52 protein-coding genes and 1 pseudogene (1 of these 53 running past the window's edge) are annotated in these 57,671 nt (G+C 36.7%); 17 read left to right on the top strand and 36 right to left on the bottom strand.

Going from position 1 to position 57,671, the window contains the following annotated elements; translation table 11 throughout:
* Positions 1-373: transposase (locus LB465_RS05780; RefSeq protein ID WP_224468064.1), on the bottom strand; the 373-nt coding region annotated here is incomplete at its 3' end.
* Between the two features lie 108 nt (positions 374-481).
* Between LB465_RS05780 and LB465_RS05785 the strand changes: the two genes are divergently transcribed.
* On the top strand, positions 482-1,222 hold the full coding sequence (locus LB465_RS05785; RefSeq protein WP_224468066.1) for an NYN domain-containing protein: 741 nt from the start codon (positions 482-484) through the stop codon (positions 1,220-1,222).
* 148 nt (positions 1,223-1,370) lie between these two features.
* Positions 1,371-1,529: pseudogene (locus LB465_RS05790) on the top strand (GlcG/HbpS family heme-binding protein); the annotation flags it as partial.
* A gap of 57 nt (positions 1,530-1,586) precedes the next feature.
* On the opposite strand, the gene hisIE reads toward LB465_RS05790, so the two are convergent.
* From hisIE to LB465_RS05895, 21 genes are all read right to left on the bottom strand, one after another.
* Entirely contained in the window at positions 1,587-2,204 is a 618-nt protein-coding gene (gene hisIE, locus LB465_RS05795; RefSeq protein WP_224468068.1) for a bifunctional phosphoribosyl-AMP cyclohydrolase/phosphoribosyl-ATP diphosphatase HisIE, read from the bottom strand.
* Between the two features lie 218 nt (positions 2,205-2,422).
* Entirely contained in the window at positions 2,423-3,178 is a 756-nt protein-coding gene (gene hisF, locus LB465_RS05800) for an imidazole glycerol phosphate synthase subunit HisF (RefSeq protein ID WP_224468071.1), read from the bottom strand.
* Between the two features lie 38 nt (positions 3,179-3,216).
* Positions 3,217-3,957: a 1-(5-phosphoribosyl)-5-[(5-phosphoribosylamino)methylideneamino]imidazole-4-carboxamide isomerase gene (gene hisA / locus LB465_RS05805; RefSeq protein ID WP_224468074.1), complete on the bottom strand. Its 741-nt coding sequence runs from the start codon at positions 3,955-3,957 to the stop codon at positions 3,217-3,219.
* A gap of 95 nt (positions 3,958-4,052) precedes the next feature.
* Positions 4,053-4,634, bottom strand: a complete 582-nt coding sequence (hisH, locus tag LB465_RS05810; RefSeq protein WP_224468076.1) for an imidazole glycerol phosphate synthase subunit HisH — start codon at positions 4,632-4,634, stop codon at positions 4,053-4,055.
* 47 nt (positions 4,635-4,681) lie between these two features.
* Positions 4,682-5,824: a bifunctional histidinol-phosphatase/imidazoleglycerol-phosphate dehydratase HisB gene (hisB, locus tag LB465_RS05815; RefSeq protein WP_224468079.1), complete on the bottom strand. Its 1,143-nt coding sequence runs from the start codon at positions 5,822-5,824 to the stop codon at positions 4,682-4,684.
* A 35-nt stretch (positions 5,825-5,859) separates the two neighbouring features.
* Entirely contained in the window at positions 5,860-6,906 is a 1,047-nt protein-coding gene (gene hisC, locus LB465_RS05820) for a histidinol-phosphate transaminase (RefSeq protein ID WP_224468081.1), read from the bottom strand.
* A 122-nt stretch (positions 6,907-7,028) separates the two neighbouring features.
* Positions 7,029-8,312, bottom strand: coding sequence for a histidinol dehydrogenase (hisD, locus tag LB465_RS05825; protein WP_224468083.1), 1,284 nt, complete (start codon positions 8,310-8,312; stop codon positions 7,029-7,031).
* 1 nt (position 8,313) lies between these two features.
* On the bottom strand, positions 8,314-9,177 hold the full coding sequence (gene hisG, locus LB465_RS05830) for an ATP phosphoribosyltransferase (RefSeq protein ID WP_224468085.1): 864 nt from the start codon (positions 9,175-9,177) through the stop codon (positions 8,314-8,316).
* Between the two features lie 337 nt (positions 9,178-9,514).
* Positions 9,515-10,813 carry a serine hydrolase domain-containing protein gene (locus tag LB465_RS05835; RefSeq protein ID WP_224468088.1) on the bottom strand — a complete coding sequence of 433 codons (1,299 nt, stop codon included), beginning with the start codon at positions 10,811-10,813 and terminating at the stop codon, positions 9,515-9,517.
* Positions 10,814-10,823: 10 nt separating this feature from the next.
* Positions 10,824-11,642: a prohibitin family protein gene (locus tag LB465_RS05840; protein WP_224468090.1), complete on the bottom strand. Its 819-nt coding sequence runs from the start codon at positions 11,640-11,642 to the stop codon at positions 10,824-10,826.
* A gap of 12 nt (positions 11,643-11,654) precedes the next feature.
* On the bottom strand, positions 11,655-13,685 hold the full coding sequence (locus tag LB465_RS05845; protein ID WP_224468094.1) for a VWA domain-containing protein: 2,031 nt from the start codon (positions 13,683-13,685) through the stop codon (positions 11,655-11,657).
* Between the two features lie 77 nt (positions 13,686-13,762).
* Complete coding sequence (gene fabG, locus LB465_RS05850) at positions 13,763-14,509, bottom strand: 3-oxoacyl-[acyl-carrier-protein] reductase (RefSeq protein ID WP_224468097.1); 747 nt, start codon at positions 14,507-14,509, stop codon at positions 13,763-13,765.
* A 102-nt stretch (positions 14,510-14,611) separates the two neighbouring features.
* Complete coding sequence (locus LB465_RS05855) at positions 14,612-17,581, bottom strand: M16 family metallopeptidase (protein ID WP_224468099.1); 2,970 nt, start codon at positions 17,579-17,581, stop codon at positions 14,612-14,614.
* Positions 17,582-17,672: 91 nt separating this feature from the next.
* The gene (gene sucD, locus LB465_RS05860) at positions 17,673-18,548 is read right to left on the bottom strand and encodes a succinate--CoA ligase subunit alpha (protein ID WP_224468102.1); all 876 of its coding nucleotides are present in this window, start codon (positions 18,546-18,548) and stop codon (positions 17,673-17,675) included.
* Between the two features lie 139 nt (positions 18,549-18,687).
* Positions 18,688-19,083, bottom strand: coding sequence for a nuclear transport factor 2 family protein (locus tag LB465_RS05865; RefSeq protein ID WP_224468104.1), 396 nt, complete (start codon positions 19,081-19,083; stop codon positions 18,688-18,690).
* A gap of 6 nt (positions 19,084-19,089) precedes the next feature.
* On the bottom strand, positions 19,090-20,019 hold the full coding sequence (locus tag LB465_RS05870; RefSeq protein ID WP_224468108.1) for a UDP-3-O-(3-hydroxymyristoyl)glucosamine N-acyltransferase: 930 nt from the start codon (positions 20,017-20,019) through the stop codon (positions 19,090-19,092).
* A gap of 160 nt (positions 20,020-20,179) precedes the next feature.
* Positions 20,180-20,746, bottom strand: coding sequence for an elongation factor P (efp, locus tag LB465_RS05875; RefSeq protein ID WP_224468111.1), 567 nt, complete (start codon positions 20,744-20,746; stop codon positions 20,180-20,182).
* A gap of 9 nt (positions 20,747-20,755) precedes the next feature.
* Complete coding sequence (lpxA, locus tag LB465_RS05880; protein ID WP_224468114.1) at positions 20,756-21,541, bottom strand: acyl-ACP--UDP-N-acetylglucosamine O-acyltransferase; 786 nt, start codon at positions 21,539-21,541, stop codon at positions 20,756-20,758.
* A 5-nt stretch (positions 21,542-21,546) separates the two neighbouring features.
* On the bottom strand, positions 21,547-22,947 hold the full coding sequence (locus LB465_RS05885; RefSeq protein WP_224468116.1) for a bifunctional UDP-3-O-[3-hydroxymyristoyl] N-acetylglucosamine deacetylase/3-hydroxyacyl-ACP dehydratase: 1,401 nt from the start codon (positions 22,945-22,947) through the stop codon (positions 21,547-21,549).
* Complete coding sequence (gene lpxD, locus LB465_RS05890; protein WP_224468118.1) at positions 22,937-23,965, bottom strand: UDP-3-O-(3-hydroxymyristoyl)glucosamine N-acyltransferase; 1,029 nt, start codon at positions 23,963-23,965, stop codon at positions 22,937-22,939. The genes LB465_RS05885 and lpxD overlap by 11 nt, the downstream gene beginning before the upstream one ends.
* Before the next feature lie 24 nt (positions 23,966-23,989).
* Positions 23,990-25,219, bottom strand: coding sequence for an HD domain-containing protein (locus tag LB465_RS05895; RefSeq protein ID WP_224468120.1), 1,230 nt, complete (start codon positions 25,217-25,219; stop codon positions 23,990-23,992).
* A 190-nt stretch (positions 25,220-25,409) separates the two neighbouring features.
* On the opposite strand from LB465_RS05895, the gene porX reads away from it, so the two are divergent.
* The 6 genes from porX (at position 25,410) to LB465_RS05925 (ending at position 30,077) form a co-directional block, all read left to right on the top strand.
* Positions 25,410-26,960: a T9SS response regulator signal transducer PorX gene (gene porX / locus LB465_RS05900; protein WP_224468123.1), complete on the top strand. Its 1,551-nt coding sequence runs from the start codon at positions 25,410-25,412 to the stop codon at positions 26,958-26,960.
* Positions 26,961-27,043: 83 nt separating this feature from the next.
* Complete coding sequence (gene tsaE, locus LB465_RS05905; protein ID WP_224468125.1) at positions 27,044-27,448, top strand: tRNA (adenosine(37)-N6)-threonylcarbamoyltransferase complex ATPase subunit type 1 TsaE; 405 nt, start codon at positions 27,044-27,046, stop codon at positions 27,446-27,448.
* Positions 27,449-27,727: 279 nt separating this feature from the next.
* A complete protein-coding gene (locus LB465_RS05910) occupies positions 27,728-27,874 on the top strand; it encodes a hypothetical protein (RefSeq protein ID WP_224468127.1) in 147 nt (48 codons plus the stop codon).
* A gap of 232 nt (positions 27,875-28,106) precedes the next feature.
* Positions 28,107-28,406: a hypothetical protein gene (locus LB465_RS05915; RefSeq protein WP_224468130.1), complete on the top strand. Its 300-nt coding sequence runs from the start codon at positions 28,107-28,109 to the stop codon at positions 28,404-28,406.
* A 59-nt stretch (positions 28,407-28,465) separates the two neighbouring features.
* The gene (locus LB465_RS05920) at positions 28,466-29,665 is read left to right on the top strand and encodes an alanine dehydrogenase (RefSeq protein WP_224468133.1); all 1,200 of its coding nucleotides are present in this window, start codon (positions 28,466-28,468) and stop codon (positions 29,663-29,665) included.
* Between the two features lie 37 nt (positions 29,666-29,702).
* Positions 29,703-30,077, top strand: a complete 375-nt coding sequence (locus tag LB465_RS05925) for a hypothetical protein (RefSeq protein WP_224468135.1) — start codon at positions 29,703-29,705, stop codon at positions 30,075-30,077.
* A gap of 71 nt (positions 30,078-30,148) precedes the next feature.
* Here the strand turns inward: LB465_RS05925 and bcp are convergent, their stop codons facing one another.
* Positions 30,149-30,604, bottom strand: coding sequence for a thioredoxin-dependent thiol peroxidase (gene bcp / locus LB465_RS05930; protein WP_224468137.1), 456 nt, complete (start codon positions 30,602-30,604; stop codon positions 30,149-30,151).
* Between the two features lie 122 nt (positions 30,605-30,726).
* Between bcp and LB465_RS05935 the strand changes: the two genes are divergently transcribed.
* The gene (locus LB465_RS05935) at positions 30,727-31,383 is read left to right on the top strand and encodes an endonuclease III domain-containing protein (RefSeq protein ID WP_224468139.1); all 657 of its coding nucleotides are present in this window, start codon (positions 30,727-30,729) and stop codon (positions 31,381-31,383) included.
* Positions 31,384-31,543: 160 nt separating this feature from the next.
* Here LB465_RS05935 and LB465_RS05940 read toward each other — a convergent pair whose 3' ends face one another.
* Together LB465_RS05940 and LB465_RS05945 are read right to left on the bottom strand one after the other, a co-directional pair.
* Positions 31,544-31,696 carry a hypothetical protein gene (locus LB465_RS05940; protein WP_224468142.1) on the bottom strand — a complete coding sequence of 51 codons (153 nt, stop codon included), beginning with the start codon at positions 31,694-31,696 and terminating at the stop codon, positions 31,544-31,546.
* A 59-nt stretch (positions 31,697-31,755) separates the two neighbouring features.
* Positions 31,756-32,340: an RNA polymerase sigma factor gene (locus LB465_RS05945; RefSeq protein WP_224468144.1), complete on the bottom strand. Its 585-nt coding sequence runs from the start codon at positions 32,338-32,340 to the stop codon at positions 31,756-31,758.
* Between the two features lie 238 nt (positions 32,341-32,578).
* On the opposite strand from LB465_RS05945, the gene uvrA reads away from it, so the two are divergent.
* Together uvrA and LB465_RS05955 are read left to right on the top strand one after the other, a co-directional pair.
* Complete coding sequence (gene uvrA, locus LB465_RS05950) at positions 32,579-35,365, top strand: excinuclease ABC subunit UvrA (protein ID WP_224468536.1); 2,787 nt, start codon at positions 32,579-32,581, stop codon at positions 35,363-35,365.
* A gap of 191 nt (positions 35,366-35,556) precedes the next feature.
* A complete protein-coding gene (locus LB465_RS05955; RefSeq protein WP_224468146.1) occupies positions 35,557-36,759 on the top strand; it encodes a hypothetical protein in 1,203 nt (400 codons plus the stop codon).
* A gap of 81 nt (positions 36,760-36,840) precedes the next feature.
* Here the strand turns inward: LB465_RS05955 and LB465_RS05960 are convergent, their stop codons facing one another.
* The 4 genes from LB465_RS05960 to LB465_RS18410 form a co-directional block, all read right to left on the bottom strand.
* Positions 36,841-38,304, bottom strand: a complete 1,464-nt coding sequence (locus LB465_RS05960) for a polysaccharide biosynthesis C-terminal domain-containing protein (protein WP_224468148.1) — start codon at positions 38,302-38,304, stop codon at positions 36,841-36,843.
* Positions 38,305-38,308: 4 nt separating this feature from the next.
* The gene (locus tag LB465_RS05965) at positions 38,309-39,598 is read right to left on the bottom strand and encodes a glycosyltransferase family protein (protein ID WP_224468151.1); all 1,290 of its coding nucleotides are present in this window, start codon (positions 39,596-39,598) and stop codon (positions 38,309-38,311) included.
* 8 nt (positions 39,599-39,606) lie between these two features.
* Entirely contained in the window at positions 39,607-42,024 is a 2,418-nt protein-coding gene (locus tag LB465_RS05970; RefSeq protein ID WP_224468153.1) for a YfhO family protein, read from the bottom strand.
* An 80-nt stretch (positions 42,025-42,104) separates the two neighbouring features.
* Positions 42,105-42,257: a DUF4834 family protein gene (locus LB465_RS18410; RefSeq protein WP_317198423.1), complete on the bottom strand. Its 153-nt coding sequence runs from the start codon at positions 42,255-42,257 to the stop codon at positions 42,105-42,107.
* Positions 42,258-42,486: 229 nt separating this feature from the next.
* On the opposite strand from LB465_RS18410, the gene LB465_RS05980 reads away from it, so the two are divergent.
* A complete protein-coding gene (locus LB465_RS05980) occupies positions 42,487-43,461 on the top strand; it encodes a transporter (protein ID WP_224468158.1) in 975 nt (324 codons plus the stop codon).
* Positions 43,462-43,654: 193 nt separating this feature from the next.
* Here the strand turns inward: LB465_RS05980 and LB465_RS05985 are convergent, their stop codons facing one another.
* The 3 genes from LB465_RS05985 to LB465_RS05995 form a co-directional block, all read right to left on the bottom strand.
* Positions 43,655-44,920 (bottom strand): aminotransferase class I/II-fold pyridoxal phosphate-dependent enzyme, encoded by a 1,266-nt coding sequence (locus LB465_RS05985; protein WP_224468160.1) that lies wholly within the window; start codon positions 44,918-44,920, stop codon positions 43,655-43,657.
* Positions 44,921-45,067: 147 nt separating this feature from the next.
* Positions 45,068-46,108 carry a PLP-dependent cysteine synthase family protein gene (locus LB465_RS05990; protein WP_224468162.1) on the bottom strand — a complete coding sequence of 347 codons (1,041 nt, stop codon included), beginning with the start codon at positions 46,106-46,108 and terminating at the stop codon, positions 45,068-45,070.
* An 88-nt stretch (positions 46,109-46,196) separates the two neighbouring features.
* A complete protein-coding gene (locus LB465_RS05995) occupies positions 46,197-48,257 on the bottom strand; it encodes a S9 family peptidase (protein ID WP_224468164.1) in 2,061 nt (686 codons plus the stop codon).
* Between the two features lie 130 nt (positions 48,258-48,387).
* On the opposite strand from LB465_RS05995, the gene LB465_RS06000 reads away from it, so the two are divergent.
* Positions 48,388-48,711, top strand: coding sequence for a YbaB/EbfC family nucleoid-associated protein (locus LB465_RS06000; RefSeq protein WP_224468166.1), 324 nt, complete (start codon positions 48,388-48,390; stop codon positions 48,709-48,711).
* Between the two features lie 59 nt (positions 48,712-48,770).
* Here LB465_RS06000 and LB465_RS06005 read toward each other — a convergent pair whose 3' ends face one another.
* The 3 genes from LB465_RS06005 to LB465_RS06015 all read right to left on the bottom strand — a co-directional run bounded on the left by LB465_RS06005 (position 48,771) and on the right by LB465_RS06015 (position 52,921).
* Positions 48,771-49,283, bottom strand: a complete 513-nt coding sequence (locus tag LB465_RS06005) for a redoxin domain-containing protein (protein WP_224468169.1) — start codon at positions 49,281-49,283, stop codon at positions 48,771-48,773.
* 93 nt (positions 49,284-49,376) lie between these two features.
* The gene (locus tag LB465_RS06010) at positions 49,377-50,405 is read right to left on the bottom strand and encodes a threonine aldolase family protein (RefSeq protein WP_224468173.1); all 1,029 of its coding nucleotides are present in this window, start codon (positions 50,403-50,405) and stop codon (positions 49,377-49,379) included.
* Positions 50,406-50,503: 98 nt separating this feature from the next.
* Positions 50,504-52,921 carry a zinc-dependent metalloprotease gene (locus tag LB465_RS06015; RefSeq protein ID WP_224468176.1) on the bottom strand — a complete coding sequence of 806 codons (2,418 nt, stop codon included), beginning with the start codon at positions 52,919-52,921 and terminating at the stop codon, positions 50,504-50,506.
* Between the two features lie 98 nt (positions 52,922-53,019).
* Here LB465_RS06015 and prfB point away from each other — a divergent pair.
* From prfB to LB465_RS06035, 4 genes are all read left to right on the top strand, one after another.
* A protein-coding gene (prfB, locus tag LB465_RS06020; protein ID WP_224468179.1) for a peptide chain release factor 2 occupies positions 53,020-54,118 on the top strand; the annotation gives its coding sequence in 2 pieces (ribosomal slippage) (positions 53,020-53,082 and positions 53,084-54,118; 1,098 coding nt in all).
* A gap of 69 nt (positions 54,119-54,187) precedes the next feature.
* A complete protein-coding gene (arsC, locus tag LB465_RS06025; RefSeq protein WP_224468181.1) occupies positions 54,188-54,532 on the top strand; it encodes an arsenate reductase (glutaredoxin) in 345 nt (114 codons plus the stop codon).
* A 29-nt stretch (positions 54,533-54,561) separates the two neighbouring features.
* The gene (locus tag LB465_RS06030; RefSeq protein WP_224468183.1) at positions 54,562-54,933 is read left to right on the top strand and encodes a hypothetical protein; all 372 of its coding nucleotides are present in this window, start codon (positions 54,562-54,564) and stop codon (positions 54,931-54,933) included.
* A gap of 119 nt (positions 54,934-55,052) precedes the next feature.
* The gene (locus tag LB465_RS06035) at positions 55,053-57,569 is read left to right on the top strand and encodes an outer membrane beta-barrel family protein (protein WP_224468185.1); all 2,517 of its coding nucleotides are present in this window, start codon (positions 55,053-55,055) and stop codon (positions 57,567-57,569) included.
* A 95-nt stretch (positions 57,570-57,664) separates the two neighbouring features.
* Here LB465_RS06035 and LB465_RS06040 read toward each other — a convergent pair whose 3' ends face one another.
* Positions 57,665-57,671, bottom strand: partial view of a hypothetical protein gene (locus LB465_RS06040; RefSeq protein ID WP_224468187.1) — the 3' portion only. It continues 170 nt past the right edge of the window; the window shows 7 of its 177 coding nt (coding positions 171-177); the start codon falls outside the window, past its right edge — the gene reads right to left on this strand; the stop codon is at positions 57,665-57,667.

The raw sequence follows: 57,671 nt of genomic DNA on the forward strand, positions 1-57,671 counted from the left end.
CCTGGTTGAAGATATTTTTAAACTTCCCTTTTAAGCGTTTGCCCCTAAAATCATTGATGGTATTATGATCGGGTTTACTTTGACCGCTGAGCCACATAAAATGAATGTTCTCCTGAAGGGCCTGCTCAATTTTTCGAGAGGAATACATATTGCGCAGGTATGCATAGATGGTCACCTTGAGCAACATCCGGGGATGGTAACTGGAAGTACCTCCTCCTTTATAACTTCGCTCCAGGTCAGCGATGTCGATTTGATCAATAATCGTATTGACGATCCTAATGGGATGATGGGCAGGGACCAGATCATCATAACTGGGAGGTAAAAGACTTAACTGCGACTGGTCATAGGTCTTAAATACTGCTTTGGCTTTCATTACATGAAAATACTAAAAACCAGAAAATAATACAACAAAAAAGGCTGCCTTTTCAGACAGCCTCTTTTATGCAAAAAAAGTATCTTTACCAGATAAATTTAAAAACTTATGGATACGAACCTTGCGGTGCTAATTGATGGCGATAATATCCCATCGGCCTATATAAAAGAAATGATGGAAGAAATTGCCAAATATGGCAATCCAACTGTTAAACGGATTTATGGCGACTGGACAAAACCCCATTTAGTAAAATGGAAAAATGTTTTACTCGAAAACGCTATTAATCCCATTCAGCAATATGGCTATACGCAAGGAAAAAACGCTACAGATTCTGCGATGATCATCGATGCCATGGATATTTTATATTCAGATAAGGTAGACGGTTTCTGCCTGGTTTCCAGCGATAGTGATTTCACAAGATTAGCCACCAGACTTCGCGAAGCAGGAAAAAATGTAATAGGTATTGGGGAAAAGAAAACCCCTGAACCTTTTATAGTTGCCTGCGATCGATTTATTTATATTGAAATTCTAAAGAATACAGATAAAGATAGCGACCAAAGCACTGAAAAAGGCGGAAAAAGTACTAAAAAGAAAAACGTAGATAAAATCACTCCAAAAGTTGTAAGACTTATCTCTCAAACAATTTCAGATGTTGCCGATGAAGATGGCTGGGCGTTCCTTGGTGATGTGGGAAGTTTACTTCAGAAAAAACAACCCAATTTTGATTCCCGTAATTACGGATTTCAAAAGCTAACCCCAATGATTCATTCCATAGATAAATTTGAAATTGAATCACGTACTAATCAAAACAGTAAATTCAAACTAATTTACGTTAGGAACAAGGATTAAGTTTTAGTTATAATCCTCTTAAAATCATTGTATTCCTTTTTACAAGCTATAATTTAGGACAAATAAAAACCTCAGATTATCAATCTTAGGTTAGGACAGACACAAAAAGTTATTGCTGCAGGCGAAAGTTATCTCAAGCTGACGACCACTTTTTAATATTGAGCATTCCAACAACGGACTTATAACCTTTCCCGGCGGAGTTCCCTTAAAAAATAAAAGCGGAGAAATTATTGGTGCCGTAGGAGTTTCCGGAAGCTCTGTGGAAAACGATCATGCTGTGGCCATTTTTGCCGCTGAAAGCATATAATTTGATAAAAAATCAAAAAGAGCCGACTGTCATATTAATGTTTTAAGTCGGCTTTTTTTAATGCCTTTTTTCCAGAACTTCGGTAATATCTTTTAAAGAATATCCTTTAGCTCTTAGTAAAATGAGGTAATGAAAAAGTAAATCGGCGCTTTCATTTAGAAACAATTCCGCGTTATCATCTTTAGCTTCGATAACCGTTTCCACCGCCTCCTCGCCTACTTTCTGGGCGATTTTATTCATTCCGGCATCAAAAAGTGAAACGACATAAGAGTTTTTATCTTCCCGAAGTTCAGGCTCCACCTCACTCATTCTTTTTCGTTTCGCAATAATACCTTCCAGCTTTGAAAAAAAACCAAAATTCGGTTCATTCTCTTCAGCCCAGCAGGTATCGGTACCTTTGTGACAAGTTGGTCCTTCAGGATCTACCGAAATTAACAGCGTATCATTATCACAATCATTTTTAATGCTCACCAAATGAAGAAAATTACCGCTTTCTTCGCCTTTGGTCCATAAGCGCTTCTTGGTCCGACTGAAAAATGTCACTTTTTTGGTTTCATTGGTTTTCAAAAAAGCCTCTTCATTCATATAACCCAACATCAGCACATTCTTAGTCGATGCATCCTGAATTATCGCGGGCACTAAACCGTCGTTATTTTTATTAAAATCTATATTCATAATTATTTTTTTACTCGATAATCGAGATTAATTACTCCGAGGCTTGGCTCGAAAATTAAACAATGTTCCCAATAAATGCCTCGTGAGCTTGCTCTGAGGTATTGCATGTCATCCTGAATTTATTTCAGGATCTAATATTTTTGTTGAAATAGAATAGAGATGAAAGAGCAAAGAATAAAGATCTCTCTAAACTATTCTCTTTTTTCTTTTCTTGAATCTTAAAGTCTAACTTCCACCCCATTCCTGCGAAGCTCTTCCTTTAAATCTTTAATCTCGATTTCCTTAAAATGAAAAACACTGGCTGCAAGTGCGGCATCGGCCTTTCCTTCAATAAAGGTATCGCAAAAATGCTGCATATTCCCGGCACCGCCTGAAGCGATTATAGGAATATTCAATTCTGAAGATAAAACCGCTAATGCTTCATTGGCAAAACCAGCTTTGGTGCCATCATTATTCATAGAAGTAAATAGAATTTCTCCGGCACCACGTTCTTCAACTTCTTTAGCCCATTGAAATAAATTGATATCAGTAGGCACTTTTCCGCCAACCAAATGAACCATCCATTCGCCGTTTATCTGCTTGGCATCAATTGCGACCGTAATACACTGACTGCCAAATTTAGCTGCAAGCTCATTGATCAAGCCAGGATTTTTTACTGCTGAAGAATTTATCGAAACCTTATCAGCCCCATTTTTCAGTAAAATATCCACGTCTTCCACCGAAGAAATACCGCCGCCAACAGTAAACGGAATATTTACTTTTTCAGCCACCCTTCTTACTAAATTAGCAAGGGTTTTTCGTTTTTCCTCCGTTGCTGAAATATCAAGGAAAACCAGTTCATCTGCACCAGACTTAGCATAGATCTTAGCCAGTTCTACAGGATCACCAGCATCTCGTAAATCTATAAAATTTACGCCCTTTACGGTTCTACCGTCTTTGATATCCAGGCAGGGTATAATTCGTTTTGTAAGCATTTTTTTAAGTTAGAAGTAAAAAGTTAGAAACATGAATACTAACCTCTTTCAATTATAAATTTTTCCAGTTCTTTTAGCTCAATACGGCCTTCATAAATCGCTTTCCCAATTATAGTACCCTCGCAACCAAGTTCAGCCAGTTTTGGCAACTCGCTAAATTCTGAAATCCCTCCAGAGGCGATTAAACTCAACTCTTTATCATCTGAAGATGTTTCCTCTAAAATTCGCTGATAAAGTTTAAACGACGGACCTTCCAGCATCCCGTCTTTAGAGATATCGGTGCAAATTACATATTTTACACCTTCCTGCTGATATTCCTGAATAAAAGGAATTAATTCTTTGGTAGATTCTTCCTGCCAGCCGCTAACCGCGATCTTTTCGTTATTCGCATCAGCACCCAGAATTATTTTATCTGAACCAAATTTCTGAATCCAGCTTTTAAAAGTTTCGGGGTCTTTCACCGCGATACTTCCACCAGTAATTTGATGAGCGCCGCATTCAAAAGCAATTTTTAGATCTTTATCGGTTTTAAGTCCGCCTCCAAAATCAACTTTTAAGTTGGTCTTTGAAGCAATTTCTTCAAGGATCTTATGATTTACAATATGTTTCGACTTCGCGCCATCCAAATCTACCAAATGCAAATACTGAATACCGTGCGCCTCAAAATTCTTAGCCACTTCCAGCGGATGCTCATTGTAAATTTTCTTGGTATTATAATCACCTTTGGAAAGTCTTACGCATTTACCTTCAATTATATCTATAGCGGGTATAATTCTCATTTTTTAATTTTGAAAGTTAGGTTGTTTTTATTTTTGCCACGAATACACGAATAAAATTTTCTTCAAGGCTTACTCTCCCTTGGGGGTTGGGGGGCTTATATTTTTAAAAAATTCTCAAGTATTTTTTCCCCTGCATCACTGCTCTTTTCAGGGTGAAACTGGACACCGTAAAAATTATCTTTCTGAATTGCCGAAGTATACTCCACTCCATACTTCGTTGAAGCAATGGTTTCCTCACATTCTTTTACGTAAAAACTATGCACCAAATACACGAATTCCTGCTCTGAAATCCCGTTAAATAATTCTGATTTTAAATCATAAATCCGGTTCCAGCCAATTTGCGGAACTTTTAATTTATTATCGAATTTCACCACGTTAGCATGAAAAATTCCAAGTCCTTCAGTATCGCCCTCCTCGCAATAGGTACACATCAATTGCATCCCCAGGCAAATTCCCAAAACCGGTTGTTTTAAAGTTGGAATAACTTTATCCAGGCCGGTTGATTTTAGCATCTTCATCGCACTACTCGCCTCTCCTACTCCGGGGAAAATCACTTTATCTGCCGACTTGATCTCTTCAGCATCGCTGCTTAAAATCGCCTCATAACCAAGACGTTTAATCGCGAACTTTATGCTTTGAATATTTCCGGCACCGTAATCAATTATTACTATTTTCAATTTCTTTGGTATTGGGATTCAAAAGAAAGATTCTTCTGAATTCTTATTTATAACATTCCTTTCGTTGATGGCAAAATCATTTTTTCTGCATCGCGTTTTACCGCCATTTTAATAGCTTTCGCAAAAGCTTTAAAAATCGCTTCGATTTTATGATGCTCGTTCTGGCCTTCAGCTTTTACGTTTAGGTTTGCTTTAGCTCCATCGGTGAAGGACTTAAAGAAATGGTAGAACATTTCGGTAGGCATTTTCCCAACCATTTCGCGTTTAAATTCAGTTTCCCAAACAATCCAGTTTCTTCCACCAAAATCTATGGCCACCTGTGACAGGCAATCGTCCATTGGCAAACAAAAACCGTAGCGTTCTATTCCCAATTTGTTCCCTAATGCTTTACTAAACACTTCTCCCAGGGCGATTGCAGTATCTTCTATAGTATGATGCTCATCCACTTCCAAATCACCTTTAACACTCACTGTAAGGTCCATTTGTCCATGACGCGCAATTTGATCCAGCATATGGTCAAAGAACGCAATTCCTGTGCTTATTTCTGACTTCCCGGTGCCGTCTAAATTCAATTGGATAAAAATATCAGTCTCATTGGTTTTTCGACCTATTTCTGCAGTTCTATCGTTTAATTTCAAAAATTCATAAATCTTCTTCCAGCTACCCGTTTTTAGGGCAATGGTTTCTTTTACTTTTTCCTGATCGTTCTGCACTTCATCAGTCGCCAGATTTTCGTGAGTATCGATAAAAATACCTTTTCCTCCAAAATTATAAGCAAACTCAATGTCTGTAAGTCGGTCCCCGATCATAAAAGAATTCTTTAGATCGTACTCCTTTTCATTATTCAGGTACTTTTCCTCTAAAAGTCCGGTATTGGGTTTTCGAGTTCGGGAATTATCTTTGGCGAATGTGCGATCCATCAAAATCTCGCTAAATTCCACACCTTCATTTTTAAAGGTTTGGATGATAAAATTTTGAATAGGCCAGAACTTTTCTTCCGGATAAGCTTCAGTCCCTAAGCCATCCTGATTAGTGACCATTACCAACTCAAAATCCAGTTCTGCTGCGATTTTTTTTAGGTAATACAAAGCTTCCGGATAAAATTCCAGTTTCTCGATACTGTCTACCTGATAATCTTCCGGCTCGTGAATTAAAGTCCCATCACGATCTATAAATAATACTTTTCTCATAATCTATCTTGTCATTTCCGCGAAGGCGGAAATCCTTATTCTATATTTTTTAAAGCTTCTATTAACTTTCTATTCTCTTCTCCAGTGCCAACTGTAAACCTCAATGTATTTTCACAAAGCGGTTGCGTGGTTCGGTTTCTAATTACAATACCTTTTTGAATTAACTGCTCATAACGTTTATTGGCATTATCTACTTTTAGCAAAATGAAATTAGCGTCTGAAGGATATATTTTTTCTATAAACCCAACTTGAACCAAAGCTTCACTTAAAATATCTCTTTCATTCAGTAAATCAGATATTTCAGAATTTACTCTTTGGACATCCAGTACACGGTTTAAAGCTCGTGACTGGGTTAATTCGTTAACGTTATATGGTGGCTTGATTTTGTTTAGAATCTCGATTATTTCTCCGGAAGCATAACAAATCCCTAAACGTATTCCCGCCATTCCATAGGCTTTGGAAAGCGTTTGAGTTATTACCAGATTCTGGTAATCTTCCAATTTGTTTAACCAACTATCTTTTGCTGAGAAGTCAATATAAGCTTCATCAATAATCACTAATCCGTTAAATTTTTTAAGAATCTCTGAAATATTTTCTTCGGAAAAAGAATTCCCGGTTGGATTATTCGGAGAACAGAGAAAAATTATTTTTGTATTTTGATCTACCGAATTAAGAATTTCTTCAACCTTAGGTTCGAAATCTGAATTAAGCAGAACCTCCCTGTTTTCAATATTATTGATGTTAGCCAGCACTTTGTACATTCCGTAAGTTGGCGGTAAAGTAATAACATTGTCTATCCCCGGTTCACAAAACGCCCTGAACAATAAATCCAGAACTTCATCGCTACCATTACCGAGTAAAATATTTTCGGTAGATACACTTTTTATCTTTGCTAATTCAGCCTTGAGATTGCGCTGTTGTGGGTCTGGATAGCGGTTAACATCGGTTTGAAACGGATTTTCGTTTGCATCAAGGAAAACCATTTCTGAACCGGTAGACTGGTATTCGTCCCTGGCGGAAGAATAAGGTTTTAAACCGGCCACGTTTGGCCTTACCAGGTTATTTATATTGAATTCTTTCATTTTTCTCTTGAGGCATTCAGATTATCTTTTGCGTCACCCTGAACTTGTTTCAGGGTCTAAGATATAGACTGTTAGAACATATTAGATTCTGAAATAAATTCAGAATGACGATATTTTTAGTATTACTTTAATTCTTTTAAACGTAAGGTCACCGCATTTTTATGCGCTTCCAAACCTTCGGCTTCAGCCATTAATTCTATGGCCGGGCCAATTTCACGAATTCCATTCTCTGATATTTTCTGAAAAGTCATGCTCTTCATAAAACTATCCAGGTTTACCCCACTGTACTGTTTTGCATAGCCGTTTGTAGGCAAGGTATGATTGGTGCCCGATGCATAATCTCCGGCGCTTTCAGGAGTGTAGTTTCCAATAAACACGGAACCTGCATTCTGAATCCCTTCAGTATAAAAAGTTTCATCCTCAGCACAAACAATAAAGTGCTCAGGGCCGTATTCATTGATCAGTTCCAGCGCATCTTCTTTCTTTTCAACATAGATTAATCTAGAATGAGCGATAGCCTTTTCAGCAATACTTTTGCGGGGCAGATCTTTTAATTGATTCTCCACCTCTTTCTCTACGCTATCTATAAGCTCTTTAGAGTTAGATACTAAAATAACCTGACTATCGGCACCGTGTTCGGCCTGGCTTAATAAATCAGATGCTACAAAGGCGGTATTTGCGGTAGCATCTGCGAAAACCAATAACTCTGAAGGTCCAGCAGGCATATCTATAGCAACATTGTGACGGGTAGCCAGTTGTTTGGCAACAGTTACAAATTGATTTCCGGGGCCAAAAATCTTATACACTTTTGGAACATTTTCAGTCCCGAAAGTCATAGCGGCAATCGCCTGAATTCCACCAATTTTAAAGATTTTGGTTACTCCGCATAAAGCAGCGGTGTAAAGAATTGCCGGGTGCACATTGCCTTCTTTGTCAGGCGGTGTACAAAGCACAATCTCTTCGCAGCCTGCAATATTTGCCGGAGCAGCTAACATTAAAATGGTTGAAAATAAAGGAGCGCTCCCACCGGGAATATATAAACCGACTTTCTGAATCGGTCTTTTTTCCTGCCAGCACTGTACGCCATTAGTAGTTTCTACCTCTATTTTCCCAGTTTTTTGAGCAGCATGGAACTTTTCGATATTAGCTTTGGCCAGTTGGATAGCCTGCTTTAAATCGTCAGAAATTTGTGCTTCAGCCGAACTTACTTCTTCCTTAGAAACACGGGTTTCTTCCAGATTGATCCCGTCAAAAAGTTCGGTGTATTTTGAAACGGCATCATTGCCTTTCACTTTTACTTCAGCAAAAACCTGGTTTACCGTTTCTTCGATATCTTCTACGGTTTGTGTGGGTCTTTTTAAAATTTCAGCCCATTCTGATCTGTCGGGATTGTAAAACTTTTTCATTTTAAAGTACCATTTTTTCAATTGGTGCTACTAAAATTCCTTCGGCACCGTTTTCCTTTAATTCGTCTATTACTTCCCAGAAACGCTCTTCATTAATTACTGTATGGATGGAACTCCAACCATCTTCAGCAAGTGGTAAAACCGTTGGACTGCGCATTCCCGGAAGCAATTTAATAATATTATCCAGGTTTTCGTTTGGCGCGTTTAAGAGAATGTATTTTGAAGTTCGTGCGTTTAGAACAGATTTAATCCTGAACTGCAATTTCTCTAAAATCACTTTACGGTCGTCAGAGATCTTAGGAGAAATAGCGAGCACCGCTTCACTTTTCAGCATTACTTCTACTTCCTTCAACCCGTTTTTGAATAGGGTGCTTCCGCTGGAAACAATATCGCAAATACCATCGGCCAAGCCAATATTTGGAGCGATTTCAACGGAACCATTAATAATGTGCAGTTCGGCGCTTATGCCTTTCTTTTCAAGAAAATCATTTACCGTATTCGGATAGGAAGTCGCAATTTTTTTACCATCCAGATCGTTAATTCCTGAATACTTCATTGATTTTGGAACAGCAAGAGAAACACGGCATTTTGAAAAGCCTAGTTTTTCCCCCTGGATAATATCATTCCCTTTTTCGATTAAAACGTTCTCTCCAATAATGGCAACATCCACAACTCCATCTCTTAAATATTGTGGGATATCTCCATTTCGCAAATACATAACTTCCAGTGGAAAGTTACGGGAAGAAGCTTTAAGCTGCTCTTTTCCGTTGTCTATAGAAATTCCTGCGTCTTTTAATATTTTAAGCGAATCTTCGTTTAACCGACCCGATTTTTGAATAGCAATTCTTAATTTTTCCTGACTCATTTTTTAATTTTTCTATTAAACTTCAAAACTTTTAATTGAAGTTTGGTGGTTATCTAAAACAAAAAACCCGTTTGAATAGCTCAAACGGGTTTTAAATATGCTGAAAATTACAACACACCAAATTTACCTCGCCTGAGCGCAGTAGTAAATATGATGGTGATGTAATTGAGAGTTCTTCATTGTGATTACAAATCTAAATATAAATTTTAAACTGCAAAACAGCTTTCTGGTTTTTTATGAATTGTTTTACTCGATAATCGAGATTAGATAGATTTTGACCTACTTACAAAGCATATTTTTATTAATAGAACTATACGTAGGCTAATAGGCTGATTAATTAATCATCTATTGCGCTAAAAAGCATTTGCCTGAATTTCCAGGCGGTTTCATCCCCGGTATTACCCTGAGTTTGTTTCAACAGAATACCAATTATTTGCTCTTCCGAGTCGGCAAAATACTGTGTATTGAAATAACCACCCCAATCAAAGGTGCCGGCACTACCCTGGCCTCCAGAAATCTCTCCCGTTTCACTAACTACTCCAAAAGCGAGCCCATGGTATTGATTGGGAAAATTGAATTTTTCACCGGTATGGTTTCCCATAATAATATTTACCGTTTTTCGGCTTAGTAAGCGCTCTCCATTATATTCACCACCATTTAGATACATTTGCAGAAATTTTGCATAATCTACTGCAGTTCCCGAAAGTCCCGCTCCGCCGGAGAAAAAAGTTCCTTCGCCCTTTATCGGGTAATCGGGATCATAAAAAGTGGTTTGCAAATCTTCCCAATTTTCATTCTTTTTATACTGAACAGCAACCAGGCGATTTTTATTAGCCTCAGGTTGATAAAACCGGGTATCATCCATTTGCAGCGGGTCGAAAATTCTTTCATTTAAAAAATCGTCAAAATCCTGTCCTGAAATTACTTCAACGAAATAACCAAGAACATCCAAACCTAAGCTATAGGTGAATTTTTCGCCGGGTTCGTGATGCAATGGTAAAACCGCTAATTTTTTAACACTTTCTTCAATAGTTACATCCTTGGTTGTAAACAGTTCGGTGATACCTGCCTTGGCATAAATCTTTTTAATACGTTCATCACCATCTATCATTCCATAGCCAAGACCAGATGTATGCGTTAACAACTGCCTGATAGTGATTTCATTTTTGGTAGGAGCCGCATCATAGGTACTGTCCTGTTCCCGAAAAGTCGCTAAAATTTGGGGATCTTTAAATTCAGGAATATACTTTGAAATAGGATCGTCTAAACGAAATTTCCCTTCCTCCCAGAGCATCATCACGGCAGTTGCAGTAATCGCTTTTGTTTGAGAAGCCAACCTAAAAATTGCATCTTTTTCAAGCTCTTTACCTGACGCATTTGCATCTCCAAAGGCTTCGTGAAAAACAATTTTGCCGTCGCGAACTATTAAAGCTACCGCTCCGGGAATTTGGTTTTCTTCGATTGCCGATTTCAGCATTACTTCAATCTTCTGTATCCTTTCTGAAGACATTCCAATTTCTTTGGGAGCAGCTGTTTCAAGTGTCCCCGAATTATTTACAGAACTGGTTTGTGCAGAAAGAGCAAGGCTTCCTATAAAAATAGAAAGCCTTGCAATATTTAAGAAAATAGATTTCATTTTCTATATTTTAATTTGCACCACCTAAAATTAAGGGCAATCCGCCTTCTCCTGAACCTATAACAACCGTTTTGGAATTATTGGATTTAGCAAGTTCTACAGTAGCCTGAATTCCTTTTTCCTTTAAAATGTTAGGAGTTAAGGAAGCATTCAAAATCTCGTTTGCACGAGCCTTACCTTCGGCATCAATACGCTGGCGTTCGGCTTCCTGAGTAGCTTTAGTCAACCTAAACTCATATTCCAAAGATTCCTGCTCCTGGCGTAATTTTCGCTCAATTGCATCTTTAATGTTTGGAGGTAATGAAACATCTCTTACCAAAACCTCATTAACCTGAACATATTGGTCTTGAAGTAAAATTTGAGTTTCTTCTAAAATTTCTTTTTGAATTGCTTCCCTTTTACTGGAATATAATTGTTCCGGGTTATATCTTCCTACAACCGATCTTGCAGCTGACCTTACTGCGGGTTGCAGTAAACGACTTATATATTCTTCACCCTTTTCGCTATGTAAGCTTCCCAGTTTCTCATAAGAAGGCTGAAACCAGGTAGAAGCATCAATATCAATTTGAAGTCCGTTAGAACTTAAAACCTGCATTTTTTCTTCCAGAGATTGCTGTCTCACTTCATATACAAAAACTTTGTTCCAGGGAGCTACAAAATGAAAGCCTTCATTTAAAGGCGGCTCATCAGTAACTACACCATCATCAAAAGTTTTATAAAGAACGCCAGCCTGGCCGGAACCAATGGTAACAGTAGATTTAGCGACAAAAATTATTAAAATTACGACTCCTATAAGAATAGGAATTGCGAGCTTGGGTAATCTTTCCATAAATAATTGTATTTAAATTAATCCTTTGTATTTTCTGAAAAACCATTCTGCGGCAAGTATTGAAACAAGCAGAAATAGAAGGTAGTACCAGTTTATCAAAGGTACGTTTTTTTGCTGGCTTTTTTGAACAGGTTTGTATTTATCGGTACTTAGAAGACCATTTATTAACTCCTGAATTTGATTTTGGTAATAAACTTCAGTTTCTGAATTTTTGGCTAAAGCGTCCATGGCATTTTTGTTAGCCGAAATAAATTTTTGTTCAATATTATATGCTATAACTTCGAAGCTTCCAGAACGAGAAAGCTGGGTTCCGGCTTCGGTAATTTGAAAATTATAAGTCCCTGGATCTAAACTTCCTAAATCAACTTCGTAGGCATTATTCTTTAAAATAAATTGGGACTCAATACTTTTTAACGAATCTTCTACTGAAATATTCAAATTAGCATTGGAATCAAATTGATAATTTTGATCAAAGAAATTAGCGGTAAGTTTCACAGATTCATTTTCATAATAAAATGACTTATAATCTAAGGTTAACCGTTCGCGTTTCTTTGCCGATGCCAAATTCTGAATAAGTTTCCCAAAGAAATTATCGAATTTCTCGAAAGATTTATTTTCCAGGAAGCTTGCAGAACGCCATCTCCAGATATTTTCTCCAAAAATAAAAGCATTTTTATTTTGCCCGCTACCCTGTATCGCTATTAAAGGCTCTGAGGTTTCTACATTTTCAATTTTTTGAAAGTAAATACTTTCTAAATTATTGCTTTCAACGCTAATTTTACCAAATTTATCTTCCAACGGAGGAAATTCAGAAAAACCTACTTCCTCAAATTGAAATTGATTGAAATTAGGGTTTTTTACCGCGAAAATTTCCTGCGTCTGATTGGTAAAATCTTTCTGTACAAAATCTTGAATTCTATTAAGGAAATTCCAATCGGTCTGAGTTCCTGAAACCAGCAGATAGTTTTGATCATTTTCGGCCAGATTTTCAAAAACAGAAGCAAAACCTGAAGTTGGCTGATATAATATTATTAATTGATAATCTTTTAAATTTGATAAATCGTCCTTAAGATATTTTATATCAATTTGCCGTTGTCTATTAGTTTCTATCGACTTTTTAAAGGTTCCAATATCCGGATGTGGAATCGCACTTATTAGCAAAATTTTACTACGCTCATCGATTACTTCTACCGTAAACTTTTTTTCGTTATTCGCTTTATTCTTTTCAATTTCTAATGGAATTATTTCAGCTTCATATGATAAAACTCCAAGCCTTGAAGCCGGAAGTTCAGCTCGAATCACTGTAGAGTTACTTTCTGAATTCAGAGTAATTTCTTCAGAAAAAATGACATTTCCCCCAGATCTTATTACAAATTCTGAAGTCACCTCTTCTTCTCCGGAATAAGAAATAAAAGCTTCCACCGGAAAGCGATTATTTAAAAATGCATAAGTGTTTACATTTAATTGCGATAATTCTAAATCTAAATATTGCGTGGTATCGCCAACGACCAAGGGATAAATTTCCTGGTTATTTCCCGGCTTGAAATATCGAAAATCCCTTCCCCTACTTTGATTTCCGTCAGAAATAAGCACTAAGGCCGTTGATTTCTTTCTGGAAATATCCTTAACCGATTCCAGAGCAGCATAAATATTGGTTTGGGATGCCTGGAATTGCGGAGCATTTGAATTTAGTAATTTATTTCCGAAATTATATTGAACCAATTCAAACCGCTCCTGTAGAGCTTCATTAGATTTTAACTTTTCGAGAAGTCCTCTTACTGTATCTTCCTGCTCCAGATGCGCAATAGATTCAGAATCGTCTACAGCCAGGATTAAATTAGGTTTTTCGAGTTCGTATGTTGTAGAGGTAATTTTAGGATTGATGAGCACTAAAAGCAATATAAAAACAGAAAGAAAGCGTAAAGCAAAGAAAACATAAGTCTCCCTCCTCTTGTTCTTATTTTTATGGAGGTATTGAAAAAAAGCAAACCCCAGCGCGAAAATTGCAGCCAGGGCGATAAATAAAATTGTTGATAGATCCATTAAAGTTAAGATAGTTAATCGTTATTGGTTAAAAGTTAAAAGTTCTAATAACAATTAACTCTTAACTACTAACTTATCTAGGTATGCATTCCGCCGTCAACGTGAAGTACTTGTCCAGTGATATAAGAACTAAGGTCACTTCCAAGGAAAACGCAAGCGTTAGCTATATCTTCTGGAGCTCCACCACGTTTCAGAGGAATTGCCTGTCTCCAGCCATCCACAACTTTCTCGTCTAGTTTTTCAGTCATTTCGGTTTCTATAAATCCTGGAGCGATCACGTTGGTTCTAATATTTCTGGAACCAAGTTCCTGCGCCATAGATTTAGAAAAACCAATAATTCCGGCTTTTGAAGCTGCGTAGTTGGCCTGCCCTGCGTTTCCGGTAACTCCAACTACCGAACTCATATTGATAATGCTTCCTTTGCGTTGCTTCAGCATTGTACGCTGAACCGCTTTGGTCATGTTAAAAATAGACTTCAGGTTTACTTCAATAACCTTATCAAAATCTTCTTCGCTCATTCGCATTAATAGATTGTCTTTAGTGATCCCTGCATTATTAACCACAATGTCTATATCTCCAAAATCTGCAGCTACGTCTTTTATTAATTGTTCTGCTTCTTTAAAACTGGCTGCGTTAGATTGGTAAGCTTTTGCTTTTACTCCTAGTTTGCTTAATTCATCGGCTAATGCATTTGCAGATTCCGCAGAAGAATTATAGGTAAAAGCTACATTAGCACCGTGTTCAGCAAAAACCTGGGCTATTCCTTTTCCTATTCCGCGGCTACCACCGGTTATTATGGCATTCTTTCCTTCTAATAATTTCATTTTTTGGCTTATTTTTTAATATAAATCAAATATAATAATACTAAACTTAGGGTATAAAAAAACCTCCTGAAATCTCAGGAGGTTTTTACTTATCTGTTTCGATTACATTTCCACCTCAACAGGCACTTCTTTCTCATAATTGAATAAGAAATCAATATCCATTTCCTGAACTTCTCCAAGTTTGGCTAAGGCATTCATATTTACTTCTTCTTTGTCACCAATCACTAATACATTATAATTCTGGCCTTTGATATTCTCATTAAAGAAAGTTTTAAGATCTGCCAGGCTCATACCCTGAATGGTTTCATACATCTCCTTACGCATATCCTTATCCAGGCCTCTTTTCTTTAAAGACTCATAGCTCCAGAAAATTGAGGTTTTAGTAATACGCTCGGCTGCAATCTTTTTAAGTGCGGCTTCTTTAGCTGCTTGAAATTGTTCTTCAGCTTCAGGCATATTGGTCATTAACTCCATCATGGCATCTACAGCCTGTGGCATTTTATTAGCCTGGGTACCAATATAGGCCATCACATAATTTGGTTTATTAACCTCTGATGCCGTCTGATAACTGGAATAAGCAGAATATGCCAGGGATTTAGATTCTCTAATTTCCTGAAAAACTATAGAAGAAAGTCCGCTACCAAAATAAGTGTTGAACAATGAAGTTGCTGCCATTTTTTCGGCATCAAAATCCTCTCCTTTGGCTAAAAACAACATCTCACTTTGCACCATATCATAATCTACAAAGTAAACATTGCCACCGGTTTCTTTTTCAGTATAAGTTTTTGCTTCAGGGTAATCCTTTAGATCACTCTGAACTTTGTAATTTTCATCTAAAGCTGCGACAGCGTTTTCTACATCTTTTCCGTAGTAAAAAATACGCTGCTTATAATTGCGCATATCTTTTAGCTTTTGAACCAGATCCTCCGGATTTTTTTCCTGAAGTTCTGAAGCGGTATAAATGTTTCTTAAGCGAGAATCCTCGCCATATTTACCGTAATTCATCAAACCATTAAAAAGAATATTGCCTTTTTGGGTTTTACCATCCTGGCGCCCTTTAAGAATTTGATCTACATATTTGTCATAAGCTTCTTCATTTACAGTTGCGTTCTCCCAAAGATGATTTAAAAGTTTCATGCCTTCAGGCAAATTTTCTTTTAATCCGCTTAAGCCAACATAGGTTCTATCGGTTCCTGAATTAACAAAATAATTAATCCCAAGTTTATAGAATTCCTGTTTAACTTCTTCCGGAGAATATTTGTCGGTTCCCAAATAGTCAAGATAACCGGCTGCCAGTGCTAGCTCCTTATCATTATCCTGCCCCATATCAAAAATGAAGTAAAGATTGAAGAGATCGTTAGTTTCATTTAAAATATAGGAAACCGGAAGTCCACTTTCAGTTTCAGATTCTTTAATTGCTTCTTTGTAATCTACAAATTGTGGTTTTAATTCAGGAGATTCCGTTTTATTAAATTCAGCTATAAAATCTGATTCTTCATCTCTGTTTAACTGAATAGGAGTAATTCCTGGATTTTCTACTTTAGCAATATTTGGGTCTTCTCCCTTTCGCTTGTAAACGGCTACGTAATTATCCTTATAATGAGCATTGGCAAAATCTACCAGTTCTTGCTTTGAAATAGTAGCAAGTTCATCCAGGAAGTTTAAGTTTTCTTCCCACTCCTGAAAATTAATAAATGCATCTAAATGGGCATAAGCTACTGCCGAAGCGTTTTCGTACTGACGAATTTGAGATAGTTTAAGGTCGTTTATAACTGCCTCTATAAGCCAGTCTTCAAAGTCTCCACTTTTTATTTTTTCAACTTCTCCAATCAATAAATCCTTCACTTCTTCTAAAGACTGGTCTGCCTTTGGCATTCCATAAAGCAGGTGAAAACCATAATCTTTATCAAAATTGGTGAAAGATGATGCCCGTTGTACTTTTTGCTGCTGATTAAGATTTAAATCTATTAAACCGGCTTGTGAATTTGCTAGAATATAGTCTATTAAAACTACTTTCTTCTGATCTTCACTACCAACACCATTGGTTCTGTAGGCTAAATAAACAGATTCTGAAGTTGGCCCGAAAACTTCTTTTTCTATGGGAGCTGCAATTGGTTCAGCTTCAGGAAAAGAAGGATGGTTTACTTCTTTTTGCTCATAACTTCCAAAGGCATCATTTACTTTTTGAATAGTGGAATCAAAATCTAAATCTCCAGATAAAATTACCGCCATATTATTAGGTACATAATACGTATTGAAGTAATCGTGTATAGCCTCCATTGAAGGGTTCTTTAAATGTTCTGATTCTCCAATGGTGGTTTGGGTACCATAAGGATGATTTGGGAAAAGACCTTCTAAAACCGCCTGATACTGCTTGCGCCCGTCGCTATCCTGACCTCGATTAAATTCTTCATAAACCGCTTCCAGTTCTGTATGGAATAATCTCAAAACCAACTCGCTAAAACGTTCACTTTCCACCGTTAACCAGCGATCAAGCTCATTAGATGGAATTTTGTTCACATATACAGTTTCTTCACTGGAGGTAAATGCGTTTGTACCTTCAGAACCAAGAGAACTTACCATTTTATCATATTCGTTAGCGATAGATAATTTAGAGGCTTCCTGAGAAACTGAATCTATTTTACGATAAATCCTTTTCTTCTCTTCCAGATCTGTAGAACTTTTATGTTCTTCGTAAAGATTTGAGATCTCTTCTAAAAGAACCTGCTCTTTTTCCCAGTCCTGAGTTCCGATTTCGCTGGTCCCTTTAAATACCATATGCTCTAAATAATGCGCAAGACCGGTATTATCTGCGGGATCGTAAGTAGAACCGGCTCTAACCGCAATAAGGGTTTGAATTTTGGGCTCTTCCTCATTTTTACTAAGGTAAACCTTGAGTCCGTTGTCTAAGGTGTAAAGACGTAAACCTGTTGGGTCGTTAGCGTAGGTTACATAATTAAAGCCTGCCTCATCTGTGTGATTTTCGGAAGCTTTTTCTTCCTTTTTATCGTTATTACAAGCCGAAGCCAAAACGAATAAAAAGGCAAATAATGGTAAATAAATTTTCTTCATACTAAATAAAAATTGGTTAAAAAACAAAAAGTTCGCTAATGTTAGACATCAGCGAACTTAAAACGTTACATTTTTATTTAGATTTTCACAATTAGCCTTTCATAACCTCGGCTACTTTTTTGCCAATTTCTGCTGGAGAATCAACAACGTGAATTCCATTTTCTTTAAGAATAGCTTTTTTGGCTTGCGCAGTATCTTCGCTTCCGCCAACAATTGCTCCGGCGTGACCCATTGTACGTCCTGCTGGTGCAGTTTCCCCTGCGATAAAACCTACAACCGGTTTTCTGTTTCCGTTTTCTTTAATCCAGGTAGCAGCATCTGCTTCTAACTGACCACCGATTTCACCAATCATTACGATACACTCGGTTTCTTCATCATTCATCAGTAATTCTACAGCTTCTTTTGTTGTAGTTCCAATAATTGGATCTCCACCAATTCCAATAGCAGTAGTAATTCCAAGACCTTGTTTTACAACCTGATCGGCAGCTTCATAAGTTAATGTACCTGATTTAGATACAATTCCTACTTTTCCTTTTTTGAAAACAAAACCTGGCATAATACCAACTTTTGCTTCTCCCGGAGTAATTACCCCCGGACAGTTAGGACCTACCAAACGGCAATCCTTATCTTGAATATAATCGTAAGCTTTTACCATATCGGCCACAGGAATACCTTCTGTAATTGTAATAATCACTTTAATTCCTGCATCGGCAGCTTCCATAATTGCATCAGCAGCGAAAGCTGGCGGCACAAAGATTATAGAAACATCTGCTCCCGTTTTTTCAACAGCATCAGAAACTGTATTGAAAACCGGTTTGTTAAGGTGTTTTTGACCTCCTTTACCCGGAGTTACACCTCCAACAACGTTGGTTCCGTATTCTATCATTTGTTCAGCGTGAAATGTACCTTCGCTACCGGTAAATCCCTGAACTATTATTTTTGAATTTTTATTGACTAAAACGCTCATAAATTTTTTGATTTTTGCGATTACAAAAGTAGGTTTTTAAATATAAAACCTAAAGTTTTTGATTGGTTTATTAGGGCTTATGTCTTAAAATTGAACTAAAGTTTTAGCTTTAAAACCATTTTAAGAATATAGTTAAGATTTAAGACCAGGGACTTTCGTCTATCTCTTCACCAAGTTGTGAGATTTGCACGCCCTTAAAGAGTTTGTCGTCTTTTAATTCCCAAATGGCCATAAAATGCGCAAGAGGCATTTCCTCATCGGGGTTTTCTATGGTTTTTACGTGATAAGTAAATTGAATAGCAATTTGATGCCCTTCTTCTACGGTTTTTTCAACTTCGGCTTTAAGCGATTCGTAGTTTTTGGCCATATCATCCCTTAAAGATAGGATTTCATTAAAATCTAACTTTTTAAGTCCGGTTGTACCATACCAGGTAAGAGCTACATTGGGATGCAAATAATTGTCTAATATATCTTTTTCCCCATTAAATAAGGAAGTATAAAATTTCTCAACAATATCTTTACTTCTTAAGCCCATAGTATTTTATTTTAATTTGTCCAGCAATTTAGGTAATTGCCTTAAGAGTGCCAATTCTTTTAATTTGGCCCTAGCTTCCATTGCCGGATTTCCGGTATAAATTTTATTAGCTTTGGTAGATTTCGTAATTCCGGCTTTTCCCATAAGTACACCGCCTTTTTCGACAGTTATTCCACTTCGCATTCCAACCTGGCCCCAAACGGTTACTTCGTCTTCAATAGTTACCGCACCGGCAATTCCTACCTGGCTCGCGATAAGACATTTTCTTCCAATTACACTATCGTGACCAACCTGGATTAAATTATCCAGTTTAGTACCTTCTTTAATGGTAGTGTCTCCGGTCACACCTTTATCTATTGTGCAGTTCGCACCAATTTCTACATTGTCTTCTATAACTACACGTCCACCAGATCTTAATTTATCAAAACCTTCCGGCCTGGTTTTATAATAAAAAGCATCACCTCCTAGAACAGTTCCGGAATGAATTATTACATTATTTCCAATCACCGCATTATCGTAGATACTCACATTAGAATGGATAAGACAATTACTACCAATTTTCACATTATTGCCGATAAAAGTATTGGGCTGAATATGTGTGCCTTCACCTATTTGAGCTGAATCTGAAATAGATTTTTCTGCTTTTTTAAAAGGCTTAAAATATTGAGTAAGTTTATTAAAATCTGAAAATGGATCTTCTGAAATTAGCAAAGCTTTCCCTTCTGGACAATCCACTTTCTTATTGATTAAAATTACAGTGGCGGCAGAATTTAAAGCTTTGTCGTAATATTTTGGATGATCTACAAAAACAATATCGCCGGGTGTCACCACGTGAATCTCGTTCATTCCCAACACCGGAAAATTAGCATCTCCAATATATTGAGCATCAATAATAGTGGCAATTTGTTGCAGCGTATGTTCTTGTGGAAATTTCATAGATTTAAATTAGTAAGAAGTTTACTGACCGATCTTATTTTCGTCAAGCTGAACTTGTTTCAGCTTCTAACATGAATATTAATTTTCATAGAGGCTAGATCCTGAAATAAATTCAGAATGACGATCTTAAAAATCTTTCAATCCACTATTCTTGAAAAAATTATTCTTTAATTCTTTCTTTATAAGTACCTTTTTCGGTTTCAATTCTAACTTTATCACCTTCATTGATAAATAACGGAACATTTACTTCAGCTCCCGTTTCAACCGTTGCCGGTTTAGTCGCATTTGTTGCGGTGTTTCCTTTAAGTCCGGGTTCAGTGTGGGTTACTTCTAAAACAACACTCGCAGGCATTTCTACGGAAAGCGGCGCATTATCTTCAGTATTGATAATTACGGTAACCACTTCACCTTCTTTTAAAAGTTTTGGTTGATCTAAAACACTTTCAACCAAACGAATTTGGGTATAATCTTCAACATTCATAAAATGATAGAATTCGCCATCATTATACAAATACTGAAACTTATGAGTTTCTACACGAACATCTTCTATCTTATGCCCGGCAGAAAAAGTATTTTCAATAACTTTTCCGGTGGTTACACTTTTAAGCTTTGTTCTAACAAAAGCAGGCCCTTTTCCTGGCTTTACGTGTAAAAATTCAGTTATCTTATAAATATCGTGGTTGTAACGAATACATAGTCCGTTTCTAATATCACTTGTACTAGCCATTATTTCGTTTTAATTAGAGCTAAAGTATCCTTTCATGATACCTCGCTGTGAGTTTTTAATGAATTCCAAAATTTCGTCTCTTTCAGCGGTTGCCTGCATTTCAGCTTCAATAATTGCAACAGCCTGAGAATTATTATAGTTTTTCTGATATAAAATTCTGTAAATATCCTGTATCTCCCGAATTTTATCGGTAGTAAACCCTCTTCGGCGTAAACCAATAGAATTAATACCAACATAAGATAAGGGTTCTCGTCCCGCTTTTACAAACGGTGGAACATCTTTTCTTACCAAAGATCCCCCGGTAACAAAAGCGTGCCTTCCTATACTACAGAACTGCTGGATAGCTGCCATTCCAGCAAGAATAACGTAATCACCAACATTTATATGACCGGCAAGTGTACTATTGTTGGAAAAGATACAATTATCTCCAACAATACAATCGTGTGCAATATGGCAATAAGCCATAATCCAACAATTTTTACCTATTACCGTTTTCATTCGGTCTGTGGTACCACGATTAATGGTTACACATTCCCTAATTGTAGTATTATCTCCAATAACCGTAATGGTATCTTCATCATCAAACTTTTTATCCTGCGGAATAGCAGAAATAACGGCTCCCGGAAAAATACTGCAATTCTTTCCAATTCGGGCACCTTCCATTATAGTTACGTTAGATCCTATCCAGGTTCCTTCGCCAATTACTACATTGTTATGGATAGTGGTAAAAGGTTCTATCACTACGTTTTTAGCAATTTTGGCTCCCGGATGTACGTAAGCTAAAGGCTGGTTCATATTTTTTATTTTGATTTTACAATTTGCGCCATAAGTACGGCTTCGGTAGCCAGTTTTCCATTTACATAAGCGTAGCCCTGCATTTGGCAAATGCCACGTCTAATAGGCGCAAGTAATTCTAATTTGAATATTAAAGTATCTCCAGGTACTACCTGTTGTTTAAATCTCACATTATCTATTTTCATAAAATAAGTAAGATAGTTTTCGGGATCGGGCACAGATTTTAAAGCAAGTATTCCACCTGTTTGGGCCATAGCCTCCACCTGAAGTACACCAGGCATTACTGGTTTCCCCGGGAAATGTCCCACGAAGAATGGCTCATTCATCGTTACGTTCTTCAAACCAATAACGCAGGTATCTGTACAGCTATAAATCTTGTCAACAAGGAGAAATGGCGATCTATGAGGCAAAATATCCATAATGTCTGTCACATCCATCAACGGCTTTTGATCATAATCTATCTTCGGAACGTTATTTCTCTTTTCAGCTTTAATTATTTTAGCTAATTTTTTGGCAAACTGGGTATTTACATAATGTCCCGGTTTGTTCGCGATTACTTTTCCGCGAATTCGAGTTCCTACTAATGCTAAATCTCCTACAACATCTAAAAGTTTATGACGCGCGGCTTCGTTAGGATAATGTAACGTTAAATTATCCAGAATTCCGTTTTGCTTTACCGAAATATCATCGCGATTAAAGGCAATGCGAAGTTTTTTAAAGGTTTCTTCGTTGATCTCTTTATCTACATAAACAATAGCATTGTTGAGATCACCTCCTTTAATTAATCCGTGATCCAATAAAGATTCAAGCTCATGTAAAAAGCTGAAAGTTCTTGCATTCGCAATTTCATCTTTAAACTCCGACAGGTGTGAAATGGTGGCGTTTTGCGTACCCAAAACTTTAGTTTCAAAGTCTACCATAGTGGTTACCTGGTATTCTTCTGCTGGCATAACAATTATTTCGCTTCCGCTTTCATCGTCGTGGTAAGTGATCACTTCCTCTACAATAAATTCTTCACGCTCAGCTTCCTGAGCAACTACTCCGGCTTTTTCCAGAGCTTCAACGAAAAATTTTGAAGAACCATCCATAATTGGAGGTTCTGATGCATTTAATTCAATTAAAATATTATCTATATCCATACCCACACAAGCGGCAAGTACGTGTTCGGAAGTTTGAATTTTAACCCCTTTTTTCTCAAGATTAGTTCCTCTTTGAGTATTTACCACATAACTAACATCTGCTTCAATTTCCGGTTCTCCTTCCAGATCTATCCTTTTAAAAACATAACCGGTATTTTCTGAAGCAGGTTTAAAAGTCATTTTAACTTTTTGACCGGTATGAAGTCCAACCCCTTCAAGAGAAATCTCCCGATCTATAGTATGTTGTTTCGCCTGTTTATAAGCCATTATTAATCTTTTTTTCTAATTGGTTTAATGTATCTATGGTTTTAGGTAAGTTTTTAAAGTGAACATAAGATTTAGCAAAATCTCCATAACCAAATGCGGGAGAACCCTGCAGTATTTCATCATCTTTCACATTTCGACCGATACCCGACTGAGCCTGAATTTTTACTCGATCTCCTATCTGCAAGTGTCCTGCTATTCCAGCCTGCCCACCAATTAGACAGTTCTTACCAATTTTGGTAGATCCTGCAATTCCGGTTTGTGCGGCGATGGCAGTATTAGATCCAATTTCAACATTATGGGCAATCTGTATCTGGTTATCAAGTTTCACTCCTTCTCTTATAATAGTAGAACCTAAAGTAGCACGATCTATTGTTGTACCGGCCCCAATATCTACATTATCTTCTATAATTACATTCCCAATTTGGGGAACTTTGGTATATTTTCCGTTTTCATCAGGACTAAAACCAAAACCATCAGCGCCAACTATTGCTCCGCTATGTAATACACAAGTACTACCAATAACTGTTTCTGAATACACTTTTACCCCTGGAAAAATTATTACATCGTTCCCGATTTTCACATTATCCCCGATGTACACATTAGGATAAATTTTTACATTATCGCCAATTTTTACGTTATCACCAATATATGCGAATGCACCTAAATAAAGATTTTCTCCAAATTTTGCTGAATCTGAAACAAAACTGGGTTGTTCAATTCCCTGCTTGTTTAATTTTATTTGGTTATAATATTCCAGTAACTTAGAAAATGCTTTGTAAGCATCCTTAACCTTTATTAAGGTAGTTGTTATTGGTTCTTCAGCTTTAAAATCACCATTTACAATGGTTATAGAAGCCTGGGTAGTATATATGTAAGAAGTATATTTTGGATTGCTTAAAAAGGTAAGAGAACCTTCTCCTCCTTCTTCAATTTTAGCTAATTCAGATACTTCGACCTCGGGATCGCCCTCAATTTTTCCGTCGAGAATCTCTGCTATTTGTGCTGCTGTAAATTTCATTCTGGCAAAAGTAAAAAAAAAGCGTTAATGTTTGGCCTTCGGGTAGCACATATAATACTTAACCACGGTTTTTGAAAGTGCTTTTAAATTCAACTGGTCTGATGCTTTGGCTACATCACTAATCTTTCCGTTCTTATGTAAGATATTTATATTATTGTTTTCACTTTTATAAGCAGTATTGGTAACTTCACCACTAAAAACAAAATAATCGGCTTCTTTTGCTGAAATATTTTCTTTCTCCTGAAGTGCTTTTCGGCGTTTTTCAAGTTTTTCTATAGAAGGTTTTTTCTTCTTAATCTTTACTTTTAACAGCTCCCGGTTTATAATCATATTGCATAAATTACTCAGCACAAAATCGTCGTGATCCTGCCATTCTTTCATTGCCGAAATAATATCATAATCGTCTAAGCGAGCAAAAATGGATAAGGTTTCCGAAGAAAAATTCTCCGGACCTATTTTATTGTATAGAAAATAAGAAAGTGCCTTACTCGCATTTAATTTCTCTCCTTTTTCAACAAGTTCTTTAGCGCGTTTTAAAACCCTGATTAAAAGTTGTTCGGCAACAAGACTGGTTTTATGCAAGTAAACCTGCCAGTACATTAACCTTCTGGCTACTAGAAATTTTTCTACTGAATAGATCCCTTTTTCCTCAATAACCAAATCATCATCAACCACATTCAACATCGTGATTAGACGTTCACTGTTAATGTTTCCTTCAGCGGCACCGGTATAAAAACTATCGCGTTTTAAATAATCAAGCCTATCCATATCCAGTTGACTCGAGATTAACTGATTTAAAAATCTTCGGTTATAGGTTCCGCGAAAAATTTGAAGTGCCAGCGTTAAACTTTGGTTAAAGTCACGGTTCATTTCTTCCATAAAAAGCAAAGAAATACTTTCGTGATCAACGCCTTCTACAATACTATGTTCCATCGCGTGAGAGAAAGGTCCGTGGCCAATATCGTGTAATAAAATGGCAATTTGCAAGGCCTCTTCTTCGGCTTCAGAAATCATAACCCCTTTATGCCGAAGTATCTGCACTGCTTTCTGCATTAAATGCACACAACCTATCGCGTGATGAAAACGGGTATGATGCGCACCGGGATAAACCAGATATGACATTCCCATTTGCGAAATTCTACGCAGCCGTTGAAAGTAAGGATGCTCAATAATACTGAAGATTCGCTCACTCGGGATGGTAATAAATCCGTAAATTGGATCGTTTAATATTTTGAGTTTATTAGTTGAAATCAAGCTTTGTAACGTATTAATTTAGAACAAAGATACATATATAGACTTGGGAAGTTTAAAAAGCAATAATTAAGTTATAAAAAACAGGGATTTCCCAATAACTCAGAAAGAAACCATTAATTAAAAAGCGACTATTAAAGTCTAAACAACATAGACGAATCAAATCTCATTTTAATGAGTAAAAATATAAGATATGAATAAGATAAAAATACTTTGGGTAGATGATGAAATAGATTTACTGAAACCGCATATTTTGTTTCTGGAGTCTAAGGATTATGAAGTTGTTACAAGCCAAAGCGGAACCGAAGCTTTAGAACAGATTGAAGAAGAGAGTTTTGATATAGTTTTCCTTGATGAAAATATGCCGGGACTTACCGGCCTGGAAACTCTTGCCGAGATGAAAGAGAAAAGAGAAAATCTTCCTGTTGTTATGATCACCAAAAGTGAGGAAGAATATATCATGGAAGAAGCCATTGGATCTAAAATAGCCGATTATTTAATAAAACCGGTAAATCCGAACCAGATTCTACTCAGTATTAAAAAGAACCTTGATCACTCCCGACTTATTTCTGAAAAAACAACTTCAAATTACCAGCAGGAATTCAGGAAGATCGCCATGGATTTGAGCCAGGTAAATACTTTCGAAGAATGGGCAGAACTTTATCAAAAATTAATTTACTGGGAACTTCAACTCGAAGGTCTGGAAGACAGCGGAATGTTCGAAATCCTGGAGTCTCAGAAGAATGAAGCCAATACCCAGTTTTGTAAATTTATAGACAAAAATTATCCTTCCTGGTTTGAAAAAGGTGCCGAGGCGCCGATTATGTCCCATACTATTTTTAAGGAAAAAGTTGTTCCGGAAATAATCAAGGAACAACCTACACTACTTGTAGTGGTAGATAATTTAAGGTACGACCAGTGGAAAGCTTTAGAACCTATAATTTCTAATTATTATAAGAAGGAAAAGGAAGAACCGTATTACAGTATTTTACCTACTGCAACGCAATATGCACGTAATGCTATGTTTTCTGGCTTGATGCCTAGTGAAATGGAAAAATTATTTCCACAATACTGGAAAAATGATACAGAGGAAGGTGGAAAAAATAATCATGAATCAGAATTTTTAAATGAGCAATTAAAAAGACTGGGTAAAAGCTTTAAACACGAGTATCATAAAATCACGAGTTTAAAGGCCGGAAGAAAGCTGGCGGAAAACTTCAAAACACAGAAAGGTAACGATCTTACGGTTGTAGTTTACAATTTTGTAGATATGCTCTCCCATTCCAAAACAGAGATGGAAGTAATTAAGGAATTAGCATCCAACGATAAGTCCTATCGATCACTAACCTACAGCTGGTTTAAGAATTCGCCGTTGCTGGATATTATTCAGCAAGCCCGTCAACTCGGATTTAAATTGATCCTTACCACAGACCACGGAACTATCAACGCTAAAAATCCTTCAAAAGTTATTGGAGATAAAAACACCAGTTTAAATCTTAGATATAAAACAGGAAAAAGTCTTACTTACGAAGAAAAAGATGTGCTGGCAGCTACAAATCCAAAGAGCATTTATTTACCTAGTATTAATATGAGTAGCTCCTTTATTTTTGCCAAAGGAGACCTTTTCTTTGCTTATCCTAATAATTACAATCATTATGTAAGTTATTACAGAAACACCTATCAACACGGCGGAGTTTCTTTAGAAGAGATGATCATTCCATTTGTAGTTATGAATCCGAAATAGGGGATTAATCCCTGATTTCTAGCAAAATATAGGGGATATTAATTTATTCCCTATCTTTGTTATGCCAAAAATCTATTTTATTAATGTCTATTACCTACAATTTAGCCCAAATTGACGAGGCTGTGCAATACATAATTAAGCACGCTAAAAGTAATGTCTTATTATTTTATGGTGAGATGGGCGCTGGCAAAACCACGCTTATAAAAGCTTTAGTTAAAGCTTTAGGTAGCGAAGATAAAGTTTCAAGCCCAACATTTTCATTGGTTAATGAATATCATACTCCCCGGGAACCAATTTATCATTTTGACTTTTACAGACTGGAAGACCCAAATGAAGCTCTGGATATAGGAATTGAAGAATATTTTAATTCTCCTGGATGGATTTTAATAGAATGGCCACAAAAAATACAGGATTTCCTGGAGGAAAATTTTCAAAAAATTGAAATTTCGACGGAAAACGAAAATACAAGAATGTTAAAGTTGTGTTAATAAAATCTAAAAACATTGCTTTTTCATTTTTAAACGCTGTGTTAGCGATTTTAAAGGTTTCAGTAAACGATTTAAAGTTAAACTTAAAAATAAAGAATAATTTCATATTTTTAACCAATAAATTTTTAGCAGTGTAAAGTAAAAACTTTTAAAAATAAGCTATTTTTTTGCTTAAAAAAAGGCGCAAAAGTACGATTAATGTATTAATTTTTAGTGTTTTATAATTCTATAGGTTTGCTTCAGTAAACAAAACGAAATAACAATCTAAACTATATTATTATGAAACTTAAAGCAGTACTTTTCTCAGTAGCAATTTTCGGAGCAAGTTTTTTTGTAACTTCAACTTCAGATAACGATACTAATAATGACCAAATTAAAGAACAAGCTGTCGACAGATCAACAATCAAAATTCCTGCTGCTGGGTAGTCTTATTGCTTTATCAATAGCATTTTCACCTTATTTATTTTATTTATATGAAATTTTCCCAAACGGCAAAGTTTGGGAAAATTCTTTTTTTATATATGAGAGTCTTTACTATGAAAATGTAATGACGGCTGCCTGGACTTATTTAGGCAAAATAGTTCCTCTTTTTTTATTATTTATTTGGTTTTTTACCTGTAAACATTGGTGGTACCATGCAATATTGATCCCAATTTCAATGTACACCTATCAATTGGTTATCAGTATTTACCAAGATGTCTATTTAAGAGTTGATCCATTGGATACAAATCAGTTAATTTATCTTGCTCCTTTCTTCATTGTAGTACTCTCAATTGTTTACCTTATTAGGATTAAAATTTTCGATAGGGTTTACGGTATAGATCTTAGTGAAATCGATGAAACCGATGTTTCTGTCTTTTCCCCAATTTCTGAAACCGACCGAAGGGAAGTAAAATCTTTCCAGGAAGAAGAAGAGTATTGGGAACCAACGCAGGAAGAATACTACACCCGACTTTAATTAATGTTATTTTTAAAAATAGTCGTAATTTCCATATTCTAAAGTTTTAGCAGTCAACTATGGGCAAACAGGTTTCGCCTTTTACCAAAGAGCAATTAATTCCGCAGGAAGAAACCCTGGAAATTTACAAAAACAAGGGACAGTTATTTATTGGCATTCCCAAGGAAACCTCTTACCAGGAAAAACGTATTTGTCTTAGTCCAGACGCCGTTGCAGCGATTACCGCGCACGGCCATCGAGTAATGATAGAGTCCGGGGCCGGTAAATGGGCTCGTTTTAGCGATAAAGATTATTCTAATGCCGGTGCCGAAATCACCAAAGACACAAAAAAAGTCTTCTCCTGCCCTACCATCCTTAAGATTGAACCACCTTCTATCGAAGAACTGGATTTAATAAATCCGCAAACAATTTTAATTTCTGCGCTTCAACTAAAAACCCAGTGCAAGGAATATTTTCAGAAATTAGCTACTAAAAGGATTACCGCGCTTGGTTTCGAATTTATCAGAGACGATGACGGGAGTTATCCCATTGTTAGAGCGCTGAGTGAAATTGCAGGAACTGCTTCTGTTTTAATTGCTTCAGAAATTATGAGCAATAACATAAACGGAAATGGTTTAATGTTTGGAAATATTAGCGGCGTCCCACCCGTTGAGGTTGTAATTCTTGGCGCAGGTACGGTTGGCGAGTTTGCCGCCAGGGCTTCATTAGGCCTGGGTGCCAGTATTAAGGTTTTTGATAGCTCATTAACCAGACTTAGAAATATTCAAACCAATCTTAATCAAACATTTTATACATCTACCATTCAGCCCAAAAATCTCGCTAAAGCGATTAAGCGTTGTGATGTTTTAATTGGTGCTGTTCGCGGTAAAAACCGATCCCCGGTGCTTATTACCGAAGATATGGTGACCAGTATGAAACGCGGCGCGGTTATTATAGATGTAAGTATAGATATGGGCGGTTGTATAGAAACCAGCGAAATCACAACGCACGATAAACCTATTTTTACCAAACACAATGTTTTACATTATTGTGTTCCAAATATTCCGTCTCGATACGCGCGTTCTTCCTCACTTTCAATCAGTAACATTTTCACGCCTTATCTTTTACACATCGCAGAAGAAGGCGGGCTCGAAAACACGTTAAGATTTGATAAAGGTTTGCGAAATGGTTTGTACTTTTACCACGGAATTTTAACTAACAAATCTATAGCCGATTGGTTTGATCTTTCTTATCGGGACATTAATTTGCTCATTTTTTAGATCAATTTAGCCAAATCGCTTCCTCAAAATTATATAAATGAAACTAATTCATAGAATTGGATATTTCTCCGTGGGCTTGTTCTTTGGAATTGTACTTTTATTTTTCTTTTTAAGTGGAAAAAAGACTTCCTGCGATTATTCTCCTGAAGCCCGTGTTTTAAAGAATATCAGGATAAAAGAGCGCAAATTTTCTCCAGAAGCATTTAGTTATTTTGAGAATAATAAATTGGATACCGCTTTAGTTTCCCAAAGCCTGGAAGATGGCGATGTAGATTTTAGCCGCAGCAATACCGATAAAAACCCCTGCAATACTTACCTGGTTACAAGCGAAGTAAATTCAGCAATCCTTGAGCTTCAAATTGAAAATTGCGACAGTACAGCTACCATTCAAAAAGCAATTTTAAAGGATTAAATTGATAAAAACAAAAGAGTTTGCCTGGGTTTTAGCCAACAGACAAACTCTTTTAATATTAAAATTCTGTTCTATTCCGAAAGGATTTGATCAGTATGCTCTTTGGTTTTCACCTTTTTGATCACTTCTTCAATTTTACCATCTTCATCGATAATAAAAGTAGTTCTGTGAATCCCTTCATACTCTTTTCCCATAAATTTCTTAGGACCCCAAACTCCATAAGCCTGGATTACCTCTTTATCTTCATCGGCTAATAGTGGAAATGGAAATTCGTATTTATTTTTAAAATTACTTTGCTTTTTTTGTGTATCTGCACTTACGCCTAAAATAGCATATCCTTTTTCCTGAAAACGTTCCCAGTTATCCCTAAGGTTACAGGCTTCAGCCGTGCAACCCGGCGTACTGGCTTTTGGGTAAAAAAACAAAACCAGTTTTTTTCCTTTAAAATCTGATAATTTTACTGTATTTCCGTCCTGATCTTCTACTGAAAATTCCGGGGCCTTGTCGCCCGCTTCTAATGTTGTCATAATTCTTATTTTTGCAATAATTAACCTCCAGGCTTTAACTGAAGGTATAAAAAATTTAATTTTAATATTTCGACATTAAGGTCGAAATTCTTAATCTCACTTATTGAGTAAATTTAAACAATATGACCAAACAAGAAAAGGTACAGTTCGTAATTGATACCTTAAATGATATTTATCCTGAAATCCCCATTCCTTTAGACCATAAAGATCCTTATACCTTATTGATTGCCGTTTTGCTTTCAGCCCAAAGTACCGATGTAAAAGTTAACCAGATCACCCCTAAACTCTTTGAAATAGCCGATAACCCGAAAGCTATGGTAAAACTATCCATAGAAGAAATTAGGGAAATAATTAAACCGGTTGGCCTTTCTCCTATGAAATCTAAAGGAATTCACGGTTTATCTGAAATCTTACTTGAGAAATATAAAGGTGAAGTTCCTGCTAGTTTTGAAGCACTGGAAGCATTACCAGCGGTTGGACATAAAACCGCGAGTGTAGTGATGGCACAGGCCTTTAATGTGCCTGCGTTTCCGGTAGATACGCATATTCACCGCTTAATGTATCGCTGGAATCTAAGTAATGGTAAAAATGTTACTCAAACAGAAAAGGACGCGAAACGCTTATTCCCAAAAGATCTTTGGAATAAACTTCATTTACAGATTATTTGGTACGGCCGACAATATTCGCCTGCAAGAGGATGGAACCTTGAAAAAGATATCATCACCAAAGAAATTGGAAGAAAAACAGTAATTAGCGAATACTATAAAAAGAAAAAGTAATAATCATTCATTAAAAAAAAGGGCTGTCTGAAAAGATCTGTTTTCGTCAAGCTGAACTTGTTTCAGCTTCTAACGTGTTTTGAATATTAATATATTAGATCCTGAAATAAATTCAGGATGACGATCTTAATTAATTTTCAGACAGCCTCTTTGATAAATACTAATTAAGAATGGTACCGAATTTAATTCCACGGCAATCAACCACTCTTAAAGCTTTTGAATAATTTAAAAGAAACTGTACAGTCTCTTTTCCGGGTTGTAAATCTTTCAACTGATCTTTTTTAGATAGTTTTTTAGTGTAAAGTTTCCTCATTAGATAATTTTTTGCGTTGGTTTCTTATTCTAACGCAATCTTTTGAGGAATATTATAGATTAATTTGTTAAAACCAAATTATGCTTTTCTATAATTTTACGAAGATTTATCAATGCGTAGCGCATTCTTCCCAAAGCAGTATTAATACTTACCCCGGTACGTTCAGAAATTTCCTTGAAACTCATATCTTTGTAGATTCTCATGGTAAGAACTTCTAACTGATCTTCCGGCAACTCTTTAATAAGCTCCTTAACATCATTCTCAATCTGATCTTTAATAATTTGAGTTTCTATGTTCAAATCAGAATCACTCAAAACCGAAAAAATATTAAAGTCTCCACTATTATCGAATTTAGGCATACGTTTATTTCTTCTAAAATGGTCTATCACCAGATTGTGTGCGATACGCATCACCCAGGGAAGAAATTTACCTTCTTCGTTATATTTCCCACGCTTAAGGGTATTGATCACTTTAATAAAGGTATCCTGAAAAATATCTTCAGATACATCACGATCATAAACCTTAGAGAAAATAAAACTGTAAATTCGGTGTTGGTGCCTGTTAATTAGCTTGCTTAGTGCATTCTCGTTTCCTTGCATGTATTCACGCACAAGAACGGCGTCAGTGATTTCAACGTTATTCATATCAGTTACTTTTGTTCAGGAGGGTTGGGGTTCCCGAGATTAGGTTATTTAGATTCTAAAAGTAACTTTATGCGATAGGCAGGTGTATTTTTAATAAAAATGAATGACCAAATATAGCAAGATAAATTTGACAATTGCAAACAAAAATTTAATTTTTTAACATTACAATAGGATTTTTAGGGCTTTTTACACTGCAGCTTATTGAGTACCTTTGCATTCCTGAACTAGAAAAATGAGCATGAATATTGATGTTGCCGAGGTAAATCCCAAGGAGAATATAATTATAAAAGGTGCAAAACTGCACAATCTTAAAAATATAAATGTAGTTATCCCAAGAAACAAGTTGGTGGTAATTACCGGCCTTTCGGGTTCCGGAAAGTCCAGTTTAGCATTTGATACACTTTATGCTGAAGGTCAGCGGCGCTATGTGGAAAGCCTTTCATCCTATGCCCGGCAGTTTTTAGGCCGATTGAATAAGCCGAAAGTTGATTATATTAAGGGAATTGCTCCAGCTATTGCCATTGAGCAAAAAGTGAATTCTACTAATCCGCGGTCTACCGTGGGAACTTCTACTGAAATTTACGATTATTTCAAACTGCTTTTTGCTCGAATTGGAAGAACCTACTCCCCTGTTTCAGGTAACGAAGTAAAACGCGATCGCGTAGCCGATGTTATAGATCACGTAAAATCTTTTGAAGAACGTGAAAAGTTATTATTGCTGGCCCCAATTCATGTTGAAGAAGGCAGGACACTTTCAGAAAAAATAAAGGTGCTGGCGCAACAAGGTTACAGCCGGATTAAAGTAAAAGATGAAGTTCTTAGGATAGACGAAGCCGATCTTGAAAAGATTAAAGCGAAAGATACTTTATTGGTGGTAGATAGAATTATCACCAAAGATGAAGAAGATTTTTATAACCGACTGGCCGATGCTACTGATGCCGCCTTTTTTGAAGGAAAAGGCGAACTATATATCGAAAATTTAAAATCGGGCAAAAAGAGGCATTTCAGCAACAAGTTTGACTTAGATGGAATTAGTTTCCTGGAACCAAATGTGCATTTGTTCAGTTTTAATAACCCTTATGGCGCATGCCCTAAATGTGAAGGCTACGGTGATGTGATTGGAATTGACGAAGATCTCGTAATCCCTAATACCGGACTTTCAATTTATGAAAACGCGGTTTTTCCCTGGCGTGGAGATAGTATGAGCTGGTACCGCGATCAATTGGTGAATAATTCGCATAAGTTCGATTTTCCTATTCATAAGCCCTGGTTTCAACTCACCGATGAGCAAAAAGATTTGGTTTGGAATGGAAATGAATATTTTGAAGGCTTAAACGATTTCTTCCAGTTTTTAGAAAGTAAAGCATATAAAATTCAGAATAGAGTGATGCTTTCTCGCTACCGCGGAAAAACACGCTGCACGACTTGTAAAGGCAAGAGGTTACGCCCCGAAGCAGAATATGTAAAAGTTGATGGCCATAGCATTACCGATCTGGTTGGAAAACCTTTAGATAAAGTGCGGGAATTTTTCGCTGATTTAAAATTAAATGAATATGATCAACAAATTGCAAAACGTCTTTTAACAGAAATCAACAACCGACTCAAATTTTTATCGGAAGTTGGTTTAGATTATCTCACTTTAAATAGAAAGTCAAACACCTTGTCCGGTGGTGAGTCACAACGAATTAACCTCGCAACTTCCCTTGGAAGCAGTCTGGTGGGTTCTATGTATATTTTAGACGAACCATCTATTGGTTTGCATCCACGCGACACAGAGCGTTTAATTGGCGTACTTAAAAATCTTCGGGATATCGGGAATACCGTAATTGTTGTGGAACACGATGAAGATATTATGAATGCCGCCGATGAAATTATTGATATTGGCCCAGAAGCAGGAACGCACGGAGGTGAAGTTGTAGCAACCGGAACGCTAAAGCAAATTTTAAAATCGAATTCCCTTACCGCACAATATTTAAATGGCAAGGAAGAAATTCCGGTTCCAAAAGAACGCAGAAAGGCTTCGGGAGAAATCAGGATTTTGGGAGCACGGGAAAATAACCTTCAGAATTTAGATGTTACAATTCCACTTAGAACTTTTACTGCAATTACCGGGGTTTCCGGAAGTGGAAAAAGTACTCTGGTTAAGAAAATACTTTATCCTGCAGTTCAGAAGAAAATTGGAGGTTATGGAGAAAAAGCCGGGCAATATACCGATATAGAAGGTGATTTTAAGAATTTAGGTAGTGTAGAATATATAAATCAAAATCCTATTGGTAGATCTTCGCGTTCCAATCCTGTAACTTATATAAAAGCTTACGATGATATAAGAAACCTGTTTTCTGATCAAAAATTATCGAATATTCGAGGTTTTAAACCAAAGCATTTCTCGTTTAATGTTGAAGGTGGGCGTTGCGAAGTTTGTAAAGGTGAAGGCGAAGTAACTATAGAAATGCAGTTTATGGCCGATGTTCACCTAGAATGTGAAGCCTGTAATGGAAAGCGTTTTCAAAAAGATGTGTTGGAAGTTCAGTTTGCCGGAAAGAATATTGACGATGTCCTGAACATGACCATAGACGATGCGACAAACTTTTTTGCAGAAAATAAGCTTGATAAGATCGTTAGAAAACTAAAACCTTTACAGGATGTAGGTTTAGGCTACGTGCAATTAGGGCAAAGCTCCTCTACCCTTTCGGGTGGGGAAGCGCAGCGAATAAAACTGGCTTCGTTCCTGGTAAAAGGCACTACCAAAGAAAAAGCTTTGTTTATTTTTGATGAACCTACAACCGGACTTCATTTTCACGATATAAAAAAGTTGCTAAAATCCTTTAATGCGCTTATTGAAAAAGGACATAGCGTGGTGGTGATAGAACACAATATGGATTTGGTAAAATGTGCCGATTATATTATTGATATTGGCCCTGGAGGCGGAGTGAACGGCGGAAATATTGTTGCAAACGGCACTCCGGAAGAAATTATTAAATCAAAAAAATCTTTTACCGCAAAGTATCTCAAAGAAAAATTATAGCTACTATTCTTTCTGAAAAAATACACGCGAAATTTCATTTCTATTGAATATTTTCTATGGAATTATTCGATTTTTAATATAAAACCTCTAAAAACAAGCTTTTTTAGAGGTTTTATATTTTTGGCACGCGGTTTGTATTTTATGTATTGATTCTAATGAGAATCATCATAATATCACCTAAAACGCAAACTATGAAAAATATCGCCTTTTTAATCAGCTTTTTATTTATTGGCATATCGGCTTCAGCAGCTTTTGAAGCTGTCCCTAGAGCCTACAACGATGCTTTTATTTTTGTTGAAAATGGTGTTGAGTTTGCCGTTTATCCTAACGGGGAGTTTGACTTCTATTACAACCCGGAATTTAGAAGAACAAATGTTGTAAATTTTTCCACTCCAAATATGAATATCAGTTATAACTCAGGGCATAATTACGATGCTTACGTACAATATGACGATTATGGAGCGGTAATTCAAATTGAAAGTGTTCCGGTTTTTTATGATTACTATGGAAGAATTATTCGTGCTGGTGATGTTTTTATAGATTATAACCGTCGTGGTCGTATTGCCAGAGTTGGAGGTTTACATATCCATTATAACCGTTTTAACCGAATTACCAATTACACCGGTTATATAAACCATTATAATAATAGATATGTTTACAGGCCTTGGCACCAGTATTATTCAAGACCCAGAAGTGGAGTAAGCATTGTTTTTGGACAGCCTTACAGGGCCTATTATCAGCCAAACCGGGTTACATATGTGCAACACGTAAATTATTATAACAATCATTATTCTAATAACGTAAATCAAAATTTTTACAGGCCTAATCAAACAGCGGTGTCTTATAATAAAGGAAGAAGAACTTCCGGAAGACGCGATATAAAAGATATTAGAGGAGATGAAGGTCGTGTGGCTTCTAACACAAATAATGTGAGGAGCAATGCCAACTCTCAAAGATCTAAAGCTACTCAAAATAGAAGTAGAACTCTTAGCTCTGAAAGAAATAGCAGCACTAATTCTCGTGGAAATGTAGTAAGATCATCGCGAAGAGTAAATAACAATGATGCTGTAAAAGCCAGAAGCAGTCGTACAAGAACTGAGGCTAGAACAACAACAGCAAATACCAGGAACACCGCTGTGAGAAGCAGTAGATCTTCTGACACGAAAGTAAACTCTACTGCAAGAAATAGTAGAACTGTAAAAAATACTTCTGCGAGACAGACAAGTAAAGCCAGAACTGCTCCCACCCAAAGAAGGACTCAGGCAACAAGTAGGAGTAGTAGAAGTAATAATACGAGAGCAGTAAAAAGTAGTACAAATACAAGATCTTCGGGTAGAACCTCAAATTCTTCTTCACGAGGAAGAAGTTCGGCACGAAATGTGAATAATAGATAATAAAGAATTCATAATTTAATTTTTTGGTTGGTTAGTTGGAAACCCCTTGAGACACGAAAGTGTTTCGGGGGTTTCCCGTTTTTAGGAGGTTTTTAGACCTAAAGTCTTATTAATTATACTATTTACTTCTGAAGAAAATTTCAGGAAGTAAGCTAAACCAATATAGCTTATTCCTATTAAAATAGATTTAAGCGCAATATTTAAAATAGGATGAAAGCTGAAATCCCAGAAGTAAAAACCAAATGAAAGAATTAGTCCTGTAAAAAGAACCAACCAGGTTTTAGAAGTAAACGGAAGAAAGTCGAACTTTTTATTTACCAGCCAGATTTTAGAAGAATTATAGATGAAAAACGCGATAAAGCTAGCAATTGCTGCTCCCTCTATCCCGAAGCGGGGAATAAATACCAGGTTTAAAATAAATGCTACTATAACAAGTAAAACGCCAATAAATAAAACAATACGGTAGTAATCTGAATTAAAAAGAATACTGTTGTTATTCCCCAGAAGATTATCATAAAGCTTCACCAGCGAGATCAATAAAACCACCAGAATGCTTAATTCATATTCATCAGGAATGAGTTCATAAAGCTGTTTAACATTGGTAAGAATCAGAATAAAAATCAGCAGACTTACAATCAATAAATTCAAAGAACTCTTTTTATATAGCTCCTCCAGGCTTTTCTTGTTTTTGGTATTTAGAAATTCAGCCGTCATTGGGTTTGTAATTTGGTGCATTGCCTTTTGTGGCACCGAAATAACCGTAGCGATATAAATTGCAATTCCGTAGATGGCTACGTTTTCTATGGGCATAAAATATTCTATCATCACTTTATCAAGATCTAATAAAGCAGTAGCTACAGATCCTGCAATAAGAATTAACGAGGTATATTTTAGAACCGGAGATAAATTGTCCGGAAACTTAAAATCTAAGCGAGGTAAATAAAGAGAAAACGCATAGATCTTCATCGCGATAAGTCGAAGTATAAAAACACCGGCTATACAATAGATAAATTGGTGAACCGTGATCCAGTTAAAATAAACCGCCAGCAATAATAAACTAATACAAAACCTATGAAAAACCTCTTTCATAAAATTTCCGAATACACTTTTATAATAAAGCTTAGACCACGCGAAAAAAATTTCAAAATAAGCGGTTGCAAAAGCGATTAGAAAAATTAGCCAAATATATGGACGAACCAATCCGTTTCCCTGGGTGAAATAGTTGATTAGAAATGAATAACCAAAAGCCACGAATATTCCCAGGATCAGTGAAACTATTATGGGTAGAAACAACACCAAATTTAGCAGCTTATCTTTTTCTTCTTTGGTTTTGTAAAAAGTAAAGAACTTTATTAATGTGCTGTGAACTCCAAATCCCATAAAAGGCCAGAGCAAACTTGCAGCCGAAAGTAAAAAAGTAACCAATCCGTAATATTCGGGCTCGAGGAAATATGTGAAAAGAAACAAAGTATTAATCGCGCCAATCGCAAAACCAAAATAGGTAGTAATTAAGTTTTTGAAAGATTGTTTGATTATTATACCCATAATTCTAAACGCTCTTTATTAAATTGGCCAGTTTTTGGGTCAGATTTTTTCTATGATATTTCTGAATATCTCCCTTTAGAAAATTACTGTCTCCATTTTTATAAGCCTCGTAGTGCCCCGAAATTAGGCTTTTAAGGCGGTCTTTTTCTGAATATTGAAAATATTCTCCTGAACCGGTTTCCTCCAGGATTTGATGAATATCCCATTTCTCGGGCCCTATGGCTAAAATTGGCCTTTTTGCACTTAAATATTCGAATAATTTCCCCGGAATAATTCCACGGGTTTCTTCGCTGTCAATTTCAATCAATAATAACAACCTGCTTTTTTGCTGAAGCGCGATTGCCTGCGTATGACTTACATATCCGGGTAACTGAAGCTTCTCCCCTAACCCAACCAATTTGATTGATTTTATGACTTCTTCACTAACTGTTCCTGCCAATTTTAGTTCAAGATCTTCAGAGAAATTTGAATTTTCCTTTACAAGTTCTGCTATGGCCAACCATAAATTTTTCGGATTTCTTTCGGAAAGTAAAGATCCAATATGAGAAATGCTGAATTTATCATCTAATTCAATGTTTTCCCCTGAATTTTCAATCCCATCAAATCCGTTAGTGATTACGTTTATGGGTTTAATGGTTTTTTCTGAAAATTCATTTTTTGTGGTAAAACTGGTAGTGATAATTTGATCGGCTGAATTTAAAACTTCCCACTCCAGGTTTTCGTGTTTTTGCTTACTGTTTTTGGTAAGCTTCAATTTCTTATGATACCCAATTTGTGTCCAGGGATCCCTAAAATCGGCTATCCACTTTAAGTCGAGTTCCTGCTTTAATTTTAAACCAATGAGGTGTAAACTATGTGGCGGGCCGGTTGTAACGATTTTTTTAATGTCTTCTTCTTCCAGGTACTTTTTCAGGAATTTAACCGAAGGTTTAATCCAGAATTTTCGGGCATCTGGGATAAATAAATTACCACGAATAAAAAGCAGGCTTTTCTGTAAAAGCGACTGATTTTTTTCAGCAGCAATAATTCCTTTACTAATGGTTTTGGTTTGATTTTTAGCAAATATCCCGGCTAATTGATATGGCTCAAAAATAGGTTTCTTCAGAATAGTAATTCCCTGCGGAATTTCATTCACAAAAGATTTATCCAGCATGGGATAATTAGGATTTTCGGGAATATAAACTACTGGTTCAATTTCAAAATCGCGTAGGTACTTCACAAACTTAAGCCAGCGCTGCACGCCGGGACCTCCAGCCGGAGGCCAGTAATAAGTTATGATGAGTACCTTCTCCATTTAAGAATTTATTCCCTCTTACGGGATTTGTAATAAAATCCGCCTAAAATAATTAACACTAAAATAATAGAACTTGCCAGGGCAATACTGCTCCCGGTATTTACCACTTCGGGTTCAAATCTAAAGGTTACGGTATGTTCGCCTGCCGGAATATTCATAGCTCGCAACACATAATTTGCGCGAACGTGATCTACTTCTTTCCCGTCTAAATAAGCCTGCCAGCCCGGTTGATAATACATTTCAGAAAACACTGCAAGCTGCGGCGCTGAAGCATTGATCTTATAAACCAACTCATTAGGCTTATAACTCTCTAAGGTAATTTCAGCATTTCCATCGGTATTCAATTCTTCAGAAACTTCATTCTTAAATTCCGAATTAATTACCGCTGTATTTTGAAGATCAACTTCTTTTAAATTCAATATTTCCTCGTTGGCAGATTCAACCCACATAATATCATCTACAAACCAGGCATTTCCTAAGGCATTTGGATTTTGCTGGGCTTGTGGTTGGCCACTTTCAGAAGGAACTATAAAATATTTCGCATTCAACATATTTAGAATTTCCATATTATTTTGCGAAATATAGAAATCGTATAAGTCCTGCATTCGGCCGGGTTTAGCAGCGTGATAACCGCCTATGGCATTATGAAAATAGGAAGTTCTTCCGGTATTAAAAGGACTTCCGGAAACATCAAATACCCTGTAATGCCCATCGTCCTGCAAAATCTGTTGATCGGCCGCGTTGGGCTGAAATGGGCGATCCATCTGGCTGGCATTTACAAAATCATCGTCGTTTACGTATCGTTTATCAACAGGAATTAAATCGACCAAAATTAGAAGTGCCAAAACGGGTACCAACCAGTTTTGTGTAATTTTCTTTTCTATATACAACCAAAGTGCGGCCGCTGTTAACGCTGAAAAAATAAGCGAACGTATAAGATCTTCGGTATAAAGTGATTTTCTATCCTCTTTTAAAGCTCTCACGAAATCAGCACCCATTTGCTGAATTAAAGTTGAATCTCCAGCCCCGCTAAAATCGAATAATACTGAACGGAAAAGCAGCAAAGCAACGCCAATTCCTCCTACGATGATCCCAGACCATTTTAAAGCGTGAACTTTTGCTTCTTTCTGAATCTTAGGATCGAATAATCTATAAAGTCCGAAAACTGCTAAAACCGGAACACATAATTCTATAATTACCTGTATGGAAGAAACCGCCCTAAACTTATTGTAAAGTGGAACATAATCGATAAAAAATTCGGTAAAGAATCCGAAGTTTTTACCCCATGAAAGTAGTAGAGCTAAAACGCTTCCACCAACAATCCACCATTTTAATCTGCCTCGAACCAGGTAAAGCGCGAAAATAAAGAGAAATAGAACCGTAGCTCCAATATAGGCCGGAGCACCAACATAAGGTTGATCGCCCCAATAAGTAGGTGCATTTTCGGTGAAATTTGCCGCCTGGGCTGGAGAAGCACCGAGTTTGATAAGTGCATCATATATTTCTGAATCTTCCCCAATATCTTCGGCATTTGAGCCGCCCATAAACCTGGGAGCAAAAAGGTTCAGAGATTCCAGTATTCCGTAGCTGTATTCTGTAATATAATTGAATGTTAATCCGGCCGCAGGTTTGTCTGAACCATCGGGCGAAATGGTTAATCCGGTATCGCCACGGGTACTATGAGCAGTATATTCCTGTGTAGCGAGTAAATTGGTAGCATTAGCCCCTATTGCTAATACAACAGCCACCACCATAACTCCTAAAGCTTTGAAAAACTTAGGAAGCAAATTTTTGCGATAAGCATCAACTAAATAAGCAATCCCCAGTACGATCACCAAGAGCAGAAGATAATACGTCATCTGGAAATGGTTTGCGCCAATTTGCAGCGCCATAGCCAGTGATAACAGCAAAAATCCCCAAAGATATTTTTGTCTAAAAGTGAGGATAATTCCGCCTAAAACCATAGGCATATAAGCAATCGCATGCGCTTTGGCATTATGACCGACGCCCAGAATAATAATGAGATAAGTAGAAAACCCGAAGGCCAGCGCACCTAAAAAAGCTAATCTAAAGTCGAGCTTTAAACAGAGCAATAAGATGTAAAATCCAATAAAATAGAGAAATAAGTAATCTGCAGGTCTTGGTAAAAACCGAAGTACAGAATCAAGTTTTTTTACGTAGTTATGCGGATAATAAGCACCTAATTGAAAAGTTGGCATTCCTCCAAAAGCAGAATCGGTCCAATAGGGTTCTTCCCCTGTTTGATCCCGAAAATCATTTTGCTCTTTGGCCATTCCGATATACTGAACGATATCGCTTTGGAAAATCTTTTTTCCTTCAAGAACGGGACTAAAATAAAATAAAGAAACTATTACGAAGCCTACCAAAACGAGAAGATGCGGTAGAAACTTTTTAAGATTGGCCATCTGGAATTTTTTAGATCATTTTCAGATTAAATTGAATGGGCAGCTTCTTCCCTTTTCAATATAAAAAATTGATCCCGAAATTAATCAATTTCCTCGTAATCTATATATTCCCCAACGTTTTTATTAGATTTCCTGCCGCCTTTCGGCTTTTTGTCAATACTTACTTTACCTTCTTTTTTCTGAGAGGTCGGATTTTGTTGTTGCCTGAATTGCTGTTCAAAACGTTTCCCCATTTTCCGTAGGAAATATTTAAGAATAAGAGGACCAAACCATTTAATTAGTAATTTAAAAGCAAAATATACTAATAGAATGACTAGAATCGTTTGTAATACATCGGAAAAAGAAGCTTCTAACATTTTCAGGACTTTATGCAAAAATAAAAATAAGCCTTGAGAATAGAAGCTTTGGGCTCCTAAAAAAATAATAAATCTGCTATCTTTGAAAGTAACAAACCAATCTATTATGCACTATTTAAAAGTAGGTATCGCTTTTATTTTCTTCGGTATATTTAGCGTAAATGCGCAATACACTGAAACTATAAACTCCAACCGCCCGGGAGAATCTCAAGGTGCTTTTGCTGTAGGTAAAAATGTGTTGCAACTGGAAGCGGGAGGTTATATGGGAAACAATAATCATAAATTCTTTAATAGTGAAACCGATATTTTGGGAGCGAGTTATGGTTTTCGTTATGGTTTTTTAACTGAAATCCTGGAACTGAATTTCTTTGGTTCTTTTCAAGATCAGGTTACTTCTGTTCCTGTAGGAAATGGTAGCGATGAATTTAGAATAAGTAACTTCAATACAAACACCATTGGTGCGAAATTTTTAATTTTTGATCCCCATATAAGTATCAAAGAAAGAAAAGTCAATCTTTATAGTTGGGATGCCAATCAGCGTATAGATTTACGCGGTTTGATTCCTGCAATTTCTGTTTATGCGGGTGCTAATTTTAGTTGGTGGGAGAACCCTTATATGTTTGAAGGCGAATCGATAATAAGTCCGAAAGCTGCTGTAATTACGCAACATAATTGGGGACGCTGGGTTTTGGTTATGAATTTTATCGCCGATAAATTCACAGAAGAATATCCGTCCTACGGCGGCGTGTTCACTCTTACCCACGCTATATCACCTAAATTAGCTGTTTTTGGGGAATTCCAGACCTATATAAGTGATCTATATGCCGATGAGCTCTTGCGTGGCGGAGCTGCTTATTTGTTATCAAAAGATTTTCAAGTGGATATTTCGGGACTGGTTAATTTTAAAGATACTCCATCGCGATGGCAGGTAGCCGCAGGAGTTTCTTATCGGTTCGATTTTCACGAGGAAGATGAATATATAGAAGATACCTATGAAGGAGATCGAAATAAACGTGACAAAGAATTAGAAGAAACCGGATTTTATAAAGAAAGCGATGAGGGAACTGGTTCAGGTGAATAGAATAATCTTAAACCTGATTTTTCTGAATTTTAGAAATAGAAAAGCCGTTTAAAAGTTCTTCTTTCTAACATCCGTCAAGTTGAATTTATTTCAGCTTCTAAATTTAATTGAAACTAGATTCTGAAACAAGTTCAGATTGACGTGTGAAAGACCAGTTTTTAAACGGCTTTTTTAAACTTTAATTAATCTGCGTTTATTCTTTACTCGCCATTGCAGCAGAAACAGAAGCTGATAGTCTTTTATAAGTTCCGTTTTCTAAACGCTCTCTAATTGCTGAAAAAGCAACCAGGGTTTCTTCGATATCCTGAATGGTATGCGAAGCGGTAGGAATCATTCTTAATAAAATAAGTCCCTTTGGAATTACCGGATAAACTACTATAGAACAGAAAACTCCGTGGTTTTCCCTAAGATCCTTTACCAAAGCCATGGCTTCCGGAATACTTCCTTTTAAGTAAACAGGAGTTACACAACTTTGGGTAGTTCCAATATCAAAACCATTTTCTTTAAGCCCGTTTTGAAGTGCGTTCACATTTTCCCAAAGCTTTTCTTTAAGCTCTGGCATTGTTCTGAGCATTTCCAAACGCTTTAATGCTCCGACAACCAATTGCATTTGCAATGATTTGGCGAACATTTGTGAACGTAAATTATATTTCAAATAATCTATAATTTCCTTATCAGCAGCGATAAATGCACCAGTACTGGCCAATGATTTCGCGAAAGTTGCGAAATAAACATCAATATCATCCTGAATACCTTGCTCCTCACCTGCTCCAGCTCCTGTTTTACCAAGTGTTCCAAATCCGTGGGCATCATCTACAAAAAGCCTGAAATTATATTTTTGTTTCAGCTCTACAATCTCTTTTAATCTTCCCTGTTCTCCACGCATTCCAAAAACACCTTCAGAAATCAACAAAATCCCTCCTCCGGTTTGTTCTGCAATTTTAGTAGCGCGTTGCAGGTTTTTCTCTATACTTTCAAGATCATTGTGTTTATAAGTAAAACGCTGACCTAAATGTAAACGCACACCATCGATTATACAAGCGTGGGCATCTACATCATAAACAATAACATCTGCCTTAGAAACCAATGCATCTATGGTAGAAACCATTCCCTGGTAACCAAAATTAAGAAGGTAAGCCGATTGTTTATGAACAAAAGAAGCAAGCTCGTCTTCAAGTTTTTCGTGAAGGTGAGTGTGGCCACTCATCATTCTTGCACCCATTGGATACGCCGAGCCATATTCTGCTGCGGCTTCAGTATCTACTTTTCTTACTTCGGGATGATTGGCAAGCCCCAGGTAGTCGTTAATACTCCAGGTCACCACTTCTTTCCCTCTAAATTTCATTCGGTTAGAAATTGGCCCTTCAAGTTTAGGAAATACAAAATACCCTTCTGCCTGCTCTGCCCATTTTCCTAATGGTCCTTTGTCTTTATATATTTTATCAAATAAATCCCTCATCGATCTTTTTTTAGTCGAGCCGCAAAAATACTTAAAATTGGCTCAATTGCACAAAGTTATTTTTTTCTTAAAATTCGAATAAAAGAAAAGCATCCTGCCGGGGATGCTTTTGTATTTTTTATTTCTGAATCAATTTCAAAATACTTCTTATTTTATAAATTCTATAGGCTGTGCCTCAATTTCATTTTTAGTATCAAAAAAGCCCTGTTCTTCCATCCAGTCATCACTAAAGACTTTTCCCATATATCTTGAACCGTGATCCGGGAAAATTACAACAACTTTACTGTTCTCATCAAACTCTCCTTCTTCAGCAAGTTGTTTTAAACCCTGGGTTGCCGCACCACTAGTATAACCTACAAATAAACCTTCGGTTTTCGCAAGTTCTCTCGCGGTGTGCGCACTATCTTCATCACTAACCTTAATAAAACGGTCAATAATTTCAAAATCTGTTGCTGATGGAATAAGATTTTTCCCTAGGCCTTCAATTCTGTACGGATAAATCTCTCCAGAATCAAATTCTTTTGTTTCGTGATATTTCTTTAATACAGAACCATAAGCATCAATTCCAATAACTTTAATTTCTGGATTTTGCTGCTTCAGATATCTTGCTGTTCCAGAAATTGTTCCACCGGTTCCACTACAGGCAACAAGGTGGGTTATTTCTCCTTCGGTTTGTTTCCATATTTCAGGACCGGTAGAAATAAAATGAGCGTCTATATTTAAATCATTAAAATATTGATTGATATAAACCGAACCTTTAGTTTCTGAATGCAACCTTTTAGCTACCTGGTAATAAGATCTGGGATCATCTGCCGAAACGTGGGCCGGGCAAACATAAACTTTGGCGCCCATTGTTTTTAGCATATCAATCTTATCGTTGGAAGCTTTGGAACTAACTGCAAGAATACATTCGTAACCCTTAATAACACTCACCATAGCAATACTAAAACCGGTATTACCAGAAGTAGTTTCTATAATTGTACTGCCGGGTTTAAGAATACCTTTTCTTTCGGCTTCTTCAATAATATAAAGTGCAATGCGGTCTTTAGCGGAGTGTCCCGGATTAAAGGCTTCTACTTTAGCGAAGAATTCTCCTTTAAATCCCTGGGTTATTTTGTTAAGTTGTATCAAAGGTGTATTGCCAATAAGTTGCAATACATTATCATATACTTGCAAATCTTCTTTCATAAATCGAAGTTCTTTACAAAAATTTTGGTTAACTATTTCACTCTTTTAAGGAGTGTAAAATCCCCCAAATTTAAGGCAAATTTTTTAATTAGTGGTCAATTCCTTCTAAATCCAGCAAAAACGCATATTCCTCTGCTACTTCTTTTAAAGCTTCAAAACGTCCTGAAGCCCCGCCGTGCCCAGCGTCCATATTAGTATGGAATAATAATAAATTAGTATCGGTTTTTAATTCCCTTAATTTGGCAACCCATTTAGCCGGCTCCCAATATTGAACCTGGGAATCGTGCAAGCCGGTTGTTACCAGCAAGTTAGGGTGATCTTGCGCAACTACATTATCATAGGGCGAATATTGCATCATATATTCATAATAATCCTTATTATTCGGATTTCCCCATTCATCATATTCACCGGTGGTTAGCGGAATGCTATCATCTAACATCGTTGTCACTACATCTACAAAAGGAACTGCCGATATCACGCCGTTGTATAATTGCGGCGCCATATTAATTACCGCTCCCATGAGCAAGCCACCGGCTGAACCACCCATCGCGTAAAGATGCTTTGCGGAAGTATATTTTTCCTGAATTAAATATTCTGAAACATCTATATAATCGGTAAAGGTGTTCATTTTATTGAAAAGTTTTCCATCTTCATACCAGTTTCGTCCAAGATATTCTCCGCCGCGAATATGTGCAATGGCATAGATAAAACCTCGATCTAATAAACTAAGTCTTACTGTAGAAAAATAAGGATCTATGGTAGAACCGTATGAACCATAAGCGTACTGTAATAACGGGCTATTTCCATCTAGTTTAGTTCCCTTTTTATACACCAGGCTAACGGGAATTTTAATACCGTCTTTTGCCGTGGCCCAAATTCTTTCTGAGAGGTAATTATTTTTATCAAATTCTTTACCTAAAACCTCCTGTTCTTTTAGAACCGTCTTTTCGCGAGTAGCCATATTAAAATCTACTACCGATGTTGGCGTGGTCATAGAATTATAGGTAAACCTCAAGATCTCTGTATCAAAAGAAGGGTTAATAGAAGTAAATGCGGTATAGGTTTCATTATCAAAAGGAATGTAAAATTCTTCTGAATTATCCCAGCGTATTACCTTTATCTTGTTTAAGCCATTGTGACGCTCGCTAATTACAAGATATTTTTTAAAGATATCTACATCTTCTAGCAAGTAATCCTCCCGGTGTGGAATTACATCTACCCAGTTTTCCTGGGTTGTTTTTTCAACAGGGGTTTTCATCAACCTGAAATTAGTCGCTTTATCTTTATTGGTCATCACATAAAAATCACCTTCGTAATGCGCGATGCTATACTCCAACCCACGCTCCCTGGGTTGAAAAACCTTAAATTCACCCGAAGGATCATCGGCTTTTAAAATTCGATATTCTGTAGTTAAAGTGCTGTGACTTCCTATTATTATATATTCTTTTGACTTCGATTTATAAACATAGGTATTAAATGTTTCGTCTTCCTCTTCAAAAACCAATTCGTCTTCGGCAGAGTCTGTTCCTAAAATATGCTTGTAAATCCTATAAGAACGTAGCGTTTGCTCGTCTTTCTTTGTGTAGAAAAGCGTTTTATTATCTGCCGCCCAAGTAGAACCCCCGGTTGCATTTTCTATTTTATCAGTATAAATTTCGCCGGTTTGTAAATCTTTAATCTGAATGGTATATTTTCTTCGGCTTAAGGTGTCTACCCCAAAAGCAACCATTTTATTGTCTGGGCTAACATTTAAACCTCCAAGGCTATAGTATTCAAAGCCTTCGGCCATTTCATTTACATCAAAAAGCAATTCTTCGGAAGCTGCTAGTTCCCCCTTTTTTCGGGAATAAATTGGGTAATCCTTTCCGGTTTCAAAACGGGTCAAATACCAGTAACCACTCAATTTATAGGGAACTGACTCATCATCTTCTTTAATTCGACCTTTCATTTCCTCAAATAACCGCTGTTGAAAATCTTTGGTATGCGCGGTCATTTTTTGGTTATACTCATTCTCCTGGTTTAAATAGTCAATCACCTCCGGATTATCACGGTTGTTCATCCAATAATAATTATCTATTCTGACGTCTCCGTGAAACTCCAGGGTTTTAGGGATTTTCTTAGCTTTTGGCGGTAAAATTTCTTTTTTCAAATCTGCATTATTTTTAAGCGCTTGCAAATGTAAGGCTTCCCAACTAAATACATAATTAGTCGCTTCATATTAACAGGATTAAACCTGTAATTAGTAAATTTGTGTTTGTTAAATTTAAAAAAAAGAGACTATGTTTGGAGATATGATGGGTATGATGAATAAAATCAAGGAAACCCAACAAAAAGTTGAAGAAACTAAAGAACGCCTAAAAACGGTAACTATAGAAGAAAAATCCAGTGACGGACTTCTAAAAGTAACCATTAGCGCTACACGTGAAATTAAGAATATTAGCGTTGCAGATGAATTGATGCAGGATAAAGAACAGTTGGAAGATTACCTGGTTTTAACTTTAAACAAGGCAATTAGCAAAGCATCGGACATTCACGAAGCTGAACTCGCTGCTGTCGCTAAAGATGGTATGCCTGATATTCCCGGTTTAGACCAATTAAAGTAAATTTTTATTTTGAAGATTAAAACCTCACAGGCTTTAAAAACCTGTGAGGTCTCTATTTTTTAAGCTTCTCCCCTTGCAGGATAATCTTTATCCAAAACAAAATCTATAGCTTTTAGCAACTCATCAAATTTTGGCCTGGCAAAAGGCATCGTTTGAATAGAAGCCGCGTATAAGGTATTATCAGATTTTATCAGGAATAAGCCGGGTTCAAAGAACACTTCGGGTTCATCTTTAATTCCTTCAGAAATATATAAATCCCATTTCCTGGCATCTTCAGGATTAAAATCATAGCCTATAGTAAGATTATCTACATCCCATTCTTTTACTGTTTTCTCGGCCAAAGCCTTGTTATTCGCGCTTATGCAAATAACATTCACACCTTTATCCTGGAATTTTTCAATTTTTTTATTTAATTCCTCTAAATACGATTTGCAAACCGGGCAGTGCAAGCCGCGATAAAATATAACCATGGTAAAGTTCTCCGGCTTTTGCTCGCGTAAATCCCATTGCATACCGCTGGTGGTTTTTACTCTTAATCTTGGCACTTCTTTTCTTGGCAAAACATTTTTCATAATTACAATTTTTTGGGTTATTGCAAATTATAAAAATAAGCTACCGGGATATATTAAAAGCATTGTAAGCTTAGGTTAAACTTTTCTAATGGACTATAATTTAGTCTCCTTAAGTACTTTTAAGAATTTTTGGTGCATTTCTTCGGAATAATCCAAATGGGTAACAATTCTTAATTTTCCCTGCCCCATATTGCTTATCCTGATATTTTCCTTTTGTAAGTTTTTCATAAATGCAGCTTCATCTGAAGCATTTTTCAGGTAGAAAATAACGATATTGGTTTCCACGGGCTCTACCTCACCTACATAGCTTGCAGCATCCAGGGTTTCTGCAATGTCTGAAGCTCTTTTATGATCTTCGGTTAAACGTTCTACATGGTTATCCAGGGCGTAAATTCCGGCAGCAGCCATAAAACCTACTTGCCGCATTCCGCCGCCTAAAACTTTTCGAACTCTTATGGCGTTTTTCATAAGTTCCTTATCACCAATAAGCACCGATCCCATTGGAATTCCCAATCCTTTAGAAAGGCAAACCGAAATTGTATCAAACAATTTCCCGTAATCTTTAGGATCTTCATTTTTAGCCACCAGCGCGTTAAATAATCGAGCGCCATCTAGATGCAAACCTAGATTATGGGTATTGCAAACTTTTCTAATTTTCTTGATTTCTTTCAAATCGTAACAAGCGCCACCACCTTTATTAGTGGTGTTTTCTAAACAAACCAAACTCGTTAACGGACTATGATAAAAGTCCGGCGGATTAATATTTTCTTCAACCTGGGCCGCGGTAATCATTCCACGGTCGCCATCTACCAGCTTGCAGGAAACCCCGCTGTTAAAAGAAGCACCACCGCCTTCGTAATTAAAAACGTGCGCCCATTTATCGCAAATTAACTGTTCAGCTGGTTGTGTGTGTAACTTTATAGCTGCCTGGTTGGCCATACTCCCGGTAGGAAAAAACAGGGCCTCATCCTTCCCGAACATTTTTGCCAGTTTTTCTTCCAAAGCATTTACCGTAGGGTCTTCTTTGTAAACATCGTCGCCAACTTCAGCGCCCATTATAGCTTTCAACATTCCGCTGGTAGGGCGTGTTACCGTATCACTTCTTAAGTCTATTTCTTTCATAAATTTCATTTATCATTTCCGTCCCGAAAAAAAGGGATAAACTGCGGCGGAAATCTTTTATTTGTTTTTTGGTCATTTCCGTGAAGACGGAAATCTCTTTATTTAATTAAATCTATCCCTTCACATCTAAAACTCCCAATAGGGCTTCCATCAGGGATTTTAGTAATATTTAATTTGGTTTTATATTCATCGGGATTTTCCCTGTAGTTTTCAATTTCTCTAAACATTTGTTGATGCAATGCCCCATCTTTATCGCTTAACCAATCTTTTAGTTTATCAATTTGAACATTGGCAAGCGCTTTTACTTTTGCAGTAGCCGATTCATTTTCAGCAAGTTTTATTAATTGTAGCAAAACCTGGTAATTTATCGCTTGTTGCACTTCATTTAAATATTCATCACTGTGAGGCTTTTTTATGGTTTCGCTAATTAATTTCTCCAGAACTTCTTCCGGCCCCAACTGTTTATTATTTAAAGATTTTTGCTGAACCAATCTCGCCATTCTTTCCGGATGCAATAATAAGGAAAGTGATAAATTCGCTGAAGTTACAGGAGCGCCCAGCGCATCAAATGCTACGCCGGTATTGCTTTTAAAAGATTCCCGGCTGCGATTATAACCAAAAGCTCGCGGAGGAAATAATTCCAGTTTTTCCTTCGGAATTGCAATTAATTCTGCATCTAAGGTTTTTAAAATTGAGTTTAGCGCATTTTCCTGCATTTTTGAATCAGCGCTTTCCCAAAGCTTATCTTTTCCTCCTTTTACCGCATAATTATAATCGAGTCCGCCGATGATTTTCACTGCGGCTTCAACCTGGTAACGATGTAAAAAGTATAAAGGCACAAAAACATCTTCCAGAACCGAATAGGGCTCGTTGGTCCTAATATTATCTTCAGAAAAATTCTCGATTCCCTTTTTCCTGATTTTTAAGATTTTTTCCAGCTCTTCAATGGCACTTTCACCATTATCCCATAAATGCGCGTTTATGTGAGCACCACCTTGAGCTCGGGCATCAGCATCTGAGATAAACTGATGACCCGCTCTCTGCGCTTCTTCTAAAACCGAGTTTAGAAATTCCCGCTCTGAAGTATTCTCAGGAATATCAGCATAAGAATATTTTACGGTGACTTTATCCCACTCGCCAATTCCGGTATCGTAAGCATTATCAATACTAATTTCGTCATTTTCCAAACTGAATTGCGGATGCGGATAATCCATTACCGAAGCATTATCGTTTACACTTGCCGCAAAATTATGAGCAAAACCTATGGTATGGCCAACTTCATGGGCAGAAAGCTGCCGAATTCGAGCTACCGCCATTTCCATCATTTTTTCGTGATTTTCATCATTTTCAGCAAAAGGTTTATTTAGTAAAGCCTGGGCGATCATAAAATCCTGGCGGATTCTCAAACTTCCCAAACTAACGTGTCCTTTTATAATTTCACCGGTTCTGGGATCTACCACGCTGGCACCATAACTCCAACCTCTGGTGGAACGATGAACCCACTGAATCATATTATAACGCGTATCTAAAGGATCGGCATCCTCTGGTAACATTTTTACCTGAAAAGCGTCTTTGTAACCAATTTCTTCATAAGCTTCGTTCCACCAGCGTGCTCCTTCCAGCAAAGCCGATTTTACCGGCTCGGGAGTTCCCGGGTCCAGATAATAAATAATAGGTTCTTCGGCTTCGCTAATTTCCGCTTCTGGATTTTTCTTTTTTAAGCGGTGGCGAATAGCAAATTTCTTTTCTATAGGTTCATAAACCGGTGTAGAATAATCTAAATAGGAAATAGAAATAGCACCGCTACGGGGATCAAACAGTCGCTTTTCATAATTATCGTCAGGTAATTTCACAAAAGAATGATGCTGAATTACACTAAGATTTTTAGCATTTGGCGCCACACTTTGTATTGTTCTGCCTTTGGGTTCACCTTCAAAAGTAAGCAGTGCTTCAAATTCTACATTTTCAGGAAAAGCTTTGGTGCGCTCTAAAGAAAGAGCGCTTTTAGATTTATCGAGTTTGTAAGTTCCGTACTCCCCTTTTTTAAGTCGGCCGGCAACATCGTGCGCATCTTCCATTAAAAATGGAGTAAAATCTATAACGTAAACCGAATCTTTTTCTTCCTTTATTTCAAACCCATAGATCACCGATTTCGCGAAAGCCTGTTCTACGCTTCTTCTTTCCAACTCATTTTCTGTTTCAGCCCTGTATTTTTGATTTGGTTGCACCAGCAATAACTTATTCCCGGCCTTCTCAAATTTTACCACAGCTTCATTTCCCAACTGTCCACGATCTAAACCAATATCGTTAGAACCGAGCCCGCTGGTTAGGGCGTGAACATATAGAAATTCCGAATCAAGCATATCTACTTCCAGGTAAATTTCATCTTCGTCTTCATTATAATGGAAATTGAAAAAGCCTTCATATTCCTGGAGATTTTCTTTTTCTGAAAGAAATTGAGCCGTTCCCGGAACTGAGAAACTGACTAACAGCAAAATAAGTAAGAATTGCTTCATTTACGTGGTTTTATAGGATGTCTAAAACTATAAAAATATCGTTAAATACTTTCCCGTCGCAGTCTTAAATTCTATTTTTACCTTATAAAATTTAGTATATGATCACAACTGAGCAGATCAAAGATCTCAGAGAGCGCCTTGGTGCGTTAAGGAGGTATCTTTGACATTGATGCCAAAAAAATAGAAATCTCCAATCAGGAAGAAAAAACCTTTGCTCCAGATTTTTGGGACGATCCTAAAAAAGCTGAGGCAATAATGCGTGATCTCAATGCTGAAAAACAATGGGTAGACGAATTTGAAAAAGGACAAACCCTGATGGAAGATTTAGAGGTTCTGTATGAATTTTATAAGGAAGACGAAGCTACGCAGGAAGATGTGGAAGAAAAAAATAAGCAAGCTGTAGACCTTATAGAAGACCTTGAGTTTAAGAATATGCTTTCTGAAGAAGGCGACAAATTAAGTGCGGTATTACAAATTACGGCTGGCGCCGGCGGTACCGAAAGTTGCGATTGGGCAGAAATGCTTATGCGGATGTATCTTATGTGGGCCGAAAAGCGCAAGTTCAAAATAAAGGAGCTGAATTATCAGGCAGGAGATGTTGCCGGTATTAAAACGGTAACGCTTGAAATTGAAGGCGAATTTGCTTTTGGCTGGTTAAAAGGTGAAAATGGTGTACACAGATTGGTACGAATTTCCCCTTTTGACAGTAACGCGAAAAGGCATACCTCGTTTGCTTCGGTTTATGTTTATCCGTTGGCCGATGATTCTATAGAAATTGATATAAATCCTTCTGAAATTTCCTGGGAAACCATGCGTTCCTCGGGAGCTGGTGGGCAAAATGTAAATAAGGTAGAAACCGCAGTTAGGTTGCGCCACGCCCCTACCGGGATTGTTGTTGAGAATTCTGAAACACGCTCCCAGCTGGAAAATAAAACCAAGGCAATGCAGCTATTAAAAAGCCAATTGTATGAAATTGAACTTCAGAAGCAACAAGCGCAGCGCCGGGAGATTGAAGATTCTAAGATGAAGATTGAATGGGGGTCACAAATCAGGAATTATGTAATGCATCCTTACAAACTGGTTAAAGATGTTCGAACTGCAGAAGAAACCGGAAATGTAGATGCCGTAATGAATGGAGATATAGATATGTTCCTAAAAGCTTTTTTAATGATGATGGGACAACGGCAGGAAGATTGATAAGTTTATGCCGATATATTTTAGATTTAGAATTTATTGTTTATTTTAAAGTAGCCAAAACCAATAATAATGATTACTGTTTACCACAATGCAAGATGTAAAAAATCGAGGGAAGGATTAGATTTAGTTAAAAATTCCGGGAAAGAATACCAGGTTAGGGAATATTTAAAAAAGCCACTTTCTGAATCGGAATTAAAACAAATTCTTGATAAATTAAGTTTTTATCCAATACAGTTAATTAGAACTAACGAAAAGATCTGGAAAGAAGAATACAAAGATAAAGATCTTAGCGATAAGGAACTGATTACTGTTATGGTAAAAAATCCAAAATTAATTGAACGCCCTATTGTAGAAACCAAAGATACGGCAGTAGTTGGCCGCCCGGAATCTAAAATTGAAGATTTATTGCATTAAATGTTCTGGTAAACCAAACCAATAATAAAATGAAAACTCAACATAAAATAGCTATAATTGGTGCCGCCGGATTTTTAGTGGCGGGATTTGTTTTTTCACAATTTTACCTGCATAGAAAAAGTAGGGAAGAACTACTTGAAATTGCGAGGGAACTCGCCTATACATGGAAAAAAGAATTAGAACTGGACTTTGAGCAAACCGGTAAACTGGAAGATCTAATCATAGAATACACGCTTAAGAAAAACGAAATCCTTAATACCACAGCCTTATCTGAAGATGAAATAATCTTTAAGCTAAAAGGAATTCAAAAAGCAGAACATAAAAAGCTGCAAAAGTTAATGACCGAAAGACAATTTCAAAAATATCTTGAATTAAATAAGAAAATTAGTCGGAAGTCTTAGGTACTGGTGGCCAGGAGACAGAGCTCTTTTTAACATTTAAAAGTCGGTTTTAACGCCATTTTAACCGAATTCATATTAAACCATCCTTTAAAATCGGGGTCAAAGAATAAAAAATTTCTATGACCACCAAAATGTTAAGTACGCTCAGTGTAGCGTTTTTTCTTTTTTTTAGTTTCAGCAGTTATGCACAATCTTATGAGATTTCAGGAAAAGTAATTGATAATGAACTCAATGTTCCATTAGAATATGCTACTATTTCTATTGTAGATGTAAACGACCCGCAAAATGTTAATGGCGGTGTCACCAATTCCAATGGTGTTTTTAATATTGAAGTAGATCCTGGAACATATAATATAATCGTTGAATTTATTTCTTACGAAACCAAGCGGTTTAATAATCGCCAGGTTAATTCAGATTTAAACCTGGAAACTATAGAACTTGGTATTAGCTCAGATAACTTAGACGAAGTTGTAGTAAGAGCCGAGACCACACAGGTTGACATTAGGCTGGACAAAAAAATATATAATATTGGTAAAGATCTTACCACCGCCGGAGGTACCGTGAGCGATGCCCTAAATAATGTACCATCCATTTCGGTAGATATTGAAGGGGGTATAAGTTTAAGAGGGAACGATAACGTAAGAATCCTTATTAACGGCAAACCTTCAGCAATGGCCGGTTTTGGGAATACCGATGTTTTAAGTCAATTACCTGCTGAGGCTATAGAACGTGTAGAAGTGATTACTTCTCCTTCTGCCAGATATGATGCCGAAGGGACTGCCGGAATTATTAATATTATTCTTAGAAAAAAGGAAACTCTTGGGTTTAACGGATCCGTTACTGTAAATGGTGGTATTCCTGAAAACGGAAGCATTTCTACCAATCTAAATTATCGAACCGATAAATACAATCTTTTCACCACTACCGGTTACAGATATTCTGAATCACCTGGCTACGGTTTTTTTGACACCCGTTATTTTGAACCACGGGAAGACGTTATTTTAGATAACCTGATGTATGACAGAAATATAGAGGACAGGGATTATGACAGGATCAACCGCGGTTTCAATACCAATGTTGGGATGGAATATTATTTATCTGATATGTCTTCTATTACAGGAGCTATATTCTATAGAACTGGTGATGATCGTGATGTGACCAATAATATGAATGATTACCTAATGGGAGACACCGAGCTTTTAGGTACTAACAGGAGAGAAATTGAAAATGAAGAAGACGAGAGTATTCAATTCTCTCTTAATTATGTAAAAAAATTCGATAACAAAGGGCACAAGCTTACTGCAGATTTTCAATTTGAGAATGATACAGAGAGTCAGGATGCTTCTATTAATGAATTTACTGTATATAATAATACAGAAATTGGTGAAATTAACATTCCTTCAGAATCTACACTTACAGACGAAGATCAAAAGGAATATTTGATTCAGGCAGATTACGTACTACCAATTGGAGAGGAATCTCAGTTTGAAGCAGGCTATCGTGGGAATTTCGAAAATGAGATCACAGATTACAAACTTTTTCAGGAAAACAGCCTTGGGGAGTTTGTACTAAATGAAACCCAAACAAATATTTTTGATTATTCAGAAAATGTTCAGGCTCTTTACACCCAATACGGTACTAAATTTGGAAGTTTTAGTTTCCTTTTAGGATTAAGACTAGAGAATACAAATTTAAAAGGTGAGATTGATTCAGAATTGACTGAAGAGGAATTACAGGAAGAATTTTCTTTTGCAGTAGATACAGATTTTGACAATAATTATCTTGGTTTGTTTCCTACTGTAAACCTTATTTATGAATTAGGCGAAGAGGAAAATATTACCCTAGGTTATAACCGAAGAATAAACAGACCAAGAGGTTGGTATATAAATCCTTTCCCTTCCAGAAGTAGCCGTAACAATATTTTTCAGGGAAATCCAAACTTAAATCCTGCATTTTCTAATGCTTTCGATCTTGGGTACTTAAAGAAATGGGAAAAATTCACCTTAACCTCTTCAGTTTACTTCCAGAGAGAAACCGATGCTTTTCAAAGAGTTCAGGAGGAAGTTTTTATTAGCGGACCTTCTGGCCAACAAATAGAAGTAATTAGAAGTATTCCGTTTAACCTGGCTACTAACGACAGGATGGGTGGAGAATTAGGTTTCCTTTATAACCCGGCAGAGTGGTTAAGACTTAACGGAAGTGTAAATGTATTCCGTTTTAAACTGGACGGTGAATTTAACGGAACAGATTATAGCCAGGATAACTCAAGCTGGTTTGGTAGATTCAGCTCAAAAGTTACTTTACCATGGAAGATAGACTGGCAAACCAACTTGTTTTATCGCGGACCTTCAGACGAAATTCAGGGAACGCAAGAAGGAATTTTAAATGTAGATCTTGCTTTTAGTAAGGAGATTCTAAATGAGAGAGCTACACTTTCTTTAAACGTTAGGGATATTTTTAACGGAAGAAAAAGAAATAGTTCTACCACTACAGAATTCTTTAGCCAGGAGAGTGAATTCCAATGGAGACAGGGGCAATCTGTAAATGTATCTTTCATCTATAGATTTAATCAGCAGAAGCGAGAACAACGTCGTAATGATACTAATCAGGACTTTGATGAGGGATTTGAAGGATAATAATTAACAAACAAAACCGGCTTTATTCAAGCCGGTTTTTTATTATATTTCTTGAAAATAAAGCATAAAAAAAGGGACAATAAATGTCCCATTTTTTATGCT

The organism is Salegentibacter lacus, from assembly GCF_020164555.1.
Taxonomy (GTDB): Bacteria; Bacteroidota; Bacteroidia; order Flavobacteriales; family Flavobacteriaceae; genus Salegentibacter; species Salegentibacter lacus.

What these genes read in the sequence shown, in the direction of transcription:
- LB465_RS05785 (WP_224468066.1), top strand. Translation starts at nt 482, where the DNA reads ATGGATACGAACCTTGCGGTGCTAATTGATGGCGATAATATCCCATCG.
- hisIE (WP_224468068.1), bottom strand. Translation starts at nt 2,204, where the DNA reads ATGAATATAGATTTTAATAAAAATAACGACGGTTTAGTGCCCGCGATA.
- hisF (WP_224468071.1), bottom strand. Translation starts at nt 3,178, where the DNA reads ATGCTTACAAAACGAATTATACCCTGCCTGGATATCAAAGACGGTAGA.
- hisA (WP_224468074.1), bottom strand. Translation starts at nt 3,957, where the DNA reads ATGAGAATTATACCCGCTATAGATATAATTGAAGGTAAATGCGTAAGA.
- hisB (WP_224468079.1), bottom strand. Translation starts at nt 5,824, where the DNA reads ATGAGAAAAGTATTATTTATAGATCGTGATGGGACTTTAATTCACGAG.
- hisC (WP_224468081.1), bottom strand. Translation starts at nt 6,906, where the DNA reads ATGAAAGAATTCAATATAAATAACCTGGTAAGGCCAAACGTGGCCGGT.
- hisD (WP_224468083.1), bottom strand. Translation starts at nt 8,312, where the DNA reads ATGAAAAAGTTTTACAATCCCGACAGATCAGAATGGGCTGAAATTTTA.
- hisG (WP_224468085.1), bottom strand. Translation starts at nt 9,177, where the DNA reads ATGAGTCAGGAAAAATTAAGAATTGCTATTCAAAAATCGGGTCGGTTA.
- LB465_RS05835 (WP_224468088.1), bottom strand. Translation starts at nt 10,813, where the DNA reads ATGAAATCTATTTTCTTAAATATTGCAAGGCTTTCTATTTTTATAGGA.
- LB465_RS05840 (WP_224468090.1), bottom strand. Translation starts at nt 11,642, where the DNA reads ATGGAAAGATTACCCAAGCTCGCAATTCCTATTCTTATAGGAGTCGTA.
- LB465_RS05845 (WP_224468094.1), bottom strand. Translation starts at nt 13,685, where the DNA reads ATGGATCTATCAACAATTTTATTTATCGCCCTGGCTGCAATTTTCGCG.
- fabG (WP_224468097.1), bottom strand. Translation starts at nt 14,509, where the DNA reads ATGAAATTATTAGAAGGAAAGAATGCCATAATAACCGGTGGTAGCCGC.
- LB465_RS05855 (WP_224468099.1), bottom strand. Translation starts at nt 17,581, where the DNA reads ATGAAGAAAATTTATTTACCATTATTTGCCTTTTTATTCGTTTTGGCT.
- sucD (WP_224468102.1), bottom strand. Translation starts at nt 18,548, where the DNA reads ATGAGCGTTTTAGTCAATAAAAATTCAAAAATAATAGTTCAGGGATTT.
- LB465_RS05865 (WP_224468104.1), bottom strand. Translation starts at nt 19,083, where the DNA reads ATGGGCTTAAGAAGTAAAGATATTGTTGAGAAATTTTATACTTCCTTA.
- LB465_RS05870 (WP_224468108.1), bottom strand. Translation starts at nt 20,019, where the DNA reads ATGAAATTTCCACAAGAACATACGCTGCAACAAATTGCCACTATTATT.
- efp (WP_224468111.1), bottom strand. Translation starts at nt 20,746, where the DNA reads ATGGCTAGTACAAGTGATATTAGAAACGGACTATGTATTCGTTACAAC.
- lpxA (WP_224468114.1), bottom strand. Translation starts at nt 21,541, where the DNA reads ATGAACCAGCCTTTAGCTTACGTACATCCGGGAGCCAAAATTGCTAAA.
- LB465_RS05885 (WP_224468116.1), bottom strand. Translation starts at nt 22,947, where the DNA reads ATGGCTTATAAACAGGCGAAACAACATACTATAGATCGGGAGATTTCT.
- lpxD (WP_224468118.1), bottom strand. Translation starts at nt 23,965, where the DNA reads ATGAAATTTACAGCAGCACAAATAGCAGAGATTCTCGACGGAAAAATT.
- porX (WP_224468123.1), top strand. Translation starts at nt 25,410, where the DNA reads ATGAATAAGATAAAAATACTTTGGGTAGATGATGAAATAGATTTACTG.
- tsaE (WP_224468125.1), top strand. Translation starts at nt 27,044, where the DNA reads ATGTCTATTACCTACAATTTAGCCCAAATTGACGAGGCTGTGCAATAC.
- LB465_RS05910 (WP_224468127.1), top strand. Translation starts at nt 27,728, where the DNA reads ATGAAACTTAAAGCAGTACTTTTCTCAGTAGCAATTTTCGGAGCAAGT.
- LB465_RS05915 (WP_224468130.1), top strand. Translation starts at nt 28,107, where the DNA reads ATGTACACCTATCAATTGGTTATCAGTATTTACCAAGATGTCTATTTA.
- LB465_RS05920 (WP_224468133.1), top strand. Translation starts at nt 28,466, where the DNA reads ATGGGCAAACAGGTTTCGCCTTTTACCAAAGAGCAATTAATTCCGCAG.
- LB465_RS05925 (WP_224468135.1), top strand. Translation starts at nt 29,703, where the DNA reads ATGAAACTAATTCATAGAATTGGATATTTCTCCGTGGGCTTGTTCTTT.
- bcp (WP_224468137.1), bottom strand. Translation starts at nt 30,604, where the DNA reads ATGACAACATTAGAAGCGGGCGACAAGGCCCCGGAATTTTCAGTAGAA.
- LB465_RS05935 (WP_224468139.1), top strand. Translation starts at nt 30,727, where the DNA reads ATGACCAAACAAGAAAAGGTACAGTTCGTAATTGATACCTTAAATGAT.
- LB465_RS05940 (WP_224468142.1), bottom strand. Translation starts at nt 31,696, where the DNA reads ATGAGGAAACTTTACACTAAAAAACTATCTAAAAAAGATCAGTTGAAA.
- LB465_RS05945 (WP_224468144.1), bottom strand. Translation starts at nt 32,340, where the DNA reads ATGAATAACGTTGAAATCACTGACGCCGTTCTTGTGCGTGAATACATG.
- uvrA (WP_224468536.1), top strand. Translation starts at nt 32,579, where the DNA reads ATGAATATTGATGTTGCCGAGGTAAATCCCAAGGAGAATATAATTATA.
- LB465_RS05955 (WP_224468146.1), top strand. Translation starts at nt 35,557, where the DNA reads ATGAAAAATATCGCCTTTTTAATCAGCTTTTTATTTATTGGCATATCG.
- LB465_RS05960 (WP_224468148.1), bottom strand. Translation starts at nt 38,304, where the DNA reads ATGGGTATAATAATCAAACAATCTTTCAAAAACTTAATTACTACCTAT.
- LB465_RS05965 (WP_224468151.1), bottom strand. Translation starts at nt 39,598, where the DNA reads ATGGAGAAGGTACTCATCATAACTTATTACTGGCCTCCGGCTGGAGGT.
- LB465_RS05970 (WP_224468153.1), bottom strand. Translation starts at nt 42,024, where the DNA reads ATGGCCAATCTTAAAAAGTTTCTACCGCATCTTCTCGTTTTGGTAGGC.
- LB465_RS18410 (WP_317198423.1), bottom strand. Translation starts at nt 42,257, where the DNA reads ATGGGGAAACGTTTTGAACAGCAATTCAGGCAACAACAAAATCCGACC.
- LB465_RS05980 (WP_224468158.1), top strand. Translation starts at nt 42,487, where the DNA reads ATGCACTATTTAAAAGTAGGTATCGCTTTTATTTTCTTCGGTATATTT.
- LB465_RS05985 (WP_224468160.1), bottom strand. Translation starts at nt 44,920, where the DNA reads ATGAGGGATTTATTTGATAAAATATATAAAGACAAAGGACCATTAGGA.
- LB465_RS05990 (WP_224468162.1), bottom strand. Translation starts at nt 46,108, where the DNA reads ATGAAAGAAGATTTGCAAGTATATGATAATGTATTGCAACTTATTGGC.
- LB465_RS06000 (WP_224468166.1), top strand. Translation starts at nt 48,388, where the DNA reads ATGTTTGGAGATATGATGGGTATGATGAATAAAATCAAGGAAACCCAA.
- LB465_RS06005 (WP_224468169.1), bottom strand. Translation starts at nt 49,283, where the DNA reads ATGAAAAATGTTTTGCCAAGAAAAGAAGTGCCAAGATTAAGAGTAAAA.
- LB465_RS06010 (WP_224468173.1), bottom strand. Translation starts at nt 50,405, where the DNA reads ATGAAAGAAATAGACTTAAGAAGTGATACGGTAACACGCCCTACCAGC.
- LB465_RS06015 (WP_224468176.1), bottom strand. Translation starts at nt 52,921, where the DNA reads ATGAAGCAATTCTTACTTATTTTGCTGTTAGTCAGTTTCTCAGTTCCG.
- arsC (WP_224468181.1), top strand. Translation starts at nt 54,188, where the DNA reads ATGATTACTGTTTACCACAATGCAAGATGTAAAAAATCGAGGGAAGGA.
- LB465_RS06030 (WP_224468183.1), top strand. Translation starts at nt 54,562, where the DNA reads ATGAAAACTCAACATAAAATAGCTATAATTGGTGCCGCCGGATTTTTA.
- LB465_RS06035 (WP_224468185.1), top strand. Translation starts at nt 55,053, where the DNA reads ATGACCACCAAAATGTTAAGTACGCTCAGTGTAGCGTTTTTTCTTTTT.